The sequence below is a fragment of the Prevotella sp. SGI.167 genome, assembly GCF_050313615.1.
Taxonomy (GTDB): domain Bacteria; phylum Bacteroidota; class Bacteroidia; order Bacteroidales; family Bacteroidaceae; genus Prevotella.
Genome location: NZ_JBNPLT010000014.1, coordinates 1 through 57,671 on the forward strand (window position 1 = coordinate 1; position 57,671 = coordinate 57,671).

At 40.7% G+C, this 57,671-nt stretch carries 56 protein-coding genes (1 of these 56 running past the window's edge); 12 read left to right on the forward strand and 44 right to left on the reverse strand.

Annotated elements, in window-relative coordinates; all coding sequences use genetic code 11:
• Positions 1-126 precede the first annotated feature (126 nt).
• Positions 127-3,360 (forward strand): S41 family peptidase, encoded by a 3,234-nt coding sequence (locus tag ACQRBJ_RS08680; RefSeq protein ID WP_445303360.1) that lies wholly within the window; start codon positions 127-129, stop codon positions 3,358-3,360.
• A 163-nt stretch (positions 3,361-3,523) separates the two neighbouring features.
• Here the strand turns inward: ACQRBJ_RS08680 and ACQRBJ_RS08685 are convergent, their stop codons facing one another.
• Together ACQRBJ_RS08685 and fldA are read right to left on the reverse strand one after the other, a co-directional pair.
• Positions 3,524-3,877 (reverse strand): DUF2023 family protein, encoded by a 354-nt coding sequence (locus ACQRBJ_RS08685; RefSeq protein ID WP_089543800.1) that lies wholly within the window; start codon positions 3,875-3,877, stop codon positions 3,524-3,526.
• An 84-nt stretch (positions 3,878-3,961) separates the two neighbouring features.
• Positions 3,962-4,456, reverse strand: a complete 495-nt coding sequence (fldA, locus tag ACQRBJ_RS08690; RefSeq protein ID WP_006848399.1) for a flavodoxin FldA — start codon at positions 4,454-4,456, stop codon at positions 3,962-3,964.
• Positions 4,457-4,757: 301 nt separating this feature from the next.
• Here fldA and ACQRBJ_RS08695 point away from each other — a divergent pair, with 301 nt between their 5' ends.
• Positions 4,758-6,194, forward strand: a complete 1,437-nt coding sequence (locus ACQRBJ_RS08695; protein WP_445303361.1) for an AAA family ATPase — start codon at positions 4,758-4,760, stop codon at positions 6,192-6,194.
• 71 nt (positions 6,195-6,265) lie between these two features.
• Here the strand turns inward: ACQRBJ_RS08695 and ACQRBJ_RS08700 are convergent, their stop codons facing one another.
• Entirely contained in the window at positions 6,266-7,828 is a 1,563-nt protein-coding gene (locus ACQRBJ_RS08700) for an AAA family ATPase (protein ID WP_445303362.1), read from the reverse strand.
• A 330-nt stretch (positions 7,829-8,158) separates the two neighbouring features.
• On the opposite strand from ACQRBJ_RS08700, the gene ACQRBJ_RS08705 reads away from it, so the two are divergent.
• On the forward strand, positions 8,159-8,413 hold the full coding sequence (locus ACQRBJ_RS08705; protein WP_264951338.1) for a hypothetical protein: 255 nt from the start codon (positions 8,159-8,161) through the stop codon (positions 8,411-8,413).
• Positions 8,414-8,601: 188 nt separating this feature from the next.
• On the opposite strand, the gene ACQRBJ_RS08710 is transcribed toward ACQRBJ_RS08705, so the two are convergent.
• The 29 genes from ACQRBJ_RS08710 to ACQRBJ_RS08850 form a co-directional block, all read right to left on the reverse strand.
• Positions 8,602-8,943, reverse strand: coding sequence for an addiction module toxin RelE (locus ACQRBJ_RS08710; RefSeq protein WP_441934451.1), 342 nt, complete (start codon positions 8,941-8,943; stop codon positions 8,602-8,604).
• Positions 8,933-9,178: a hypothetical protein gene (locus ACQRBJ_RS08715; RefSeq protein WP_153127617.1), complete on the reverse strand. Its 246-nt coding sequence runs from the start codon at positions 9,176-9,178 to the stop codon at positions 8,933-8,935. The genes ACQRBJ_RS08710 and ACQRBJ_RS08715 overlap by 11 nt, the downstream gene beginning before the upstream one ends.
• 143 nt (positions 9,179-9,321) lie before the next feature.
• On the reverse strand, positions 9,322-9,921 hold the full coding sequence (locus ACQRBJ_RS08720) for an ADP-ribosylglycohydrolase family protein (protein WP_445303363.1): 600 nt from the start codon (positions 9,919-9,921) through the stop codon (positions 9,322-9,324).
• Between the two features lie 32 nt (positions 9,922-9,953).
• The gene (locus ACQRBJ_RS08725; protein WP_445303364.1) at positions 9,954-10,163 is read right to left on the reverse strand and encodes an ADP-ribosylglycohydrolase family protein; all 210 of its coding nucleotides are present in this window, start codon (positions 10,161-10,163) and stop codon (positions 9,954-9,956) included.
• Positions 10,164-10,294: 131 nt separating this feature from the next.
• Positions 10,295-10,843 (reverse strand): phosphatidylglycerophosphatase A family protein, encoded by a 549-nt coding sequence (locus ACQRBJ_RS08730; protein WP_445303365.1) that lies wholly within the window; start codon positions 10,841-10,843, stop codon positions 10,295-10,297.
• 1 nt (position 10,844) lies between these two features.
• Positions 10,845-11,009: a hypothetical protein gene (locus tag ACQRBJ_RS08735; RefSeq protein ID WP_006848407.1), complete on the reverse strand. Its 165-nt coding sequence runs from the start codon at positions 11,007-11,009 to the stop codon at positions 10,845-10,847.
• An 80-nt stretch (positions 11,010-11,089) separates the two neighbouring features.
• Complete coding sequence (locus ACQRBJ_RS08740; protein WP_445303366.1) at positions 11,090-13,924, reverse strand: calcium-translocating P-type ATPase, PMCA-type; 2,835 nt, start codon at positions 13,922-13,924, stop codon at positions 11,090-11,092.
• Positions 13,925-13,937: 13 nt separating this feature from the next.
• Positions 13,938-15,977, reverse strand: a complete 2,040-nt coding sequence (locus ACQRBJ_RS08745; RefSeq protein WP_445303367.1) for a tetratricopeptide repeat protein — start codon at positions 15,975-15,977, stop codon at positions 13,938-13,940.
• A 39-nt stretch (positions 15,978-16,016) separates the two neighbouring features.
• Entirely contained in the window at positions 16,017-16,634 is a 618-nt protein-coding gene (locus tag ACQRBJ_RS08750; RefSeq protein WP_445303368.1) for a hypothetical protein, read from the reverse strand.
• A gap of 37 nt (positions 16,635-16,671) precedes the next feature.
• Positions 16,672-17,106 carry a hypothetical protein gene (locus tag ACQRBJ_RS08755; RefSeq protein WP_445303369.1) on the reverse strand — a complete coding sequence of 145 codons (435 nt, stop codon included), beginning with the start codon at positions 17,104-17,106 and terminating at the stop codon, positions 16,672-16,674.
• Positions 17,107-17,124: 18 nt separating this feature from the next.
• Positions 17,125-17,682 carry a hypothetical protein gene (locus tag ACQRBJ_RS08760; RefSeq protein ID WP_445303370.1) on the reverse strand — a complete coding sequence of 186 codons (558 nt, stop codon included), beginning with the start codon at positions 17,680-17,682 and terminating at the stop codon, positions 17,125-17,127.
• A 17-nt stretch (positions 17,683-17,699) separates the two neighbouring features.
• Positions 17,700-18,677, reverse strand: a complete 978-nt coding sequence (locus ACQRBJ_RS08765) for a DUF4407 domain-containing protein (protein ID WP_445303371.1) — start codon at positions 18,675-18,677, stop codon at positions 17,700-17,702.
• Between the two features lie 28 nt (positions 18,678-18,705).
• Positions 18,706-19,338 (reverse strand): hypothetical protein, encoded by a 633-nt coding sequence (locus ACQRBJ_RS08770; protein ID WP_297136412.1) that lies wholly within the window; start codon positions 19,336-19,338, stop codon positions 18,706-18,708.
• Positions 19,339-19,482: 144 nt separating this feature from the next.
• A complete protein-coding gene (locus tag ACQRBJ_RS08775) occupies positions 19,483-20,514 on the reverse strand; it encodes a PrsW family glutamic-type intramembrane protease (protein ID WP_445303372.1) in 1,032 nt (343 codons plus the stop codon).
• 11 nt (positions 20,515-20,525) lie between these two features.
• On the reverse strand, positions 20,526-21,119 hold the full coding sequence (locus tag ACQRBJ_RS08780) for a hypothetical protein (protein WP_441202585.1): 594 nt from the start codon (positions 21,117-21,119) through the stop codon (positions 20,526-20,528).
• A 12-nt stretch (positions 21,120-21,131) separates the two neighbouring features.
• A complete protein-coding gene (locus ACQRBJ_RS08785) occupies positions 21,132-21,638 on the reverse strand; it encodes a DUF805 domain-containing protein (protein WP_441202586.1) in 507 nt (168 codons plus the stop codon).
• A gap of 4 nt (positions 21,639-21,642) precedes the next feature.
• On the reverse strand, positions 21,643-23,118 hold the full coding sequence (locus tag ACQRBJ_RS08790; protein WP_089543813.1) for a helix-hairpin-helix domain-containing protein: 1,476 nt from the start codon (positions 23,116-23,118) through the stop codon (positions 21,643-21,645).
• 11 nt (positions 23,119-23,129) lie between these two features.
• Positions 23,130-24,566 (reverse strand): PP2C family serine/threonine-protein phosphatase, encoded by a 1,437-nt coding sequence (locus ACQRBJ_RS08795; protein WP_445303373.1) that lies wholly within the window; start codon positions 24,564-24,566, stop codon positions 23,130-23,132.
• A 4-nt stretch (positions 24,567-24,570) separates the two neighbouring features.
• Positions 24,571-25,623, reverse strand: coding sequence for a TerY-C metal binding domain-containing protein (locus ACQRBJ_RS08800; RefSeq protein WP_445303374.1), 1,053 nt, complete (start codon positions 25,621-25,623; stop codon positions 24,571-24,573).
• A gap of 13 nt (positions 25,624-25,636) precedes the next feature.
• Positions 25,637-26,245 (reverse strand): hypothetical protein, encoded by a 609-nt coding sequence (locus ACQRBJ_RS08805; RefSeq protein ID WP_445303375.1) that lies wholly within the window; start codon positions 26,243-26,245, stop codon positions 25,637-25,639.
• Entirely contained in the window at positions 26,242-26,907 is a 666-nt protein-coding gene (locus ACQRBJ_RS08810) for an AIM24 family protein (RefSeq protein ID WP_445303376.1), read from the reverse strand. The genes ACQRBJ_RS08805 and ACQRBJ_RS08810 overlap by 4 nt, the downstream gene beginning before the upstream one ends.
• Before the next feature lie 6 nt (positions 26,908-26,913).
• Complete coding sequence (locus tag ACQRBJ_RS08815; protein WP_118191599.1) at positions 26,914-27,552, reverse strand: vWA domain-containing protein; 639 nt, start codon at positions 27,550-27,552, stop codon at positions 26,914-26,916.
• Between the two features lie 63 nt (positions 27,553-27,615).
• Positions 27,616-28,254 (reverse strand): vWA domain-containing protein, encoded by a 639-nt coding sequence (locus ACQRBJ_RS08820; RefSeq protein WP_445303377.1) that lies wholly within the window; start codon positions 28,252-28,254, stop codon positions 27,616-27,618.
• 5 nt (positions 28,255-28,259) lie between these two features.
• On the reverse strand, positions 28,260-28,817 hold the full coding sequence (locus ACQRBJ_RS08825; RefSeq protein ID WP_445303378.1) for an energy transducer TonB: 558 nt from the start codon (positions 28,815-28,817) through the stop codon (positions 28,260-28,262).
• Between the two features lie 7 nt (positions 28,818-28,824).
• Positions 28,825-29,490, reverse strand: a complete 666-nt coding sequence (locus ACQRBJ_RS08830) for a TerD family protein (RefSeq protein ID WP_089543856.1) — start codon at positions 29,488-29,490, stop codon at positions 28,825-28,827.
• A gap of 19 nt (positions 29,491-29,509) precedes the next feature.
• Positions 29,510-30,151: a stress protein gene (locus ACQRBJ_RS08835; protein ID WP_445303379.1), complete on the reverse strand. Its 642-nt coding sequence runs from the start codon at positions 30,149-30,151 to the stop codon at positions 29,510-29,512.
• A 2-nt stretch (positions 30,152-30,153) separates the two neighbouring features.
• Positions 30,154-30,795: a TerD family protein gene (locus ACQRBJ_RS08840; RefSeq protein WP_089543820.1), complete on the reverse strand. Its 642-nt coding sequence runs from the start codon at positions 30,793-30,795 to the stop codon at positions 30,154-30,156.
• 6 nt (positions 30,796-30,801) lie between these two features.
• Positions 30,802-31,374, reverse strand: a complete 573-nt coding sequence (locus ACQRBJ_RS08845; protein ID WP_089543821.1) for a TerD family protein — start codon at positions 31,372-31,374, stop codon at positions 30,802-30,804.
• Positions 31,375-31,506: 132 nt separating this feature from the next.
• Positions 31,507-32,997 (reverse strand): hypothetical protein, encoded by a 1,491-nt coding sequence (locus tag ACQRBJ_RS08850; protein ID WP_445303380.1) that lies wholly within the window; start codon positions 32,995-32,997, stop codon positions 31,507-31,509.
• 622 nt (positions 32,998-33,619) lie between these two features.
• On the opposite strand from ACQRBJ_RS08850, the gene ACQRBJ_RS08855 reads away from it, so the two are divergent.
• A complete protein-coding gene (locus ACQRBJ_RS08855; RefSeq protein ID WP_441934459.1) occupies positions 33,620-33,871 on the forward strand; it encodes a hypothetical protein in 252 nt (83 codons plus the stop codon).
• Between the two features lie 206 nt (positions 33,872-34,077).
• On the opposite strand, the gene ACQRBJ_RS08860 is transcribed toward ACQRBJ_RS08855, so the two are convergent.
• Both ACQRBJ_RS08860 and ACQRBJ_RS08865 read right to left on the reverse strand, forming a co-directional pair.
• Positions 34,078-34,725 carry a DUF4276 family protein gene (locus ACQRBJ_RS08860; RefSeq protein WP_445303381.1) on the reverse strand — a complete coding sequence of 216 codons (648 nt, stop codon included), beginning with the start codon at positions 34,723-34,725 and terminating at the stop codon, positions 34,078-34,080.
• The gene (locus tag ACQRBJ_RS08865) at positions 34,722-35,789 is read right to left on the reverse strand and encodes an AAA family ATPase (protein WP_445303382.1); all 1,068 of its coding nucleotides are present in this window, start codon (positions 35,787-35,789) and stop codon (positions 34,722-34,724) included. Before ACQRBJ_RS08865 ends, ACQRBJ_RS08860 begins: the two co-directional genes overlap by 4 nt.
• Positions 35,790-36,329: 540 nt before the next feature.
• On the opposite strand from ACQRBJ_RS08865, the gene ACQRBJ_RS08870 reads away from it, so the two are divergent.
• The gene (locus ACQRBJ_RS08870; protein WP_441935436.1) at positions 36,330-36,659 is read left to right on the forward strand and encodes a DUF6078 family protein; all 330 of its coding nucleotides are present in this window, start codon (positions 36,330-36,332) and stop codon (positions 36,657-36,659) included.
• A 314-nt stretch (positions 36,660-36,973) separates the two neighbouring features.
• On the forward strand, positions 36,974-37,162 hold the full coding sequence (locus tag ACQRBJ_RS08875; protein ID WP_441932857.1) for a DUF3874 domain-containing protein: 189 nt from the start codon (positions 36,974-36,976) through the stop codon (positions 37,160-37,162).
• 333 nt (positions 37,163-37,495) lie between these two features.
• Here the strand turns inward: ACQRBJ_RS08875 and nhaD are convergent, their stop codons facing one another.
• Positions 37,496-38,866 (reverse strand): sodium:proton antiporter NhaD, encoded by a 1,371-nt coding sequence (gene nhaD, locus ACQRBJ_RS08880; protein ID WP_295347651.1) that lies wholly within the window; start codon positions 38,864-38,866, stop codon positions 37,496-37,498.
• Positions 38,867-39,104: 238 nt separating this feature from the next.
• On the opposite strand from nhaD, the gene ACQRBJ_RS08885 reads away from it, so the two are divergent.
• The gene (locus ACQRBJ_RS08885) at positions 39,105-40,022 is read left to right on the forward strand and encodes a hypothetical protein (RefSeq protein ID WP_445303383.1); all 918 of its coding nucleotides are present in this window, start codon (positions 39,105-39,107) and stop codon (positions 40,020-40,022) included.
• 74 nt (positions 40,023-40,096) lie between these two features.
• Here ACQRBJ_RS08885 and ACQRBJ_RS08890 read toward each other — a convergent pair whose 3' ends face one another.
• From ACQRBJ_RS08890 to ACQRBJ_RS08900, 3 genes are all read right to left on the reverse strand, one after another.
• Positions 40,097-41,662, reverse strand: coding sequence for an AAA family ATPase (locus ACQRBJ_RS08890; RefSeq protein WP_445303384.1), 1,566 nt, complete (start codon positions 41,660-41,662; stop codon positions 40,097-40,099).
• A gap of 213 nt (positions 41,663-41,875) precedes the next feature.
• A complete protein-coding gene (locus ACQRBJ_RS08895) occupies positions 41,876-42,544 on the reverse strand; it encodes a hypothetical protein (RefSeq protein ID WP_445303385.1) in 669 nt (222 codons plus the stop codon).
• A 25-nt stretch (positions 42,545-42,569) separates the two neighbouring features.
• A complete protein-coding gene (locus ACQRBJ_RS08900) occupies positions 42,570-43,913 on the reverse strand; it encodes a PD-(D/E)XK nuclease family protein (protein WP_445303386.1) in 1,344 nt (447 codons plus the stop codon).
• Positions 43,914-44,190: 277 nt separating this feature from the next.
• Between ACQRBJ_RS08900 and ACQRBJ_RS08905 the strand changes: the two genes are divergently transcribed.
• A complete protein-coding gene (locus ACQRBJ_RS08905; protein ID WP_445303387.1) occupies positions 44,191-45,099 on the forward strand; it encodes a helix-turn-helix transcriptional regulator in 909 nt (302 codons plus the stop codon).
• Between the two features lie 121 nt (positions 45,100-45,220).
• Here ACQRBJ_RS08905 and ACQRBJ_RS08910 read toward each other — a convergent pair whose 3' ends face one another.
• Entirely contained in the window at positions 45,221-46,894 is a 1,674-nt protein-coding gene (locus ACQRBJ_RS08910) for an ATP-binding protein (RefSeq protein WP_445303388.1), read from the reverse strand.
• Between the two features lie 236 nt (positions 46,895-47,130).
• Here ACQRBJ_RS08910 and ACQRBJ_RS08915 point away from each other — a divergent pair, with 236 nt between their 5' ends.
• Positions 47,131-48,264, forward strand: a complete 1,134-nt coding sequence (locus ACQRBJ_RS08915; RefSeq protein ID WP_295347648.1) for an AAA family ATPase — start codon at positions 47,131-47,133, stop codon at positions 48,262-48,264.
• Between the two features lie 174 nt (positions 48,265-48,438).
• On the opposite strand, the gene ACQRBJ_RS08920 is transcribed toward ACQRBJ_RS08915, so the two are convergent.
• On the reverse strand, positions 48,439-48,597 hold the full coding sequence (locus ACQRBJ_RS08920; protein ID WP_349225796.1) for a hypothetical protein: 159 nt from the start codon (positions 48,595-48,597) through the stop codon (positions 48,439-48,441).
• A 90-nt stretch (positions 48,598-48,687) separates the two neighbouring features.
• Complete coding sequence (locus ACQRBJ_RS08925; RefSeq protein ID WP_445303422.1) at positions 48,688-49,014, reverse strand: helix-turn-helix domain-containing protein; 327 nt, start codon at positions 49,012-49,014, stop codon at positions 48,688-48,690.
• 170 nt (positions 49,015-49,184) lie between these two features.
• Between ACQRBJ_RS08925 and ACQRBJ_RS08930 the strand changes: the two genes are divergently transcribed.
• The 3 genes from ACQRBJ_RS08930 to ACQRBJ_RS08940 all read left to right on the forward strand — a co-directional run bounded on the left by ACQRBJ_RS08930 (position 49,185) and on the right by ACQRBJ_RS08940 (position 53,936).
• Positions 49,185-52,001 (forward strand): TonB-dependent receptor domain-containing protein, encoded by a 2,817-nt coding sequence (locus tag ACQRBJ_RS08930; RefSeq protein WP_445303389.1) that lies wholly within the window; start codon positions 49,185-49,187, stop codon positions 51,999-52,001.
• A 62-nt stretch (positions 52,002-52,063) separates the two neighbouring features.
• Entirely contained in the window at positions 52,064-53,593 is a 1,530-nt protein-coding gene (locus tag ACQRBJ_RS08935; RefSeq protein WP_445303390.1) for a hypothetical protein, read from the forward strand.
• A 115-nt stretch (positions 53,594-53,708) separates the two neighbouring features.
• Positions 53,709-53,936: a hypothetical protein gene (locus ACQRBJ_RS08940; protein ID WP_445303391.1), complete on the forward strand. Its 228-nt coding sequence runs from the start codon at positions 53,709-53,711 to the stop codon at positions 53,934-53,936.
• Between the two features lie 176 nt (positions 53,937-54,112).
• Here ACQRBJ_RS08940 and ACQRBJ_RS08945 read toward each other — a convergent pair whose 3' ends face one another.
• The 3 genes from ACQRBJ_RS08945 to ACQRBJ_RS08955 all read right to left on the reverse strand — a co-directional run.
• Positions 54,113-54,757, reverse strand: coding sequence for an NYN domain-containing protein (locus tag ACQRBJ_RS08945; protein WP_295299050.1), 645 nt, complete (start codon positions 54,755-54,757; stop codon positions 54,113-54,115).
• Positions 54,758-55,756: 999 nt separating this feature from the next.
• Positions 55,757-57,322, reverse strand: a complete 1,566-nt coding sequence (locus ACQRBJ_RS08950; RefSeq protein WP_445303392.1) for an ATP-binding protein — start codon at positions 57,320-57,322, stop codon at positions 55,757-55,759.
• Positions 57,323-57,646: 324 nt separating this feature from the next.
• A protein-coding gene (locus tag ACQRBJ_RS08955; protein WP_118117227.1) for a hypothetical protein crosses the window boundary here: on the reverse strand, positions 57,647-57,671 show its final stretch. 179 nt of this gene lie beyond the right edge of the window; only the last 25 of its 204 coding nucleotides appear in the window; its start codon lies off the right edge, out of view — the gene reads right to left on this strand; the stop codon is at positions 57,647-57,649.

A 57,671-nucleotide genomic window follows, 5' to 3' on the forward strand; every position in this document is an offset into this window, starting at 1 on the left:
TGATAGGCTCAGATTCCCATATCCTTATAAATAAGTAGTCTTTTCGTGGTTTTACGGAGTTTAGTTTGGTAGTTTCACATAAAAGCCGTAACTTTGCAACATAAATCAAACAGAAATTTTATAATAATGAAGAAACTGATTCTTAGTGCTGCTCTTCTGGCAGCATCTCTGGCATCCCAGGCCCAGCAGGGTCCGCTGTGGATGCGCTACCCTGCCATCTCACCTGATGGCTCTACCGTCGCTTTTGCCTATAAGGGCGATCTCTATTGCGTTCCTGCCAATGGTGGCGAGGCACGCCAGTTGACAACCAACGCAGCTTATGACTCTCAGCCTATCTGGAGCCCTGACGGCAAGAAGATTGCCTTCACTTCCAACCGCGAAGGCAGCCTGGATGTTTACGTCATCTCTACCAAGGGTGGTGCGCCAACCCGACTCACCACCAACAGCGGCAAGGAGACTCCTATCGCCTTCAAGGACAACGACCATGTACTCTTCTCTGCCAACATCATGCCTACAGCCCAGAGCAACCTCTTTGCATCTAACGAGTTTTCGCAGGTTTACGAGGTAAGCACAGAGGGCGGTCGTCCTAAGTTGTATTCCGTTCTTCCGATGGAGAACATCAGCATCAACAAGAACGGTCAGGTGCTCTATCACGACAAGAAGGGTTACGAGGATGCATGGCGCAAGCACCATACCTCTCCTATCACCCGAGATATCTGGATGCTCGACAATGGAAAATATCAGAAGCTTACTACCTTCAAGGGCGAGGACCGCAACCCGGTATGGGCTGCCGACAACCAGAGCTTCTACTATCTCAGCGAGCAGGACGGTTCCTTCAACATATACCGCCGCAACATCGCAAGCGGAAAGGATACACAGATTACGCAGCAGCAGAAGAATCCTATACGATTCCTCACCTCTTCCGATAATGGTTTGCTCTGCTATGGTTTCGATGGCGAAATCTATACCGTAAAGGAAGGTGGACAGCCGCAGAAGGTCAACATCTCCATCACAACAGATAACGATGAACCAAGCCTCATCCGCAAGGTTCAGTCCTGGGGTGCTACCGAGATTGCGCTTTCTCCAGATGCCAAGGAGGTGGCTTTCGTGATGCACGGCGATGTATATGTTACCTCTACAGAATACAAGACTACCAAGCGAATCACCGATACTCCTCAGCAGGAGCGCAACCTGAGCTTTGCTCCTGATGGCAGAAGTCTGGTCTATGCTTCTGAGCGCAATGGTGTATGGCAGATTTTCCAGGCTAAGATCAAGAACGAGAAAGAGAAGAACTTTACTTACTGCTCTGAGATAGAAGAGGAGCAGCTCACCAAGACCAATGTTACTTCTCAGTATCCTGCCTACAGTCCTGACGGCAAGGAGGTGGCTTTCTATGAGGATCGTGCTACCCTCCGCATCATCAACCTGAAGTCGAAGGAAGTGCGCACCGTGCTCGATGGCAAGTACAACTATTCTTACTCTGATGGCGACATCTGGTTTGAGTGGAGCCCAGACAGCAAGTGGCTCATGTGCAGCTACATCGGTAATGGCGGATGGAACAATACAGATATCGCCGTAGTAAAGGCTGACGGAAAGGAAGTTCACAATATTACCGACAGCGGATATAGCGACAGCAACGGTAAGTGGGTGCTCGACGGAAAGGCTATCCTCTTCGAGAGCGACCGTGCCGGTTATCGCAGTCACGGTTCATGGGGTGCTGAATACGACGCCTATCTCATGTTCCTCGACCTCGAAGCCTACGACCGCTTCCGCATGTCTAAGGAGGAACTCGAATTAGCCGAGGCCAACAAGGACGAGAAGGAGAAGAAGGCTGACGAGAAGGAGGAGAAGAAGAAGGAAAACAAGAAGAAGAAAGAGGAGAAGACCGGAAAGATTGAGGTGGATAAGGTGAAACCTCTCGAACTCGACTTCGAGAACTGCCGTGACCGTGTGGTACGTCTTACCGTCAACTCATCCAATATGGGTGATGCCATCATCGACAGCAAGGGAGAGAAGGTTTATTACCAGGCTGCCTTTGAAGGTGGCTACGACCTCTGGTGCCACGACTTGAAGGAAGGCAGCACTACCCTGATGATGAAGGGTATCGGTGGCGGTGGCTTCGTTGCCGACAAGGATATCAAGAACCTCTTCCTCTGCAATGGCAGCAGCATCAAGAAGATTGACCTGGGCAGCAAGGCTACTACCAACATCGACTTTGAGGCTCCATTCAACTACAAGCCTGCCGAGGAGCGCCAGTATCTCTTCGACCATGTATGGCGCCAGGTGGCTGACAAGTTCTACGATCCAAAGATGCAGGGTGTGGACTGGGAGTACTATCGCAAGGTATATGAGGAGTTCTTACCTTATATTAATAATAACTTCGACTTCGCTGAGATGTTGAGCGAGATGCTGGGTGAGCTGAATGCCAGCCATACCGGTTGCCGCTATTATGCCAGTGGCGCTTCTCTTTCTACCGCAGCTCTCGGTGCTTTCTTCGATCCTAACTACGAGGGTGACGGCTTGAAGATTCAGGAAATCATCAAGCGTGGTCCTTTCGCTGTGAAGAAGAACGAAGTTACTGCCGGCTGCATCATCGAGAAGATTGATGGCGAGGCTATCAAGGCGGGTAAGGATTACAACGCATTGCTCGATGGAAAGGCCGGCAAGAATGTACGTCTCACCATCAAGAACACCAAGGGCAAGACTTTCGACCTGACCATCAAGGCGATTTCGCAGGGTTATCAGCAGGAACTTCTCTACAAGCGCTGGGTGGATAGAAACCGTGCCATCGTGGATAGCGTTTCAAAGGGCAGAATCGCATACGTTCACGTCAAGGCGATGAACAGTGAGAGCTTCCGCACCGTATATAGCGAACTCTTAAGCGACAAGAACCGCAACAAGGATGCCGTAATCGTGGATGAGCGCCACAATGGTGGTGGCTGGTTGCACGACGACCTCTGCACTCTGCTCAGCGGAAAGCAGTATCAGGAATTTGTACCTCACGGCAAGGTTGTGGGCAAGGATCCATTCAACAAGTGGACCAAACCATCCTGCGTTCTGATCTGCGAGGACGACTACAGTAACGGTCATGGTTTCCCATGGGTATATAAGGAGTTGGGCATTGGTAAGCTGATTGGTACACCGGTAGCAGGTACAATGACCGCCGTATGGTGGGAGACCTTGATGGACCGCAGCCTGGTATTCGGTATTCCACAGGTAGGTTGCCGCGATATGCGTGGTACCTTCGGCGAGAACACCACCCTCTATCCAGACATCGAGGTATATAATTCTCCAGAGGATTACATCACCGGACATGATACTCAGCTCATCAGAGCCGTAGAGGAAATGATGAAGAAGTAAGAAAAAGGAATAATTCCGTCGAAATAGGTATTAAAAACAGGAATTATTCCGAGATTTCGATTGAATCAATCGATTGATTATATGAAAAGAGCGTGGTCGCCAATTGAGGCAATCACGCTCTTTCTTTATTAACATAATAATATTCCGAAGATAAAAGAAAAACTTAGCAAACTTTTTTCTTTCGCTCACAATAGCGTTCGCATTGGGCACAGATATCATATCCCAGCATGGCACCCAGGATGAAATCCTCCTCCGGTGTAAGCTGGCATAAGGGTTTGGTAACAATCATGCGGATAGCATCCAGGCATTCCTTCTTACCAAAGAAGAGATTCAGACGATCGTTGCCAACCGGCTGGATGATGTAATCAATGTTCTGACGCTCTAATCTTGTTATGGCAAAAGACTCATATTTCCTGTTGAAGGTGTAGAGCACCAGACGGCGCACGCCCTTCTTATATTCATATATATGATTCATCAGAACCTTCAAATCTACTGGTGTTGCGATTTCCTGCTGCATACTATCCGAATTAATCAAGTTTAAAATCAAGAATCAGAGAATTCCATCATTCTCTAATTCTTGAAAGATATATTTTAGAAAAAATTATAACGCTGGTTTGATAGCCTCGAGCCAGGCATCGATACGCTCCTCTGTCTTGTCATCCTCATTCACCTCATCAAGTGCGAGTCCCAGGAACTTGTCGCCATCAATCGCCTCACTGTCATCATAGGTGTATCCGTCAGTAGATACGCCAGGCAATACGGTAGCGCCAGCCTCAACGGCAGCATCATAGAGTTCCTTCATGCCGCCACAGAATGTATCAGGGTAAGACTCGCTGTCGCCACAACCAAACAGGGCCACGGTCTTGCCAGCCAAGCCGGCACTCTTCAATGTCTTCACGCCATCATACCAGTCATCCTGCATCTCACCGGCACCCCAGGTAGAAGTACCGAGAAGAAGATTCTCATGACTTGTGATAGTTGCATCATCGATGTTAGCTACATCTACAGCTTCCACGCCCAACTTAGAGGCGATGGTTTCGGCAATCGACTGGCATGAGCCAGTAGAAGAGCCATAAATTACGATTGTTGTTTTCATTTGTCCTTAATCTCTTTTAGTTACATTTATTTTCGGGTGCAAAGATACATCCTTTTTCCATCATTTGCAATACCTAAAAATGATGGTTTTGCAGAAATACCTAAATATGGGGATAGATAAAAAGTTTTAGGACGATTCATCCTAAAACTTTCTTAAATATAATAGTCTATATCTTGCCGATAAAGTATAAAAAAGCATAATTTCGGCAGAATATAATATACTATATCTTGCCGAAACCATTATTTTTTGTATTTTTGCACAAAATATCAAATACAAGAAAATAATAGGAAAGGAAGAAAATATGATTGTAGGAAGAAAAGAAGAAATAGCAGAACTTGATAAGCTGTACTATAGCGACCGCCCCGAATTCGTAGCAATATATGGACGTCGTCGTGTAGGAAAGACATTCCTTATCAAACAAGCACTGAAAGATCGTATCACCTTTCAGCATACAGGCGTGTCGCCTGTTGACCAAGATAACGACAGAAACAGACTGAAAACACAACTGGAAAGTTTCTATTATGCCCTTCTCAACCAAGGATTGGAAGGTTATAAGATGCCCAAGTCCTGGATGGAAGCGTTCTTCTTGCTCGAACAGTTGCTACAAGACCAAGACAATGGCGAACGACAAGTCATCTTTATCGACGAACTTCCGTGGATGGATACCCCTCGTTCCGGATTTCTTCCAGCCTTCGAGAACTTCTGGAATGGCTGGTGTTGTGGCAGGGACAATATCATGCTTGTGGTTTGCGGTAGTGCTACTTCCTGGATTCTCAGTAATCTATCAAGAAGCAAAGGAGGACTCTACGGACGCTTGACTGCAGAAATCAAGCTCTCACCCTTCACTCTGAAAGAATGCGAAGAGTATTTCGAGCATGCTAACATCCAAATGAGTCAATACGACATCCTGCAAAGCTATATGGTCTTTGGAGGAATACCTTATTATATGGGGTACTTCCAAAAAGGGTTAAGCTTCGAGCAAAATGTAGATAAGATTCTTTTTGGCAATAGACCTAGACTGAAAGATGAGTTTAACAGGCTTTTTGCTGCAATCTTCAACAATCCGGAAGATAGCAAAAAGGTAGTACGTTTATTGGCAACCCGCCATTCCGGTTTCACTCGTGAAGAAATCAGCCAAGCCACAGGTCTCCCTCTGGGAGGAGGTTTGTCTAACACCCTTGCAGCTTTGGCTGAAAGTGATTTCATCACAAGCTATTCGCCATACGGGATGCCCAAAAGTACAACATACTATAAACTGATAGACAACTTCTGTCTCTTTTGGCAGAAATACGTAGAACCCCATGGAAAGGAAACCGGTTTTGTAAGCGACAATATGACTTCTGATGTATTAAAAGCATGGCATGGAGTGGCCTTCGAAGAAGTTTGCTGGCAACATTTCCAGCAAATCAAGCAGGCTCTTGGAGTTGCTGGCGTAAAAACCTCGATCTCTGCATGGAACGTGAAAGGAACAGAGGAGAAAGAAGGCACCCAAATTGACCTGCTGATCATCAGAAACGACAATGTAGTAAACTTATGCGAGATGAAATTTGCCAGCGCTCCTTATACCATCAGCAAGGAAGAGGAACAGCGCTTGCGCCATCGCATAGAATCCCTAAAAGCAACGCTTTCTCCCAAGCAGTCCATTCATCTCACGATGATTACAACCTATGGGGTGGTGTATGGCAAGCATAGTGGAATAGTTCAAAAGGAAGTTAAAATGGAGGATTTGTTTAAATAAAACAAGCGTAGAATCCTGCTGGCAATGATGCCGGCAGGATTCTACGCGTTTTATCAACCTCAAGATGTCATTTATTTTATCACCCAATCCTCTATGCTTCGCTGGTCTTCCGAGAAGTAAACACCCACTTTCACTACCTTCCGTCCATCATCAGCAAAAGCCTTGGCATAGTCCTTATCGCTGATCTGCGCCATGGCGGTATCAGCAGACTTCTTATATTTCAACTCAAAGATAAAGATACTCTTATCCGTCTTGAGCACAAGGTCTATTCTTCCATCCGAAGTGGTATGCTCCACCTTCACATCTTCGCCAAGCATAGTGAAGATGGTGAACATCACGGCTTGATAGTGACGCGCATTATTGTTGATAATCGTATATGGGAACTTATCGTAGAATGCCTTTAAGTGGGGCATAAAGGCTCCCATATCGTCATTGATGAGCACATTCTTTTTATAAGCATATACGATTGCATCAAGTTCGCCTACCTCTGAAGGGGTATAATATTGGCAAAGACTTTCTGAAAAGCCTTGTCTAACTTCTTGATTAGGAAAACTGAGGTAATACATACCCAACAGCTTGTCATATCCTTTAATCGTAAGATAGCCACTTTGGAAAAGGACTGGCACAGGGTCAGTAATAGTCTCAGTAGGAACATCGAAGCGTTTTGCTCTAGCCCAGATATCATTTAAGTCCATCATATCCAAATTCTTCTGCTGCATCAATTCTATTAAGAACGTAGGCGTACCAGATGTAAACCAATAGCTATTAAACTCCTTATCGTCCAGAGCATTGATAATGCTGTAAGGATTGAAGATTTCCTCGCTATTGATACTGAAATGGTAGCCATCATAATGCTGCTTGAGTTGCTCTAAGGTCTCCTCATAAGTGAGTCCATTATGCTCAGCCATCTCCTCGATACCCTCACGGAAATACTGAGTCAATTCACTCTTGGTAATACCACAACAGCTACTGTATTCATCCTTCAACGTGAGAATCTTGAGATTATTCAACTCGCTAAAGATGCTGAGCTGACTAAACTTGGAGATGCCCGTGATGAATACAAAGCGAATGTTTCCCTCTTGCTGCTTCAATGGACTGAAGAAATCTCGCATGATGTTGCGGATGGTCTTCTGTAAGTCTTCGTCATTGACTGAATCATGCATTGGAGCATCATATTCGTCGATGAGAACTACAACTTGTTTACCTGTTTGAGCAGCTGCTGCAAGCAAGATGTTCTTAAGACGACCACCAAAAGACTTCTCATCTATTGGATTAACCTTTAAACCATATTTTTTCTCTTCTACTTCTAGTATTCCGTTTAGAATTGAATATGTATTCTCCAAACTATAATACTTACCACAGCTCAGATCCAGGTGGATGACAGGATATGCCGTCCACTCCTTCTCCATCTGTTCGATGGCAAGTCCCTTGAACAGTTCTTTCTTACCTTCAAAGTAGGCCTTGAGAGTAGATACAAACAAGGATTTTCCGAATCGACGTGGGCGACTCAGAAAATGAAACTTGGCATAATGAGCCAACTGATAGACGATAGCCGTCTTGTCAGCATAGAAGTAATTCCCCTTCACGATTTCGGAGAACGTTTGTATTCCCAAAGGATATCTCTTTGATGCCATAATCCTACCCTTAATAATCCAGGTACAAAGATACAGATAATATTTCAGAAAGCAAGCGTTTTTCTTATTATTAACAATAGTTACGAGCTATCTTACTAATAAAACAATGCTTATATTCCCCAACTTTTTGGGGAATATTTCCACATTCTTTCCCCATTTTCCACACCATCTATTTCTGGCATATTCAATATAAACACCTGATAATCAAGACATATTATTTTTACTCATCGATTTGGCACGCAGATTGCGACTATGAATAGCGGGTTCGACAACGAATCCACAAAGACAGTAAGTAACATTAAATAGTAACAATTTAAAAAAGATAAGATTATGAAGAAGTTTATGTTTGCAGCTATCGCAGCTATGGTAATGGTTTCAGTAAGCAATGTTTTTGCATCAAGCAGAATGGTAGGTAACGCAGAGGTAGCACCAGTTGATACCGTAGCCCCAGAAGCACCTTCAGATACATTGGCAACAGGTACTTCTATCCAGCCACAGGCTGGTGTTGAGGATTCTACAAAGCAGGAGAATGCTACTGAGGCTACAACAGAGAATGCTACAGAGCAGCAGACAACTGCCGAGTAAAAGATAAAGAACAGTTCATTTTGCAGCGTTATTCATATAATAGAATTTAGTTTTTTAAAGGTAATTAGATTTATTCAGGTTACAATAGATATTGCATAGATAGAAATTACAAGGTAGACTTTTAGGTTCGTTTTTTGAAAGTGAATCCTGCTGGCAGTGATGCCGGCAGGATTCTGTGTTATTATGCTCTAAAACAAACCATTCCGTTTCATTAAATTCAATAATTCTTTATCAGAGATAGATTCCATTTCTGATTTATCATAAATGGTCAATAGTTCTATAAAACCATCCTCTTCATTCATGATTGCCACAAAGGAAATAACTCTGGCACCACCACTTTTTCCTTTACCTTTAGAAGCAATACTCATTCTTATTTTTCTTAACCCTTTACCCAAATCTACCCCTTGAAGAGGATTAGATTGAAGAGAATGCAAAAAATCTTCGTAATCTTGCTTGATAGACTTATAGCGCTTACTTAATTTCTTCAATCTACGGGCAAACTCAGGTGCAACCTCTATCCTATAACTCATTAAGCAAATCCTCCGCAGGAATAAAATCCATTTTTCCTTCGCGATGAAGCTTCAATTCCGTAAAAGCCTGATTGATACTAGCAAGGGCTTCTTCCTTAGCCTTTGCATTCTCCACGTCTCTTTTAGCTTGCGCCAATTTTTTAAGATAACGTGCTGCTTTTTCCAAATAGCTCTCGTCATTAGAAAGTACGCCCAAGCTATTATAAATATCAGTATTCAATTGCATTACATTCATTATCGAATCCTTTCTTTTAGCTAGTAATTATGCAAACGAGCAATATGAAAGTCAGCTTTAAAATTGCCGAATGCAGTCTATTTGGTGCAAAGATAAACAAAAAGCATGAAACTCACAAGAGATTTCGTACTTTTTATATGTTTTTATCGATACATTGCGTAGAATTCCTGCACCTTGTTATGGAGCATAGAAGCATAGAGAAGACCATTCCTCCATTCTTCAGGAATTTGGTCTATTCCAAATTTAGCACCCAGGATAGCTCCTGCTACTGCTGCATTAGCCACATTGTCCTTCATAAGTCCTACCACCGAAGTTCTCATGACGGCTCCATTAGCTGCAGCTTTTTTCTTTCCCATCTTCCAGATAATCTCTGCAGCCTTCTGTGGATTCGAAGTATAGTCGCCAAGAGCCATTACATTATAGGTATGCCGGCCAATTCCCATGCCTCCGTTCATCATCCATTCCTTAAACCTTCTGGCAATATCAAGAATATCTACCTTTTGACAAGCCACAAAGGAATCTAAGATGCATAGCATCATGTCGGTATCATCTGTCCAGTCGCCTCTTTGCCAACGACGACGATGATCATCCTGCACGATTTGTGAATAGTCCTCAATCCCATTAGGATAGAAACGATCCACCTCTTGCTTGGACATAAACTCCGTGCTCAGTCCCAAGGCATCTCCTACAGCTTGTCCGAAGATGATACCGAGGAATCTTTCTTTTAAAGTTTCATTTTCCATATTTTTTTCTATTCATACAACCAATCGTAAATTCATCCATATCTGGCAATAGTACTGTACCGATTACACAGCTCCACTTTTTTAACGACAACAGCTATTCCTCCAGCCATACACGCCATCTTGTCAGCATCACCACCAAAAGAGATGGCATTACGGATAGCTGAAGTATAACTATCTGCTTCGATATATGAGATGATAGATTCAGGAACACTCGTCAGCCATTTTGCAACAGCCAAGGTCATAACCGTATCATCCGTAAAACGAGGCTCTTTGTATATATCGAAGTCCCCATGCTTCACTGGATGAAATTCATACGCAGCCCCCGAAGCAATCGCCAGCGATAGCTCTAATGAAACCAGTTGTTGGTACTTTTTTACAAGTTAAATGTCCCATGAATATTTTCTACTAGATGGAAATATCTGATTATAAATGTTACAATAAATGCATAGAAGCCAGCCAATGCATCGTCAAGCATACACCCCCATCCACCATGAATATTCCGGTCTATCCATCTGCAACCAAGCGGTTTAGTTATATCTATCACTCGAAACAACACAAAACCTATTGTTGCAAGGGATATTGAGACATAAGCTGGACCATCTACACAAACAGCTGCTAAAGCAGCAACCCACGTACCAAAGAACTCATCAATTACGACAGCCCTAGGGTCTTCCCCCCAATATTTCTCCATCACATTATCAGTCCAGACTCCAATCAACAAAGAACTAACAACCAATAAAATTGTAGCCACCATCAACCCTACCGGAGAAAGGACATAATAAAGACCTATCCAAATGAGCAAAGCCAAGAAAGCACCTGCTGTACCAGGTGCTTTAGGTACAAAACCTGTGCCTAATCCTGTGGAAATAATTACATGAAGCCAAGGAGCTTCACCTAACTGTTTATTATTGTTATTACTCATATTATTTTCCAAACAATGCCTTCAGAACTATCTTGCCAATTTTTCTTTCCAATCCTGCCTTTGAGGTTGGAATACCTGTCTCACGAGCAAACTTTTGTTTTGCTTGCGTGATACCTAAAGCCCGATTTAAGGAGAATGACACTCCTGGTATTTTAAACTTAGACATATCTTTATAAATTTTAGAAATTGATAAAAAAGAGTTGCGCCTTCTATCTTAAAGAATAACGCAACTCCTTCTATTTTATTTTAGATTTTCTTTAGCAAACTCCAGATTTCACGAATCCAAAGCACAAGTGAAGAACCAACGATGATGATTGCCCAATCCTCAAACTTCAAACCAGTAACATTGAAGAAGTCTTGCAGCATTGGTATTTCAACCATAAGTACTTGTCCTCCAAAGATAACAACTACTATGACAAGTAATCCCTGACAACCCTTAAAATGAAGTGCACTCTTACCAGTTTCAAATGCACGAGCATTGAAGAGATAGAAGAAATGCGTCATCACAAACGTCGTAAAGAGAAGCGTTAACTCGTATGTACTCAATCCATCTCGTTCACCTAACTGGAAATTCAAGAAGAGTTCTCTCATCGACGTATAGTCACCATGCTCAAAGATGTAGAGCATTGCCACAAGTAAGAAGAAAAAGAATAATCCGACCCCAATTATATCCTTACGCATGGTAGGAGTGAGAATAGAAGCCCTTCGGTCACGAGGCTTATCTTCCATCACCTTACGTGAAGGCGGCAATGAGGCGAGAGCAATTGCAGCAAAGGTATCCATTATAAGGTTTATCCACAACATCTGCGTTACTGTAAGCGGAGACTCCGTACCCATAAAGGCACCACAAAGAACCAACAAACAAGCCGTTACATTGACTGTAAGCTGGAAGAGCAGGAAGCGCTGGATATTCTTATAAAGAGAACGTCCCCACATAACAGCATTCGCAATAGTTGAAAAAGAATTGTCTTGTATTGTCATATCACTGGCCTCTTTTGCAACAGCAGTACCATCACCCATTGACAGACCGACATCAGCAGCATTAAGCGCTGGAGCATCGTTAGTACCATCACCCGTGGCAGCAACTACCATTCCTTTCTGCTTAAGCAACTTTACCAACCGTTCTTTATCGTTAGGGCGCGCACGAGAGAGGATCTTCACATCTTCTACGCGGTCAACTAATTGCTCATCAGACATAGCTGCGAATTCAACACCTGTAAGAATATTCTTCTCACCATCAGTATCATTCCAAAGACCAATCTGACGACCAATTTCCTTTGCTGTTCCAGAAGTATCGCCTGTAACAATCTTCACTTGAATACCAGCATCCAAACATTCCTTAATAGCAGCAGGAACTTCCTTACGTACAGGATCAGAAATTGCAAAAATACCAGCAAATGCAAGCCCTTCAACATTGAGTTTACCATCCTTAAATACTTCTTGATTTTCATCCAAAACTATGTACGCCAAACCAAGTGTACGCATAGCCTTATTCTGGTATTCCAAAAGTTGCTTGCTATATGTCTGGTTCTGTTCATCTGACACATTGGAAAGACCAAGAAGAATCTCAGGAGCACCTTTCACATAAGCGACCTTCTTATTCAGCTCAACAGACTTAGCAACAGTAACCATGTATTTATTTTCCGTAGAGAAAGGCAAGCGATCTATTACCTCTATTTTTTCGCGCAGAGCAATATAGTCAAAGCCCTTACTATTAAGCCATAAAAGTAACGCACACTCCGTAGGATTACCTACAGCCTTAATATTTTTAAGATCTGTAAAGTCCAAATTTGCCGTAGTGTTAATGGCTATCATTTCTGCCAAGAGATTATTAGAAATATCTTCCAAATGGGTATCGGCAACCAGCATTCTATTCTGCGTAAGTGTACCAGTTTTATCTGTACAAATCACAGACGTAGCACCCATCGTCTCACAAGAATGCATAGTACGAGGCAATGTATTCTCTTTCATCAACTTTTTCATAGAGAAAGCAAGACTCAATGTTACAGACATCGGTAAACCTTCTGGCACTGCAACAACAATAAGAGTCACAGCAATCATAATAGTATTCAATACATATGTCACAAAGTTTATCCATCCTTCACCAGTAGAGAAGTCTGCATTACCCATATAGAAAAATATACCAATACGACCAATAATTATTAATACAGCAAATACATAGCTTGTATATGTTATCAATTTTGCCAATTTGCCAAGTTCTTCACTCAATGGAGTTTTAACACCTTCTTTCACCTGGGCAGCCTCAAAGACTTTACCACTTTCCGTTGCATCTCCAACTTTAGTGACTTTAGCAACACAATATCCTTCGAGAATGATTGTACCCTTCATAATCTGATTAGAAGGATATGTGGCCTCCTTATCAAAACAAGCCTCATCTGTTGTCTTAGCACATTGCAATTCTCCTGTAAGAGAAGACTCATTCACATTGAGATTCAAACTTTGCAAAAGTTCACAATCTGCAGGAATTTCCTCACCTGTCTCCAACAAAACAATATCACCAACCACAATATCCTTGCGTGGCACCTGACATACATTATTGTTACGAATAACCTTAACCAGTGTATCATCATTAGCAACATTAAGGCTTTGAAATGTTTTCTCGTTTCTTTGCTCCAAAACAAAGGCTATACTTGTAGCTAATATCAATGCTACTATAATACCTATTGGTTCAAAAAAAGTTTTAAAGCCTGTACCTACCCAACAATACTCATAGATAGATATGCCCATAGAAAGGACAAATGCCATAATGAGGATTTTAAAGAGAGGGTCACCAAAGCCTCCAAAGAATCCCACAATAAGGATTAAAACCGTAGCAAGAGCTATAATAGCTGGCATACTCCAAATGATTGGTCCCATGCCACCAACCAAAATACCTGCAACAACAACGGAAAGCACCACTAAAGAAAACATGGATATGGATATCCAGTGTGTACATGCTTCTTTGAGTGTATCCCAAATCGTTTCTTTCTCTGGAGGTGTCAAAACATTGACGCCATACCTTTGTCGGCTTTCGAGCACTTCGGCATCGGTCAAGCCTGTGTAATGATGTTTTTGTTCCATAATATAATTGTATTTAATTGATTTTTTGCTTATGTGTAATACGCAACACTTTCTTCGTATTGTCTATTTCTATCTTTCCCAATTTACTCAGAACACTTTGTCCTAGAAGCAAAGGGGCTGCCTGATTGCGAACAACAGATGCCTTGATGTTATTCAGATGTAAAGAACCGAGTTTTACATCTTTCAAATTAATAATCGTACCTTCCGTTATGTTTCCATCAGCAGTCTGATAGTTCTGTTTCCCGATAATATCTGAAGAAGACAAGAAGTCATTCTTTGCCATAAATGTAGCCTCAACAGAAGAAACAGAAACATCAGCAGCACCAGTATCAAAGATGAAATGCAAAGGCAAACCATTGATAGCACACTTCACCTTGCAAACACCACCCTCTTTTGTAAATGGAATCTCTTCTACTTTCAATTCGTATGCAGAATCATCCCCATCTGCATCAGCGGCTATCTCCTGCAGATGCTTTTCTTCAAACTCTTTCAGTAAGGCCTTAAATTCTTCAGTATTGCGTATATTATTCAAATCACGGTCACGCTTGATGTGAGCAAAGCGTCTATAACCATCCTCCAAAGACAGGCGAAGATACGAAAGAGCTTTTTCTTTCTCTCCCATTACAGAGTAAAGACATGCAGCATCATAACAATTCCCCTTTTTATCTTTATCAAGTATTGTATTCAAAATCTCTATAGCCTTATCTTTCTGTCCCAAGTAATAATAAGCATAAAAAGAGCATTCAGCTTCTTCTGGTATAGAATCCAAACGAACAACTTGCTTGAAATCAGACTCAGCCTTAGCATTTTCACCTTTCAAACGATATAGAACACCCCTATTCAAATACGCATAAGCCACATTTGGCTGCAAGGTAATTGCCATAGTATAATCTTCCAAGGCCCCTTCTATGTCACCAGAATGATCCTTAAACCAACCTCTTTGATAATATCCAGCAGGTTCATCTGGGGTATTTGCTATATAATCGCTCATGGTCTTTATTGCTTCCTGAGTACGTCCTGCATTATCTAGAATATTTGCCTTTTCATACAAATAATTAGCTTTTACAGAATCTAAAGCTATCGCTTGATTACAATACTCTAACGCCTTATCATAATCACCCAAATCATCATAACAACTTGATATGCGGCTTGCCGTTATGATATTGGATTCTTTTTCCAACGACTCCTTATAGTACGCTATAGCCTTGTTATACTTAGCGGCCCTTTCATACACTATGCCCAAATCATAATCCCAACTTTGCTCATTTGGCTCTTTTATTTTTTGGACCTTTAATTTTGCTACTGTTTGTTCAAAGGCAGAATCTGCTAATTCCTGCAATTCATAAAAGGCCTTTCGATCTCTATCTATACCCAATGCACTTATCACATCATCAATCGCCTCGTTATATTTCTTCAAGCCGATATAACTTTCTGCACGGAAAGAATACGCAGAAGAGTAGTTTGGCTCCAATTTGACAACATAATCAAATTGCTTGATGGCATCCTCATATCGTTTCTGTGCATTTGCATTTCTACCTATGCCCATATATCCCATTACATCCCCTTCCTTCAAAGAAATCATTTTTAGATAATCTTTATCTGCCAAGTCATATTTTCCCTGCTCATAATACACTTGCGCCCTTTGATTATAAAAACGGTCATCATCAGGCACAATGTTTATCGCTTGGCTATAATCTTTTAAAGCTTGTATGGTATCTTTCAAGTTTAAATATACTTGAGCTCTAGTACCATAAGCAAAAGCCTTATACTCCTTATCCTTGGATGGAATTTTCTTCACTGCGACGTTGGCAGCCGTCAAAGCCCGTCCAAACTCTTCGTTATAATTTCTCACCAAAGCTATCCATGCAAAGGCGTACCCATTGTCAGGATGTTCATTGATTTCCTTGTTCAGGTAATCGAGAGCTTCCTCTGCATTATTGTTATTGATAGCCTCCACGCCCCGACTATAATTATAGCTATCAGGGCGTTTGATGTTATCAGCCAACATGACTGAAGAACACAAGACTAATATTGATAAAATAAATTGTCTCATAATATTTTATTTTATGAAATTACAAGCAAACTCTCAATGTCAAACTTTAGCATTTGCCTCTTCTAATCTCAATCTATCATACTCCTCTTTAAAGCTACGTTGAACATCAAAGAAACCAGTAAGCATTGCAGCCATATAGTTTTCTATCTGAGGAATTTGAGGAATAAGCAAGCATTGCCGTTTTGTATGAACAGCAAACTTTTGACCCTTCTCGTCTATAGAATACATCAATGTCAAGTTTTGTCTAACATTGATATTATTTATAGCTTTACGTACACGGCTCACATCATCGAGGTCATCCAAGTCAACAGTACCCCACCATGTATCCCAAATTGTTATCATGAGACCATTCTCCCAAGTATCTACACTAAAGTTTTCTCCTTGATATGTGAAATACATATTATACTCATTTTCCTCATCAAACTGAACATCACAGTTTAACTTACGCAAGACTTCGGCACAAAGGTCTCGTGTACTTAAATTTTGATTTTCTTCCATATTATTATTGTTTAAAGGTAAAACTTCTGCGTTCACTGACATAATCGGTGCATTAGCAATGCTGTCCATTTCTTTCTCTGCTCTATCTTTCTTATTTTTGTAATTTAAGAAATAACAGAACAGGACTATTGTAATGAGTATTGATAAAAATTCTATCATATTAAAATATTTTTATTCCGAAATAAAAGACTATATTTTATTTACCCACGGCATTACCTTGTCCCAAACTATTCATTCTTGTAGATTCCAAAAGAGGGAGGTTACTTTCTGTCGGAATATAAATGACTGTCTTGTCACTCAAATCAGACTGCTGACGAACCCAAAGATACTGAATATAGGTTGGGGTTATGCTTCCATTTTCTATTTTAATTGCTTCAGCCGCACCTTTAGCTCTTTCAATCTCTGCCTGAGCATTCAGTTTTTCTGCTTCAAGATTAGCACGAGCTTCTTCTATTTTAATCTTACGATTTTGCTCTGCCTTGGCAAACTCAGCCTTTCCTTCCATTTCTTGTGACCAAACATTATACCATGGACGGACAAAAGCCATTACTACAAAAAAAGCAACTATGCCACCAACGACTTTTACTACCAACTTGACAAGAGATGGAGTTATATTGTAATTTGTACCCATTTTGTTTCTATTTTTTTATCAGAAAACTTCATTTTCACAACTCTGCATCGTACTAAAGTTACCATTCTGTTGAGGTATCAACTCATAGTTAAGCCCTTGATAATCCAAAGTAACTTGCGAATCCTTAGAGAAAGACTCATTAGCTACAAAACCACCAGTATTTCCTCCTGCCATTTTTTTATTTGGATTCCAACCTCTTCCTCCATAAAAGAACACCTGATAAGTCCCATTAGGAATAGAAAACTCATAAGAATCTCCGGCTAAGATATAAGCATTTCGAACAATATTCCCATTATGCTTAATGATTACGACCACGTCACATTCAGAATTTACAGAAGTAGAAACGGTTATTGTAGAGGAACTACCATACAAACTTGCATTATCATAAGGTACAGCACCCGTTTGCAAATGATTATCGATGTAAGGATTATCCTCAACTGTAGATGTTACTGTAGATGAAGACCTATAAGCATCTTCATAATTACGGTTATTGGGATTTGGTTTTGTCACATTGCCACAAGAGCTAAACAAAGTAGAAACCAATATCAAACCCAAAGTCATTTTTCTTAAATACATATTTCTATTTTTACTTATTAAACATTTATTTTAGTCTGCACTCTGTTGAAAGCCATATTAAATTGAGCCATTCTAACTTTCTCTGCCCCTACGATGGCCATTTCATAGTCACATTCTTTATCTCCCATTTTGCTTGCTACGACAAAGAGTTCCAAGCTCATTAGCAATACAAAGAACACTGCATAAAATGCACCTGCAACTTTTCGGGCTGTTATGATAGAGACCATCGCTTCCAATTCCTCCAAGAATCCCACATTAGCCTGACATTCCTTTCGAGTATATTCTTCCATAGTCAACTTTTTCTGTGTCAATTCTCTTTCTTGCAAATCCAATTGCTTGACTTTTTCATTGTTAGCCATAACAATAGCTCGTTTTGGATTGGCAACCTGATTGGTTGTCACAGAAGGATTATTCACCGTTTTAATTTTTCCATTCACGACCAGCTTTTCTTGGCTATTCGTCACCGACTTCTGAAGAATCCAAGGATGAGCATTTATATCCGCCTGCATTTCTGTATTCAACTTATCCAAAGAGTCTTTCTCTGTATGGATGGCATTTAACTTGCTTTCGATAATTACAACTCTCTTTTGAGTAAGGTCAGCCGTCTGTTGCTCTATGGTATCTGCCATTTGCTTGTCTATGTCTTTTCCAAACATAGTCTGGTCAAAAATCGTAGAACCGACTACAGCCATGACGATAGCTATCACAAATCTGAAAGTAGCTAACATCTTTGTTGGATGTATTGCCAATAATATCTGTCGTTCTATCATTACAATGATTGTCACAAAGACCAAAGACACCAATGCACAGCCCCAAATGGGAAGACCGATATATCTTTGAGCGAAACAGAAACCAATGATGCTCCACACTATCATCAAAATAAGTAACGCAGAAGTATATTTACTCAGCTGACTTTTACTTGCCTCGGAACACTGTCCCAAAACATTTGCATTCCAACCTGTCAGTTTACAACCAAACTTAATCCACCAACTCATAAGGCATTCATTTTAATAGTTCGACATTTTAAGAAGCAATGGCTTGATTTGCTACGCCAACATTACAGTTTGGCATCTGAGGCATTTTTGCCTTGGCATTAGAGCCACTCATTGCTATAGTTGCAATACCTCTCAAGAAGCCACAATCATACGACTGCAATGGAATAGATGCTTCATTGGCATTGTTTCTGAAATCAGCCTCCAACTTTCTCAACTCTTCTTTGTGAGCATTTATCAACGACATTGTCTTCTCGATTTCAGCAACGGTGGTCAACAAACCTGCAGCATTACAGGTATCGATACGAACCTGTAGGTCTTGCTTCATCACATCATAGTTGAGATTGATTTCTCTAAACACCATGAGTATCTTATTACGAATAAGGCTCATATTCAAGTCACGAAAAGCTAAGTCGCTTTTTACCATTGCATCAGCAAAGCCCTTATCCTCAAAGTTTTTATGAAGATAACCATAGATAACATCTATTGGCCAGCCTGTAGCATAAGAAACCATCAAAGGCTTGTTTCCTGCCGAAGTCTCTTCCTTGACAGGTGTAACACTTGCAACTTCTTCCTTTGCATCTGAAGGCTCTACCACTGGAAGTGATACGGTAGCTGCGCTCTCGTTGTCACTTTTCTTGTTAAAGATATTAAAGATACCCATAATCTTGATTTTTTAATTGTTATTATTTTTATTTTCTGGTGCAAAGGTATTGCTTTTCTTTCAACAAGACCGAGAATCCCTAACGTTACACCCACTATACACTCTAAGATACTTACATTTGCTTGCAAGGTTATAAAACATCAATCATTGTCTCAATCTCGACTGATAATCAACGCTTTGTTTGAGATATACCATCAAAAGCATTAACCCCAAGAATACCATGACAAGAGAAACTACCCTATAATTAGCCAAGGAATCATACAATCCATGCACTATAGCAGGAATACTGATTGCAAGAACATATAAGCCTCGCCTATACTTTGGATAGAGATGAGCAAACGACAAGAAATAACCTGCAATACCGCACCAACAAGCATGAAGGAACGGCAAACTTGTCAATCTTGCAATGTTCAGGAAGAACGAAACATCATACGTCTGCTCAGCATTTACCGTAATCTGATATTGAACTCCTTCAAAAACCCCAAAAGAGATTCCTGCCATCAAGCCATAAAACACCATCGTTTGAGGTATTAACGGTTCCTTTGCTTTTCTTAATATAATAAGGAGCGGTATCATCTTTCCTAATTCTTCCGTAAGTCCCACCCCGAAGACATAACCAAGTATGTTTAAAGGGAAAGCCACATCTGTAAAAGCATAGAAAGGATTGACTTTAGGTAAACCTAACAAATCCCATGCAACAAACACACAAAGTTGAGTCAAAAAGAATACATTCAAAGTTGTCTTCAACTTTACTTGGTTCGTTTTAAAACAAGCATAAAAAAATAATCCCCAAATAACTGAAAAGTACAAAGACACTTCATAGAAAATAAAGAATCCTCCTAATGGTATATTCATAATTACCATTGGCAATAATCCAACTAAAGCCAATATCAGAAACCTTTGATCTGAAAGAAAATGCTTAGAAAACAATTTTGCTTTAGGAAATATCAACTCGGAGCCTATTACAGACAACTGTGCTAATACATTTCTTTCGTTTTGGACATGACTCTTCAAGTTAGCTCGTTTCAAATAAAAGCCAACTGTCCGTTCAAGGCTATCACTATCAGCAATAGCCTTGTCCTGCTTTAGCACCTGTCCATTATTAACATACGAGAGCAAAGTTTGCTCATCGTATGGTCCAAAGCGTTGATTATTTCGGATTATATATATGTTCATCTTGTTATTCATTAATCAGCTAATTCTCTTTTTAAGAGATTCCACCCAGCTTCAGAATAAAACTTTTTATCTAACTTGCACATTTTTCTCTCATTATAGACAAAAGTAATAAAAGCATCGTCTATTTCTCCTTTTGCATCTGGCGTTATTACCACGCTGCTTTTATCTACATTTATACGTCTATAAAATCCAAGCAACGAAAATCTTGAGATAAAATAGCTATCATTATTTTTCATAAAACATTTGAGCCTAAATATTTTTAAAAGCTTCGGAAATAGTACAAATAGAAAAAAGACTATACCCACCATTATAAAATATACTATGTCATCATCCACATTGTTTGACTCGCAAAAATAGCCTAAAAAACTATTCATTATAATAAAAGACAATAATGACAATGATATACTATATTGTGGTATTATAATCCATTCAAATTCCGGATAACTTTTCCTTGCCTGTACCTTTATTAAATAAGGCAGAACCTTTTTACTTGAAGAATAAAAAGCTCCAGATAACAGAATAGAGCATCCGAAATAGCCCCATCCAACAGGTGTCAAATGGGACATATGAACTATGAATTGTACTAAACCTTTGCCTCTTGACATTACACTCAAAAATTAATTTTCTGAAAAAACATTTCTTCCTTTTGGGTCAAAGCCATAATCATTCTCACATTCGTCACCATCCCCAAACAACATCCATAAGCCATAAAATGGAATCAACTGATACCATCCTGAATTTCCTCTGTCATGACATCGTTTTGCTCCTTGCGCCCACATAAACCAATATAATGGTATTATAAGAATCAAGCTCAATAATGTTGCAGATTCTTCACCCATTAATTCTGATATAAATACTATAAATAAACTATAAATGTAAACCAACACAACAGACAATCCATACTCCAATCTTCTTATTCGTCCATGAAAAGAAAAAGGATGGGAAAACATTTTTTGTTTTATATGTGGTTTATAAAAAGCCATTACATAATCTATTTCGTCTTCAGAAAGACCACGTTGAGCCAAATCTATCTTTAATTCTTCACCAGTATAATTGATTTGATTATTTACATAATCTATATACTGATTTAAATTTTTCTCATTTTTATTCAATTCTATAGCCATAATTTTAATTATTTACAAGTTGAACAACTATTAATCTACCTCCTTGACTTTTATCAAGCAAAATCTGCCTACCATCTGTCAAAGGCACATATTCTCCGATACCTATAGGCTTTTTATCCGTCGCATCATACATATCTGGCAAACGGCGATTGATGAGAATCCATTGATTATTAAAGAAATGGAAATCACCTACAGGTTTTTTATCCTCATCTGTCGTTTTCTCATTTGCAGAAACAAGACGATTAGAATGCCACTTATACAAAGTCTGCTTATCATACACCATCAATCTGTAATTCTCAGACATATACTTTCCGTGAGAAGGAGCATAATAGAAATTGAGAATAGGCAATTGCCCTTTATATTCTGTTCCACAGAAAGGACATCTTGGCTTGGTAGTATTGTCAAAGACATACCAATGCGCCTCACATTTCGGATTTTGACAAGGTTGAACCAGATCACAAGTTTTAACCAAAGCATCTTCCCATTCGGCAGCACTTGGACGAGCAGAAGGATTATGAAGTCCATCTATAAAAGCTCTATCAAATAACTTTTTCAAATACGGACCACAAATTGTATATGGTAGTTTTGTAGGGTCACCTTGTGGCAACTGACTCTTATCTAGATCTTGAGGTTTTACACGATTTGTCTTATCTGTCGGATGCTCTATAAATAAAGCCTTTTCTCCCATCGACAACTCTTCATCTTTTGCAGGATCTATATCCCATACTTTGCCACCTCGCAGAGGATGACGATTTAGCAAGTACATATATATGAGCACAGCTAAAGCATGACGGTCTGTTGCGATACTCGGAAGTTTTTTATTAGGATCGCCAATCTTCAAGCCTTTGGTTTCCATAACCTCAGGTGCTATAAAATCAGGTGTACCTAAAACTCCTGCATCATATTTTCCAGGAACAACCAATTCGTCTGCATCAATAATACAAGAATTACCAGAAATAGGATCTACAAGCACATTTTTATACGATAAATCAGAATGAGCAAGACCGGCAGCATGCAACCTTCTGACAGCACGAGCTAGTTTTAAACACATGTGTAAATCAGAAAGCCAAGTACCCTTTTGGTCTGCTGGGACAAAACGATTTCTCAATTTTGCAGATGCAAACCATTTACCTTCTTTTTCCTTACCATCAAAGGGCCCACCTTTAAAGAAATACTTACTTGGATAAAAGGGTAAGACCACACCGATCTTTCCATTCCATTCAACAAGTCGATCTGGCATAATTAAATAGTCTTTCCAATATTTACCCTCTACAGTCTCAAATATTCGTTTATGGTAAGGGCCTACAATATTTTCCAAACGATTTTTATCACTTGGTGAAAGAGTCTTTCGATAAAAAGCGACAACGTATGTCTTGTCTATTGAAAAATAAACATCCTTGACACCACCTTGAGCTTTGATTTCATCATAAAACTCAACGGTTGTGCCATCAGATGCCTTTAATATTACTTTGTTTGCCATAATATACTTTTCTAATACAATATTGCAATCGTTCTATCATCATGGTTACCTGGTGACCAGAAGTCTAGCCAGTTAAGAAGTTGTTCTTTGGCTGCTTCATTATCATCAGACAAATCCACCCCTTTTTCCTTTAAATCATTCCAAAGTGCATCCCATTTATCAGGATTATTCAAGTTTGCGTCTGTTTCAAACTTTGGGTCACTCACACCATCAGTCATTAAGAACAAAGCGGTAAAATCTGGGACTATATAAAAGCGAAGACGCTGGTATAAAGCTGTCGCATCCTTGAATATTTCTGGCATTGTCAAGAATCGAGTCTGACCCGCAAACTCTCCCTCATCAGGTACACCTAGTAATTTTACGGTATGCATCTCTTTGTCATAGAGACATATTGCACCATCGCCAACCCAAAAAGATGCAACAAACCAACCATAACTAAACTTCTTGCAAATCGTCAACAATAAAGTCGTAGCATAAATCTTTGTTGGTTGATTATGTGCAGCAGCCTCAGCATAAATTGCTTTTTGAGCACGAAAGGCAGCCGCACCAACAATCTTGTAGATATAATCCCCAACCATTTTACGAGCCTCACTTTCGCTGTCTTCCTTAAACTGGTCATATGTATCTATCTCTTCTTCAAATTTCTTACTATCCAACAATTGCTCCTTGCAATAATCGACTGCCGTTTCACAAGCTATTCTACTACCTTCACGAGAGAAGGTAGCAGAACCAGCTCCATCAGCAACAGCCATAATATACCATCCATTTTCAAGATGAGCCATTTTGAAATGGTCATCACGAGGTTTTGCTTCTTGGGCATGCGAACGGCCACGCTTACTGGCAGCTACAATATCCTTTTGAGGAGCACTGTTATCCAGAGCCTCAACCTTCACATATTCACATTGTACATCTTCATTCTGATACTGTGGTTCAGGCATATTCTCCCAATCCACAGGTAAATCTTTCCACAATTTTCGTGGGTCTTGATTGATAACAAAAGGTATCTTACGCTCCAAGACAGGTCTATCTTCTGGCAAAAATATACCTTTATATTTATAGCATAGCGTCAGTTCAAATGTTGATTCTGCCGTTGTTGTACCACCATTACGCAATGGCTCCAAAGTTGGCAAACCACTAATTGTAAAACTATGTCCATCCTCTGCCACAGTTATTGTCAAGCCATGCATTTCTTCTGATATGCCGCTTACTTCAACAAGCACCATATTTTCATCAGGAACGTTCACTGTCTGTGAATATTCCTTTCCTTCTTTAGCATTCGGTATCGAAAATGCTAAAGACTTTACTTTATTTTCTGCAACTAAAATATTGTCCATCAGATGTTCTTTATATTGATTCCACAATTTGTCTGAAAGGAACTTCAAGAAGTCTTCCACCTTCTCGTCGTTTTTCCCTTGACAAACTATATCTATTATCTTTTCTACATTCATAGCTTTATCCTCTTCCTCTTGTTATATCAGCTCCACCTGCAGCAATCTCACCCAAAGAGCCTTCCATACCACACCAAGGGCAAGCTGTCGTATTTCCGTCTGAACACATAATATTACCACATTCACAGACCACTACACCTAATTGTGCGCCACAACAAGGACAGGTTGGTACACCACGCAAAGCAGTAGTATTGATATTCTGGTTAGAATTTCCATCAGACAAGCTATTATATGTTTCTTCATCTATAGGATAAGCACCAACCAACTTAAACTCATTCTTCAATAAGCCAAGGTTTCCGTAATCCATGTCCTTGTACTCTGCCATTCGTTTTGCATATTTTACGAGATAAGTTTTCTTGGTATTGGAGCATTTGCCTACCAACACTACAAAATTCTCATCTATGATACAAGGCTTAGAAGTATCTACCTTTTCAAGATTTATACCAGATGTAGGTGCCAACTTTACTTCATCATCACCCATATCCGTCACAGAAACGCTTGTTGCCTTGATGGAAGCTGTAACCCATTTGAAGAATGACTTGAACGAAATTTCATCAGTATTATTCAAACGAAGTACATTATCTGATATTTGTCCCAGCAACTGCGTATTCGCATTATCACCGATAGATATTGCTACAATATTAGCTGAATGACGATACTTCTGATTCCAACGAGTAAAAGCAGGAGTTGGATCATCTGTAGGAGTTCCATCTGTAAAGAGGAAAATGATAGGTTTCCAATCACCTTTTTTCTCCAAGGTTGTCTTCACTAACGACTTGTCCATATCATCCATCAAAAAGTTAAGAGCAGCACCTAAAGACGTACCTCCACCAATAGGAAACGTTGGAGGATAGAATTTATACAATTCCGTCAAAGGCGTTACACTTTTTGCTTTACCAGCAAAAGCTATCACTGATATATATGCTGTTTCAAGAGCATACGGATCGGTACGCAATTCTTGAACTATCATTCTCATACCATCCTGCACTTGCTGGATTGGCTCTCCTACCATTGACTCTGATACGTCAACGAGGAAATATATAGGTAATCTTCTCATTGTTTTATCGTTATTAAATTGTTAATTCTATAATTCTTGGTGGATTTTCCAATACTTTTCTTTTGAGAGTATTGTCCATATCAAACATATTTTTCACTATTTCAACACTATCAAAACTATCCCAAGGATAAATATTTTTTGTTAATTTTTCATATGCTACCTTTTTAGCAAAATTACCATGTAAAACTAATATTTTTTTATATGCGATTTGACTTTTTCCAATTAAACTATTAAAACAAAAGACATCAGAAGGGGTTCCCTTTGTGATTATTAGTAATATATCACCATGATAACCATTTACCACATACTCTATTGCTTTACCTAAGCACTTTGGTCCATGTCCACGAAACTCAAAAAAAGGAGGCTGTATCATCCCCATTGTCAAATCAATTCCTCTTGGTTTTTCTTTTCTAATATATGCCAATTCATGGTGAGATATAACCTCATTAAGATTTGAATTATATAGAATCATGTGAATCCAATCTTTGCATACCCATAGAGATTTTTGCATTAAATTATGATATGCAAATATTATGTCACACACCATTTGATGAGCCCTACATAAAGGTTCACCATCCATTGACCCAGAACTATCTATTAATATTGTTATACCCTTGTTCATTTTGTAGAATGAATTAATATTGGAAGAGGGCTCAGATAAACCTTACCTGGTCCCGTAACTTTCATCAAACTCAATCCTTCTCCTCTCAATACATTACCAACAGACCAACCTGCCTGAATCTGTGAAGGAGAGAAACCTTTGAAAGCTACGATATGATTTTCATCAATTTCTATCGTTTCACCATTGCCCAGAATCTTTTCTATTGGGGAACCAAGGGAATCAAGAAAAACAGTAGCATTACCATCTATCTTTTGGAAAAGCCCTACTCCACCCACTAATCCTTGAAGGCTTATATTAAGGTTCAAGTTTATCTTATTCGTGGATGCAACATAATGTCCACGACGACAGATTAAGTTTTCTCCTTGCAATCTAATAGGAACGAGAGCACAACAACTACCAGAAAGTACCATTTTTCTCTCCGTATTTGTATGATTATAGAAACGGATTATCAAAATAGATTCACCTGACAACGCAGATTTCAAGACACCTCCCAAGAGGCTACCTAATCCACCATTGCTAGAGCCACTTCCATTAAACTCCACATCACGTTGCAAAGCCTCATCAACATAGACAATACTTCCACGCTCTGCATAAAACGATTCTCCTGGTGACAATGTCACTTCAAGAGTCTTATACTCATATCCTACTATCTTGCAATTCATATCACTTTACACCACTAAGTTTACTTCTGTTGGAGGTGCAGGCAGTTCTACCTGGTCTGTAACTCCCATCGTCTTACCACCTCCTATGATATTGATTGATACCCATTGGAAGAACTTCTTGAATGTATTACTATCCATTGTGTCAAGTGTAAAGACATTGTTAGTAAGCTTCTTCAAAGGTTCTGTTTTTGCCTTAGGTCCTGCAGCACAAGCCACAATATTTGTGAACTGATGTGCTTTGACCTTTGGTATCACATTATCGTATGCCAACAAATCCGAAGGTTTTCCATCTGTCAAGATAAACAATAATGGCATCCAATCGCCTTTTTGCTCTTTAGATCCCATATTCACCTCTGCATCATATCGTTGACACAACAATTCCAAAGCAGCTCCCATGTGAGTCGGTCCAGCTTCAGGACAAGCAATCTCTGGCAACTGAAGGTTTTCCAATTCAGTCAAAGGAAGAATTTGCTTGACATCCTTATCGTATGTTATAATACTGATACAAGCCGTTTCCAAAGCGTATGGATCCAATCGCAAAGATGCTATCATATCCGACAGTCCCACCTTCACAGACTCTATAGGTTCACCTTTCATGGAACCAGAAGTATCTATCAATATATAAACAGGTAATCTTCTACTCATAATTTGTTTAAAGATTAAATTATAGATGATGCTCTTACTAAAGAGCACCATCCTTAATAAAATTTATACTACGATATTAACCTCTGGTGGTGGAGGTGGCAACTCACTCATTGTTGTAGCTTCGCAAGCAGTATCCTCAACAGATTTACTACTTGTACTGATTGAAGCTGAGACCCATTTGAAGAAAGCCTTGATAGTCGCACTATCGGCAGTATCTAGCTGAACCACATTTTCTGTGATTTGCTTCAACGTATTGGTATTAGCACCTTGACCAGCAGCACAAGCTACAACCATACCACACTTACGCTTCTTGAATTCCTCAAGTCCCTTTGTAATAGAGTCGGTCGGTTCACCATCTGTCATAATGAAAACCAATGGTCGCCAATCTCCCTTTACCTCAGCTGTGGTCTTTGTAATCTCACTATCTATCTTCTGCGATAGTAGTTCCAACGCACCACCTAAGGCAGTACAACCGCCAGCATCAATGCCCGGCTGTTGGAATGCAGCCAATTCTGTTAATGGCGACACCTGCTGAGCAGTTGTATTAAAAGTGATAATACTGATGTACGCAGTCTCTAGCGCATAAGGATCACTTCTCAATGTGGAGATAAGCGTTTGAACGCCATTCTTCACTGCCTCAATGGGTTCACCATACATAGAACCCGATGTGTCAAGGAGTAGATATACTGGTAATCTTCTCATGTCATTTATAATTTAAATACTATAGGAATACTATATTTTACTCTTGCAGTTTTCCCTTCAGTCGTTAAAGCTGGTATCCATTTAGGCATACTCTTTACAACTCTTACTGCCTCTTCATCCAATAGAGGTGACACAGGAGTTTCTACTTGAATATTCTTCAATGTCCCGTCTGGTTCAACAGTAAATAAAACTATTACCCTGCCCTCTATTTTTTCTTTTATCGCATCAAACGGATAAATTACATTACTCTGAAGATAAGAAATTAGACCTTCAGTACCACCTGGAAATTCTGGCCATTTTGCCAATTTTACAAGTTTTTTGGATGGAACTCTCTTGGAGGTTGATCCCTTAGATTCTCCTACAATAACGTACTCTTTTCCATCTTTAATTATAACACCAACTTCATTTGAACTATTTTGGTTACGCTTTAGATGCGTCTTAACCTTTTGAGATGTTACTTTTGATTGATTTATATCTGAAGTTAATGCAATACAAGAAAGAGACGCATTAGGGAAGAGACTGTATGCGATGATAGCCAACAGTACTTTCTTTTTTACATCCATAGTCCTCTTATTTTGAATAATCTCTTGCCACACGAACAATGGTTTGTCCGATAGTTCTATCTTCAAACGCATCACCGATTGCTGCAAATTTCCATTCACCATTGCGTCGGTACAACTTACCCATTACAAGGGCACGCTTACCTACACATTCTGTCTTAGTCGCTACATTATATTGAGCAAACACTTGCTTAGGTGGTCTTTCAGGTGTACCCTCAAACATACGAATTGAAGCATATGGGATTCCTGAGAAATCACCACTATATTCATTGTTATTATATATGTTCAAAAAGAACACGATAGAATTCACGTTATAGCTGACACGATTCAAATCAACAGTAATAATTTCATTATCAAGACCATCATCTCCATTTTGATCACCTGTTAGGTCATCCCCTGTATGATGAAGAGCACGATCATTTGAATCCAACTTGCCTTGAGGTAGTTTGCCATTGAATTGATATAAAGGAGACCAAATATGGTCAACCACATTACCATTAGCATCAAACATCATACAACTAAGATCCAAATCAACATCTACAACAGATGTTGACAAACCAAAGAAAGTTTTCTTAATGATAGCTCCCCAGTTACAACCAACACAAAAGTTGGTCAATTTCGCACCAGTCTCTTTTTCAAGATTAATGCGTTGTCCTTTTTCAAGTTTTATTGCCATAATTCTCAAGTTTAAATAATTAATCTTTACTGCCAGGACTATAATTGAATCCCCATCCATATTGTTTGTCACAATCACGATGTCCATCATGAAATGTTACCAGTTTCTTCACGGTAATAGAATTATCACCAGCAAAATCTAGCTGGGCTATTGCACAGAACTTTTTGTCACTGTACTGTTGCCCCATTTTCACGATGACATCTTGATTGCCTGGAACTTTGACTTTTACAACAGCATTCGTTTCCGACCATTTAGCTACACCTTCATAAATAAAGGTATAAACTATAATACGCTTAATTTCATTGATACCTACAGGATTCACAAGAATGATTTCTCCAGAAGAAGCACCACCTCCACGGTCATCGCCTTGATGCCATATATAAGGAACCATATCATAGCAGCCTTGTCGAGTCACATGATGACGGTCGCCTCCTCTACCATGAGAGAATTGCAAACCATCTATCAGCATCTTCTTACCATTACGCAACTCATAATAACAGCCTAAATCCAGATCAATGGCATTGCCAAAGAGATTATTGAAAAATCCCCCTTTACTCCAGTCAAGATTGATAACTATCTCATCTGCAAAAGGCTTGCCCGCTGTAGGCTTTTCCAAATTAATGCGATGAGTATCACCGCTCTTTTCTAGAATGATTGCCATAATTACATAAATTTAGAAGCATACTTTCTGCAAATAGGTTCTAGTCCATCTTTATGAGCCTCACCTACTGCCTGGAATTTCCATTCAGAACCACGACGATATAAACGACCAAATTCAACACCTTTATCGGTAGAGAAGTCTTCATCCAAATCATAACGGCAAATAACCTCTCCATTTATTGCATTTTTTATCTGAATATATGCATCACGGACCTGACCAAAATTATACTTCATTCGTGGAGCATTCACAGGGTCATTTGCATCTGATGGACTCCAATAGATACTTGCTGTAAAAAGGATTTCTTGCACCTTAGCCGAAGTTTTTGTCAAATCCACTTCTATTTCCTCATTTCCCTCACCAGTATCATCGTCATCATCACCTAAATCGTCAACGGAGCCAAGGACACTTTTATCCACAGAACACGGACGTACTTCCCCATTTACTTCTATAGTATTTGGTGAACCATAGAATACGAAATCATATTCATTTTCTATCTGCCCATTGCTACCCAACAGGAAAGTAGATGCATCCAAATCATATGCAGGGTCTGCATTTGGATTCACCTTCCATCCCATCTCTACCTTCAAACGAGTCAAACCAGATTCGATTTCAACTCGTTGACCTTTAATCAAATTAATAGCCATAAGCGATTATGCAAATTGTTTAGCATATTTGTTTACGAGAGCCTGCAGACCACCTTTATTACCATTACCAATAGCCTCAAACTTCCATTCTCCATTATGACGATACAGACGACCAAACTCTACAGCTGTCTCTATAGAAAAGTCCTCATCCAAATCATAACGAGCTATCTCTGTATTTGTCTTTGCATCATAGATACGAATATAAGAATTTCGTACTTGACCAAAATTCTGGCGACGTTCATCAGCTTTATAAATAGTTGCAGTAAAGATTATCTCTTTAATGTTTTGACTAACCTTTGTCAAGTCAACATTCAGGGTTTCATCATCACCACCATCACTATTTCCACCAGTCAGATCATCGCCTGTAGATTCCACAGAGCCATCTGGAGCTTTCTGATTTCCATAGAATACAAAGAATTCCTGTTGTGGAATCTGACCATTCTCACCCAACATGAATGCAGAAGCATCCAAGTCGAAATCATAACCAGAACCCTCATTTGGATCCCAACCGAGTCCTACACCTACTAATGACAGCCCCTTATCCATACTAATGCGCTGTCCTTTTTCAAGATTGATCATATTCTCAAATATTTAAATTGTTATTATTATCTGTTTGATGGTGCAAAGCTAATCATTTTTCTCCACACCTTATTATATATGCAAACGTTGCAAGTCAACAAGAGTAAAATGTCTAACAAATAGGTTGCAACCTTACAAGGCTGAAATTTTCTGCCATTCGTCAGAATCTAATAAAGGTTTTATTCCCTCATCTATACCATCCTGATAAGTCATCAAATCTGCCGAGATTCTGACTCCATAGTTACCATACATATTACGCTGTATTATATAGTCTTCTGCATGGAACAAAACATCATTCAATTTCAATATCTGTTTTTTCAATAATGCAATCATTGGCGCACGAGTTGCATAATCCAAGATATTAGGAGCTTTATCAGCCTCACCGCCAAACTTCTTATAGATGATTTGATATTTCTTCATAATAGCAGCCATTCTTTTTTGATATCTTTCAAGTTGTTTGGCAGTTACAGGCTTATTAAAGTTGATACCTCCACTCATAGACTCCAACAAAAACAAAGCATATAATGCCTTTTCCCTTCTGTGGATTTTCTCCAACTTGACATCTGCCTCAGGAAAATAAATTTGCTCTTTTAAAGTATCAATGACAACAGAACTCTTCACACCCTTACGAAGCATTAGAATATCAAAGATCTGCTTATAAAAGCCACGGAAAATAAAACGGCCAGTTTCTTCTTGCAAATAATTCAGTCTTAAATTATGATAGTTCTCAGCCAACAAATCCAATATCTTACGAATTGTACCAAGAGCATCATCCTCTATTTCTACAAGCAAGAAATTCGACACCATTCTATCATTAACAAAAGATTCCCCAATCTTTATCATGAAAGAAGGATTTACTAGTCCAAACTCTTTCACATTCAATTTCGCAGCCAATAGGTCTTTACAAAAACGTTCTGTTGACAAGCTACGCAACTGCTTAATAATAACTTGCAGTCGTTCATAGCTTACCTTAGGATATAAGAAATCAGCAATCTGATACAAATCCGTTTCAGAAATACTTTGATAATGTTCCGCTATTTTTGGCAAATAGACAAAATCAAAACCCGCTAATCGTATCTCCGAACAGATCTCCCGGTAACTATTTTGGATTTGCTCATTGATTTTCTTATCAAATTCACTTTCAACATAGAGAATTTGAGTATCTTCAAATTTTATTTCAGATGTATCAATGGAAAGTACAGTTACCGAACTTCCCATATTGATAGTCATACAACAACGTAAAGCTAGAATCAGCAAAGCCTCTTCCCTTGCACAATAATTGTCAGACATTGCCGTTTGATTGAAATCACCAATCAAATCATGCTTAAGACTATCATCAGCCAAAAGAAGTTCGTTCAAAGCCGCCGCAAAAGTATAGGAGGCAGCAGCCACTTCATCTTCCTTCTTGATTCCATATTTCTCACGCAAAGAATCAAGAAAGATAATCTCTCTTGCATCAATGATACCATCAGCCTCTATCAAATCAGAAACTATTCTCATTATACTTGCACGTTCAGACTGCCTCATGCCTTTCCTATTTAATGACAGAGGCTCCCAACCTGCCAAATTATTATTAAGGTATATATACAAAGAAGCGCGGAGCCAGTCTGCTGCTCGTTCCACGCTATTAAGGCCTTCGCATTGCCCTGTCTGTCGAAACGAACAACGCTGGAAGCCCCACGCCGATGTAAGTATATAGTACCACCTATCAACTCATTGCTAAGTGCTATGAGCCAATAAGGGCTGTATATATGATACACCCCAAGGGGCGTCCCCGTTGCTTTGTTCTTGACAGACATTTGGAAGTTGCGAAGTTCTAATAGCGTCAAAACCAAAGCGTACAGTTACGCCTTTATGTATATATGTCCATCCCACCTTCGCCCAGTTGGAGCTTCCAGTAAGGATATGACTCCGCAAAAGTAACAATTATTATCGAATCTACAAAATTTTTAGCAATAAAGTTTCGAAAAAAGTTGTGTGAGGGGACACAATTGGGAAGAAGAAGAAGTCTTACTTGGCTAGCAACTTTAGATTTTGGGGAATGTTTCCACATACTTTCCTCATTTTCCACACCATCTACTTTTGGCACACAAAGCATAAACATCTGATAGTCAACTCATGTCATTTTTCATCTTCTTTTTGGCACGCTGATTGTGACTATGAATAGTGGGTTCGATAATGAATCCACAAAAAAGGAAATAAGTAAGTAACATTAATATAGTAACAATTAAAAAAAGATAAGATTATGAAGAAGTTTATGTTTGCAGCTATCGCAGCTATGGTAATGGTTTCAGTAAGCAACGTTTTTGCATCAAGCAGAATGGTAGGTAACGCAGAGGTAGCACCAGTTGATACCGTGGCTCCGGATGCTCCTTCAGATACAACAGAAGTTGGCACTCCTATCCAGCCACAGGCTACCACTGAGGATTCAACACAGCAGGAGACAACGCAGCTGCAGGAGGCTACAGAGACTGAGCAGCAGACAAATGCAGAGTAAAAGATAAAGAACAGTTCATTTTGCAGCGTTATTCATATAGTAGATTTAGTTTTTAAAGGTAATTAGACTTATTCAGGTTTCATGAGAAGTTGCATAGTTAGAAAATACAAGGTCGAACTTTAGGTTCAGTTTATGAAAAGTGAATCCTGCCGGCATCACAGCCAGCAGGATTCTTGCTTAATAGCCCCAGTAAAACTCGTCAAGTATCACTTCATCAATCGCTCTACCCATTCATTGAACAAAGGGCATTCCTCCCGAATCTTCTCTAAGCCAATGTCCATAGCAACACAAATGCCAACAACTACCTTATTATAATCAGGAATAGCAGCAATCAATCGTTTGGACGGAGCTGTCTCAGGACTATTGTTGATAAGCTCTGGTGATTGGAAAGCCTCTGCCGTGGCCTGCAACTCTGCATAATCAAACTCACTCTCCTCAAAACTGTTCAAGAATGCACTCACATCACTAAACAGCAATCCCTCAAACTCATGAAGTTGTATGTATGGAATGAAGCGGAAGCGATATTGCTCAGGAATATCATTCGCCATTCTATCTATCAAGAAATGAATACGCTCCGTCTTATCCACTATTTCCTTAGATTCTTCCCATCCAGGAAACCCGAACTGGTCTTTGATGCCATAGTAATCCACTAACATACTGACATAGACATCGCCTTCTTGGAGATGATTCAAGATTTGCTTTTTGATGGTAGCCCAAGGCACTATACCACCATGCGAGTGCTTGATGACAGGAGCTTCCACATAAATATCATGCTTAGCAAACTCCACTCCAAGCACTTCTGTACAAAACTCTTGTTCCGTAGGACCTTCACACACTATGATTAGTCGTTTCATCGTGGCTGACCTCCTTTCATAATATTTTGTTTCCACAAATCACCAAGTGTATAATCCTCAAGCCAATGTGCCAACTCTTCGCTATTCAGCCGATTGATAGTTGTACCATCTTCGTTCTGATTAACAGTCAAGACATCCTCTGGCTCAAAGTTACTGATTAGTTCAGCACTCTGAGTTGCAACGATAACTTGCGTGCCCTTTTGTGCCGCCATCTTAATCAAACCCGAAAGTTTTTCGATAGCCACAGGATGCAAACCAAGCTCTGGCTCATCAATGATGATAACTCGTGGTAACCATGGCTGCATAAAGAGCACGGTCAAGGCAATAAAGCGAATGGTTCCATCCGACAAGTCGGTCGGTCCGTAAATCATAGAGCTATACTTATCCTGCCATTGCAAGCGCACCATATCGGCTTCGGTTGGTTGGAAATAGAAGTCCGAGAAATAGGGAGCCACACTCTGAATGACACGGATAATGCGACGATAAGCCATCGGCTTCTCTCGCTGAATACGATAGAGGATAGCCGCCAGATTTTCACCATGTTCATACATACGATAAGCATCGTTCACGATATGGCTATCAGCCGTAAATGGAGAACGGCGACCTGTATCGTGGAAGTGAAACTTGCGGATTTGGGAGATATAATTAGATAAATCTTCCTCTTTATGGTCTTTTAAACTCGACTCGCTTTGATACTCCGTTATAACATTTTTCCTCACTAAATCTAAAGGACAAACATCATCATAACAACCAACAACTTCTCTTTCTACGATGAGTTTACCATCAGATTCCAATAACACCAAGTCATATTCACTCTTAGCTATTAGCAAGTTTACAGCTATACGATCGGTAACTTTTCTGCCTTGATAGAGTAATTTATCTACTCCACCAACTTGAGCGACATACGCCCCTAATCTCTTCTCATAGATGTTTCCTAACATTTCGAAAAGAGATAAGAAGTTACTCTTACCAGCTCCATTGGCACCAATCAAGAGATTGATAGGATGCAGTTGAACTGATAACTTTTTAAAAGACTTATATCCAAATATTCTTATCGAATCCATATTGTAGTTTCATTCAAATATAAAAGCAAAGATACACTTTTTAAGTGTATCTACCAAATAATTTATTCAAAACTTTTGTTTTACTCGCAAAATTAAGCTATATTTTCTATTATAAATTAAAAAAGTAACTACTCTGTCATCTTCATGATACCGTAGCCCTAGATGCACCTTCAGATACAGTAAAAGATAAGATATCATTTATCCTATCACCCAATCCTCTATGCTGAGCTGACTAAACTTGGATCAGTAAGGATTCGCTACGCGCATACGTATGAATATTTTTCTCGAAAAAAGTATCAAAGTCTCATTATTTATATAAAACCTAATGTTATATATCTAACATTCAGATGGTTTTTACAGAATGAGACTTCTCTAAAAATGAAGAGAGAAGTATCATAAATTAGCGAGAAGTATCATGATTTCTTGCTTGCATCGAAAAAAATGCTTTATGAAGTGATAATAATAGCATTTGCAAGGCAATAAACAGGATGCTTTTTCGTTTAGTAAAACAGAATGTTTTATTCTTAATGCTTAAGAAACATGGATGAAAAGGAATTACTGAAAAAGGCTTTCGAATACGGAAACGTTCCTAGCCTCATCACCTATTGTTTCACCGAACCATGTCCGATGAAAGACAAATGTATTCACTATCTATCCGGTCTCTACAAAAACGAGAAGACTGATAGAGGGGATGCCATTTTCCCAAATGCCCTGAAAAACAGAGAATGCAAGTACTTCGCTCCGCTGCGTGTCGTGAAAATGGCATGGGGATTCGACAAACTCTTTGCCGAAATGAAAGTGAAAGACGCTCCTGCACTGCGCGCCGAAATGAGAGACTACCTCGGCAGCAAAGGACAATACTACCGTTAGAAACTGGGACAACTGAAACTCCTGCCGGAACAACAGGCATATATCAAACAACTTTTCGCCAGATACGGATATAAAGATGTTGAATTCGAGCACTTCTCTGATGAGATTGACTTCACTAAAATCTAACCTTTCTAGAAGTGTCTAGTATTTCAGTTCTATAAAATGGAGAGTGTCTACTTTTACAGTTTATAAAGTATGTCAATACAAACTAGGAATAAGGTAAAAAACTGACAAGTAGGACTAGGAATAATGAACATAAGGAGGTCTGTCACAGCCCGTTAAGCGGTCTATATTTAGTTGACTACATAGACTACATAGAGAAAGAGGGTGAATATCTGACTGCTGCCGAGATTTTCAACTATCTGAAAAAGCAGATAGGTTCATCGCTCAAGGTAAACAGCCTGATGGGATTCGGCAGAAAACTGGCGAATATGAGTGAGTTAAAACATAAGAGATTTGCAGATGGTATGAAGTATCTTGTAAAGAAAAAAGTGAAACAATGAGACTTCTATGAGACTTTAATGAGACTTCCCGGCACCAAAACCGAGAAGTCTCATTCTTTTTATCTTATTATCTATCAAGTCTTTAAGCCGGTATTTTCAATAGAAAATGAGACTTTGAGACTTTTTCTCGATTTTTTTTCACGTAAAAGAGAAAGCCTACCTTATAAGCAAGTTCAGAAGTTAAAGGAGTTAAAGAAGTTATCACTCCCTACGGTCGTTCGGGAAGTTAAGAGACAATAGTCTTCTAGCGTAAAACTTAGAACATTTGTCCCTCTAACTTCTCCCTAACTTCCTAACTTCCCTTAACTTCCCCATATACGAAAGTTCTGTCCTTTAGATAGCATAAAGGAAGGTGCGGATGAACCAGTAGCAAACGATACCTGCGATGTAACCTACGAAAGCAATCCAGGAGATGTGCTTCATATACCAGCCGAAGGTAATCTTCTCCAAGCCCATTACTACCACACCAGCGGCACTACCGATAATCAGCATTGAACCTCCTACACCGGCACAGTAGGCCAGCAACTGCCAGAAGACACCATCCACAGCCATATCACCAGCGGCTGCCACAGGATACATTCCCATACATCCGGCTACCAGAGGCACATTGTCAACAATACTTGAAAGCACACCGATGATACCAGTTACGAGGTAATGGTTGCCATCGAATACGACGTTCAAGCCCTGACCCAAAGCAGTCAACACGCCAATCTCAGCCAGGCAGGATACTGCCATCAGGATACCGAGGAAGAAGAGGATGGTACTCATATCAACACGAGAAAGCAACTTGGTTACTCGCTTCTGAGTACCCTCAGCATCAGCTCCACGATGCAAACCGCGATAGAAAACTTCGGTAGCTGTCCAGAGAACGCCCAATACCAGGAGGATTCCTACGAATGGAGGCAAGTGGGTGATACTCTTGAAGATAGGAACGAAGATCAAACCGCCTACTCCCAACCAGAACACAGCCTTGCGCTGACCTTCGGTGAAATCGCTGACCGATGCATTCTGCTGGTCAGAAACCTTAGGCATCACGAGTTCGCCCTTCAACATGGTTTGAAGGATGAGGGCAGGAATCACCATGGAAACCACAGACGGGATGAAGATTTCGGCGATAACGCCGGCTGCAGTAATCAATCCCTTGTTCCAGAGCATGATGGTGGTAACGTCGCCGATTGGTGAGAAGGCACCACCCGAATTGGCTGCGATGATGACTAGGGATGCATAAACCATGCGGTCCTTGTGGTCGGTGACGAGCTTTCGGAGAATCATGATCATCACAATACTGGTGGTCAGATTGTCGAGGATAGCCGAGAGGATGAAGGTAAGGACAGCGATACGCCAGAGGAGCGCATGCTTCGACTTAGTCTTCATCACCTTGCGAACCCAGTTGAATCCGCCGTTCTGGTCAACTATTTCCACGATGGTCATTGCACCCATCAGGAAGAAGAGTGTTGTGGCGGTATCGCCCAGATGTTCCTGGATGATTCCGGTCACTTTCTCCACCATTCCAGCAGCGCCGCCTGTATAATCAGGGTGCATCAACTGGAGATACTGCATTGGATCCACCATGTAGAGGGTCCAACAACCTACCAACATCAACAGGGCAATTGCTGCCTTGTTTACCTTAGTCAAGCTTTCGGTGGCTATGAGTGCATAGCCGAGCACGAAAACGACAATAATAGAAATTGTAAGTGTAGTCATTACTTTTTATTTATTATTAGATATTCTTTCCTTTATGTATGATTTGGTACCCACAATTGCCAAACGGTTGCAAAGATACAAAAAGAAAAGCAATAACCACACGATTCCTTATTATAATTGTATGAAATCGCTTACTTACTTACAGTTTTAACCTAATAATAACTGATTTTCTTTGCGCATCTAACTGATTATTCTTACTTTTGCACATCATTAAGTAGTTTTTTAAAGCATCATCAATATGAAACATCATCATTATTTGAAATATCTGTTTGTGCTTCTCCTCTTCCTTCCTACCAGTCTCATGGCGCAGAACAAGGAAGAGAAGATTCCTGGACATATCACAAAAATACAGAAACTGGAGGATGTGAACGTAACAGGGAATCGTCCTCACTTCATCAGACTCAAGGGATATTATCGCAGTTACCAGACCAACGACTCTGTGATGAAATACTTCAACGACGGCATCGTGGAGTATTACATCAACCTGAAGAATGGAAAGACGGATCTCAATGCCTATTCCAAAAGAAATCTTCACAACAGCCGACTCGTTTCCGAAGACAAAAAGCGAGCATTCATGGTCAGCGACAAAGGAACCTTCCGACCTTGGCCGGAAGAGAAGACACTTATTGAGCAATATCGAAAGAAATATCAGTTGAAAGATTCACTGGGCTCTCAACTCGTCCTGCTCAATCAGCAGACAATAGGCAGTATTCAAACGGACAGCAGCCGGAATATCTGTCAGATAGAAATCAACCAGCTTCCTACCTACAAGAATCTGACGCACCAGCTTTTCGGTTATACCCAGACAGATATCTACGACCATGTGGTGGAAACCTATCAGATAAGTCCTGAAGATTACTATTCCTTCAAGGACCTGCTCTTCCAAAAATCTGACAACAGCTATCTTTTCTCTCACAAGAAAGACAAGCAGCAGCAACTTATCCATGTGATTACCGAGCTATATATCACGGAAAAGGAGTATGTAGAAAAGAAGCAATCCATCAAACCGGATTCTTCTACTCCCAAAGAATCAGCTGCCGCCATTACCGATTTCTGCATCAGAAACAAGATACCTTCCTTGCCTGAAGCAACAGAGCAGGAGATGCAGCAGCTGACTCCCTATAATCCTGCAAACATGAAAGAAATAAAGGAGTAAGGAAACTATACAAAAAAATCCGAAACAGATAGCTGATAACGCTTCTGTTTCGGATTATCTTTTCGTAATATTTCTTATTCTTCCCTGATTATCCAATCACCAATCGTACGCTGACTACTATCGAAATTTACACCTATTTTAAACAGGCGCTTACCATCTGCAGAATATGGAATCAGATATCCCTTTTCATCAATCTGTCTGATAGCTTCTTCAGCAGAACCATCATACTTCAGTTCAAAAACAAACACGGCATCAGACATATACACCACGGCATCAGCCCTGCCTATCGCACTGTTCTCCTCTACCCTCATGTAGGCACCCATCAGGTTGAAGATCAGATAGAACACCGTCTGGAAATCCCGTTCGTTCTTATTACTCAAGCGGTTGGAGATACTGGCAAGATAGGCCTTCAGGCGCACCATCGCTCCCTCAACATCAGCATCATAGAGCTTTTCCAGGAAATCACCTACCAGACTATTATTATCCAAAGATATTGGTGAAAGATAGTTGGGCGCAAGACTCTTGAGCATCCCCGTCTTAACCTCCTTGTTAGGATATTCCAGCGTATAACGATGCAATATCGGATTATACTTCTTGATGGTGAGGTAACCGCTCTGATAGAGCAGCGGAAGTGCAGAGGTCACCAGTTCGGGCGAAACATCAAAGTCATCTATATCACATGACTTTTTCTCTATATCCATCACGCTGACATGGTACTTCTGCAACGTTTTGATAAGATAAGTTGGCGTTCCAGAACCAAACCAGTAAGGGGCAATTTTTTGGGCGTTCAAGGCCTTTACCAAACTGAACGGATTAAAGACATCCTCTGATTTCTCACTGAAATGATAGCCGTCATAGTATCTTGTCAACTCAGCCAGACATTCCTCGTACGTCATGCCAAGAGCTTCACCAAGAGCCTCTATATCCGGTTTCATCTGCGTACAAAGTTCAGCCTTACTGATACCACAGATAGCCGAATACTGGTCGAACATGCTGATATTATCGAGGTTGTTGAGTTCGCTGAAGATACTGAGCTGAGAGAACTTAGTAATACCCGTAATGAAGGTAAACTCCAGATATGGGTCGAGCTTTTTCAGAGGACTGTAGAAGTTCTGCATAATGAGACGCAACTGCTTGAGTACATCCCTCTCATGCACAACATCCAGCAATGGGGCATCATATTCATCAATAATGACAACCACCTTTTCGCCCGTCTGTTCGTAAGCTCGCTTTACGATTCCATCCAATCGGTCGTTTGGATACAATTCATCATCATCCCTGCCATAGAGCTTCTCGTATGGTTTCAGCTGCAAGTCGAGATAATGCTTCAAGCCTTCCTCATCAAAATGCTTGGCACCGCTCAGGTCGAAGTGGAGCACAGGATGCTTCACCCAATCTTTCTCGTAATCAGCAATGGCCAATCCCTCGAAAAGTTCCTTTCTTCCCGCAAAATAAGCCTGGAGGGTAGAGGCAAAGAGCGACTTACCGAATCGTCTTGGACGACTCAGAAAGACATACGACATCTGCTTTTCCCTGAAATCCACGATATATTTGGTCTTATCTATATAGAGATAGCCATTCTCGCGGATTTTTTCAAATGTCTGAATTCCTACAGGATATTTATTTACTATTTTTGCCATATTCCTACATGCTTTACGTTTTGCGCTGCTAAGTTACGAAGAAAATCTGAATTAGCCAAGCTTATTCTAAAAATTATCAGGAAAAGAAGCCCAAAAACGAAGTTAGCTTCATCAGACATCGAAAGTAGTTTCGGTGTCTGATGAAACTACTTTCGATGCTTGATGAAGCTAATATACTTACGGAGGGAATTCTTCCTTCATCAACGTTTCCTTTTATTGCTCTGAAGATATAGAAGCAAACAAAGTTACTTTTTGCGAAGTTGCTACTCTGTATGTCCAGTAGAGGCTGCTCTCTTCGGGGAAAGCATCCATGTATTCATTGAGAGAAGCCAAATGCTTGGATAGAGTCTTCTCATCATACTTACCTACTGTAAACGACAGAAGATATTTGCCATTGTCTTTTAGATTGACTGGCTTTAGATGGCTGATAGCCTCAGCTATGTCGTCTTGATATTCATACGAATAGACAGATACCACATTCTTTCCTCTGATGATATCAGAGAAACTTCTGAAATCAAAGCCTACCATACCATGAATCTCCACATTCTCCTTATACATCTGCAAGAAGTGCTTCAACTCCATGTATGGATTACAGCCTGGATTTTGCTGAAAAGACAAGATAGAGTCGATATCAGATTCATCCTTGATGCTTAGTTCCGGAGTCATTTTTACGACTACATTCTTTCTGGCACGTTCGTGGTTCTCCAATACCTGATGAACATGTTCTGCTCCTTCGGCAGTAGATACCACTACCATATTGATAAGTGTGCAAGAACGGTTCTCGATGGAATATATTCCATCTGAGCGAAGCTGATTGATAGCTTGCTGACTAACATCGTCAGCAGCTATCAGCAGCAATGAATCAAATGCGATTTCTTTCATAAGATTGATGCTTGGTTGTTATAAACTACAGCTTGTCTATGATACCATTATTTTTCAGAATTTCAAAACGGGTTCTCATAAAATCAAGCATCTTGCCATTGCGCATATCAGCCAAAGTCTGAAGGTCATCCCAATCATACCAGTTCTTCTTCCATTCTCTATTCTCGTCAGTTAAATACGAAAATCCCCAAGGGAAATCTTTCCATTGACCTTCTGAAAGTTGAGATGGTTCTTTCTCTTGTGAAAACTTAGGATACTCGTCATCTGGATTACCTGATTCTATCTTAAATTTATGTTTCAGCTCTTCCAGATTAGAATAGTCCCCATTAATAATAGACAATCCATATAACATTCCACCTTTCTTTGAATTTGGTCGTGAGAAATTTCCAACCACAAATCCTACTTGTGATTGATGTCTCTTCTTACCTACGAAAATCATCCAACCATAATCACTATTCCATGTAGCGATATTACCATCATATTGTTCACGAAGCTCAAGACCGTATTCCCCTGCCAATTTTTCAAGCTGATTGCAGAAGTCTCTTCTGATTTTCTCTTTTATTTTTTGTCCATCACGTAAGATACCAAGTGTTACATCTACATTTTCTTCAGAAAGTAACAAATTCAATAATTCTTTTTGATAATTTTCTTCCATAATATGTCTTGTATCTTTTATAAAAGTTATGTATTGCTTAATCACTTCATGAATGCGAGGGCATCCTTTTGATATATCCAAGCACTTCTCAAGCCAAGATAAGATATTTGGCTTATTATCATACTTGTCATAACTCAGCGGATAACAGGTTATTTTATTGGGACCCGTAGAATACTCAGAAGCATCTTGACCAGACGGAGTGAGATATATCAAGATAAAATTATCCTTATATTCTTTTTTTCCGAAATTATGATATCGCTCAAGTTGTCTTGGTTGTTCGTGAGCAGGATTGCCATATCTATCAAACTTGTTTTCAATGATGATAGCATGCCCTTTCTCATCATATAGAAAAATGTCAATCTCTCCACCTGTAGATTCTCCATCTTTCTCTGATATTTTTACTTCACCAATGTATTTGTCTTTATATTCAACATGACTTGAATTGACATCATATTGAAAATCAGGCTTCAATTTTTTCACAACCTTATCCAGGAAAGCCTCCAAGAAGCCTTTCCCTACTCCATGATTGGCATCCTTATCAAGCAGCATACGAAGAAAAGGAGTATGCAGATGTTCCTCAGGGCGTGTAAAATGCAAATTTTCAAAAACATTGAAATATTCGCCTTTTGCCTCACGCTCTTTCATCTCAGCCTTACTTTTCTGTAAGATAGGCTGAGCCTTTTGCAGCAATTGCTGTATAGCCTTTAAATCCATATTACTAAAATTTTAATTTCATTCTTTTCCTTATACTTATTCCACATTCTTATAATGTCTATATCAGAAAACGGAAAAGTCGGGAAGATATTATATAAAATTCATTTTTTTATTTTCAGTGCAAAAGTACAGAAGACATGGGTAAATTAGCTGCACAGGTTCATTTTATTTTCATAAAACGATGAAATAATTGAAATCTGCATGAAATAAATCTATCTTGTGCAACATATTTTCCTACTTTTCCGTTATCTTTGTACCCAAATAAAAGAAACAGAATATGGCTATCAATCAATTGAACAAATATGTCTGGCTCGTGGAAACCATCCATCGAGCCAGAAAAAGGGGCGGCATCACACTAAGAGAAATCCAAAGCAGATGGAAGGATTCTGATCTCAGCGAAGGAACGGAACTCTCTCGCCGTACCTTCATCAACAACCTCCATTCCATCGAGGAACTGTTTGAAATCAGCATCTGCTGTGGCAGCGGATACCGCTATTACATTGAGTATGGTGACTGCTTCGAGGAAGGAAGTGCCAGAAGCTGGATGCTCAATGCCTTCTCCCTCAATGCCATGGTTGGCAACAGTCACAAGCTCAAGAATCGTGTACTCCTGGAAGATATGCCTTCTGGCAGAAACTATCTGGAAGACATCATCAAGGCAATGCGTGACAACCGCGTCATCTCCATATTCTACTATAGCTTCAATACAGAGGAGTATCATGCATTTGATATTCATCCTTATTTCGTAAAGGCTTTCAAGAAGCGTTGGTATGTGGTGGCTTACAGTCCTGGCACAGATGACATCAGATGCTATGCGCTCGACCGTATGGAGAATGTCACCATCTCTGAAGAAACATTCAAATTGCCTGAGGATCTGGATCCTGCTGAATATTTCAAGGATTGCTTCGGCATCATCAACAACGAGGATTCTGAGGTGCAAAAGGTGGTACTCAAGGTGGATGCATTCCAAAGTAACTATATCCGCAACCTTCCTCTCCATACCTCACAAAAGGAAACGGAGCGCACAGATGAATATTCTATCTTTGAATACCATCTGAAGCCTGAATTCGATTTTGAACAGGAGATATTCTCCAACATGGATACCATGGAAGTATTGGAACCTCAATGGCTAAGGGAGGATATTGCCGAAAAATTGAGAAATCTCACCAAGAAATACCAAATTTAATCAATTAAGGAATAACAGATTTAATCTATCAAGAAATATCAGATACAATCATCTGAAACTAGGAGAAAAAGGCGGCAAATACATTTTTCGTATTTACCGCCTTTTCTTTATGGGTGATGCATCAGAACCCAACCTTTCTCTTGGGGGGTCTTCCTTCCAGCCTTTCACTATCGCAATACCCGACAAGAGATTTGAGCATATCCGCCGGTTTGCCATGCAAAATGGATTGGATGGTATAATGGCGGGCAATGTTCTCAATCTCTCCACCACTGAAATCATATCTGGCGGCAAGGAAAGAAGCATCAGCATCATTCAAAGATGGTATCATCGTTTGCCAAATCTGTAAACGACCATGCAAATCAGGCTTTTCGAACTTCACTTTATAAAGGAAACGACGCTCGAAGGCCTTGTCCATATTCTCGGCAAGATTGGTTGTGGCAATAAGAATGCCATCAAGCTGCTCTATCTCCTGAAGAATGATGTTCTGGATATTGTTCTCCAGTTTATCCACAGCCTTCTCTGCACCCACCATACGCTTGCCGATGATGGCATCAGCCTCATTGAAGAGCAGAATAGGAGTCTTTGCCGATTGTTTCACCATCTTTCTGTAATCATCAAAGATACCCTTGATGTTCTTTTCGCTCTCCCCTACCCACATACTCTTGATATCCGAGATGTTAACCTGGATAAGGTCACGACTCGTTTTCCTGGCTATCTGAAGAACCGTCTCCGTCTTTCCGGTACCTGGTGCACCATAGAATAGGCAGGCAAAGCCACTTCTGAAATTAGTTTCCTTCAAGCGGTCTCGGATACCCTGGAAATTCTTTTCATCCATAAGAGCTGCAAGTTCTTCTACCAGTTTACGTTCCTTGTCGTTGTAAAACAGCTGTTTAGGCTTGATACTCTCAAAGGATAATATGCCACCTTTAGGACGGGAGCCTCGCATAGCAGAAAAGTTCATCTCCGAAAAGAGCAGCTTCTTCGCACTGTCTGTAATCTTAAAGGATTCCCTGTCGGCAAAGCCGTCATCGTTGGTATATTCTATGAACTTTTTCTGCAAGAAACGATGATTGCCTTGGTTAAGGTCTCGCTTAGCCCATCGCCAGACCGACTCACCTTCCTCATAGATGAAATCCAAGTCATGGCAACGGATGTCATCATCGCCATCAATAACAAAGAGTGTACACAGCAAGATGAAAAGCGGAAAGTCTTTATCCTCCACATTTATATCATACAATGCCATTGCCTTGACAAAAGCCAGGTTGCTATTCTTGACAACCAGCGCTCTGAGTTTCTTTCTCAAAACCTGCTTGTTCAGTTTTTCGCAGCGGCATTTCGAGAAAAGTTCATCAAACTTATCAAACAGTTCTCTGGCTGTGAATTCATCCACATCCGAAGGAATATATCGTCGATTATGCTGGAATGCCTCCATCACCTCCATCGGGATGCTATAGCTGAGTCCTTCTATCCGATTCTGACAAACATATTCCTTATCGATAAGTTCCTGAGTTTCGTTGGAATATCTGAGCAATGTCAGGATTCTACAATCCAGGAATTCCGTCAAATCAGAAAACCGGATATGGGTATCATAACACCGGTCGGCAAAGAGGGCCATAATAACACTTGCTCGCTTGGAGATACACAGTTTATCAGAAACAAAAACAAGATACGGATCTGCTTTCTGATAAAACTCTTCTCCGAGAGAAGACCCTTTTGCCTTTTCTACGATTATTTCGAAGGCCTGGAGCAAGTCTATCGGCTCCACATCTGTTTTATCTGATATTTGCTTAACCATCATCATACAACATTAATACATTCTTTTTTGGATGCAAAATTAAGTTGTACCTATGAAAGTTGGTTTCACAGATTGAGAAATTTTTCTTCTGCGTAGTATTTTTGATGGATAAGCACTGTCAAAATGCAAGTTTTAAAAATTATTAGGAAAAAAAGTGGCGATAGTTACATAAAAAAGTCGTATCTTTGCATTACATAAAACATGTAACACAAAACATGGAATAGATATAAAACATTATGGAACAGCTGAATAATCCATTTGTTATCTACGGATATAAGGGAGCAGAATACTTCTGCGACCGCAAGAAAGAGACGGAAGTCATCATGAAGGCTTTGCAGAATGAGCGCAACATCGTCCTCATCTCTCCTCGACGCATCGGAAAGACGGGACTCATACACCATGTCTTTGAGAACATCAGCAAGCAGGAGCCTGAGACGCATTGTTTCTATCTCGACATCAATGCCACAAGAAATCTGAGCCAATTCATCCAATTATTGGCAAAGACGGTTATCGGGAAGGTTGATACTTTCTCGCAAACTGCCATGCGCAAGATTACCACTTTCTTTGCCGGCTACAAGCCTACGATGTCGTTTGATGAAATGACGGGAATCCCTACGTTCTCGATTACGGTTTCGCCAAGCCAGCACGAAGATTCCCTTACACATATCTTCGAGTATCTGAAACAATCGGAGAAACGAATCTATATTGCCATCGATGAGTTCCAGCAGATAGCCGAATATCCCGAAGATGGCACAGAGGCCCTGCTACGCTCCTACATCCAGTTTTTGCCGAATGTATATTTCATCTTTGCAGGCAGCAAGCAGCACATGATGACCGATATGTTCCTGTCGGCAAAGCGACCATTCTATCAGAGTTCGCAAATTCTCAATCTTCCCCTCATCAACCAGGATGAGTATCATCGTTTTGCCAACAGATGGATGGGAACCCGGAATCTGACCATGGATCATGATACCTTTGCCTATCTATATAATAAGGTGGATGGTCAAACCTGGTATATTCAGGATATTCTGAACCGACTCTATCAGAACGGAAAGGAAATTACGACAGCGGAAATTGATGATGTAACCCTGGAATTAGTGAACGAGCAGGAAGTGGCATTCGTGAATTACTACGATTCCCTTACAGACAATCAGGCTGCCCTTCTATCTGCCATTGCCCAGGATAAGGCTGTCACCTCCATTCTTTCACAGGATTTCATCAGCCGCCACAACTTGCCTGCTGCCAGCAGCGTGAGTCTTGCTCTCAAGACGCTGATCAATAGAGAATTCATCTACAAGTACAATGGCAGCTATATCATCTACGACCGCTTCTTCGGGATGTGGTTGAGGAAGAACTGCGTTGGAAATTAATCATTGCAAAAAAAATCCGAAACAGATAGCTGCCATTACTTCTGTTTCGGATTATCTTTTCGTATTCTTTTTCTTTCTTTTCCTTTCTTATTCTTCCTTAAAACATCGCCCAAGCATATACTAAACTTTATCAGGAATCTCTTCCCCCATCAACGCCAAATGATATGAAATCGCTTACTTACGGATTTCTTCCAAAACCCGTTCTATTTTGCGTATCCAGTGCTCATCGATTTCCACTTTTTCGGCATAAGACTTGAAGTTCATCACCACGTCTTCCACTTCTTCTATGATATTAGAAGCATTTCTGATATCCTGTTTTTGTGCAAAAAGCATCAAATCCTGCTTCGTTATATTCTTTCGCTTGCCAAGAACCGTAAGTTCATGGTTACGATAGAAATGTGAATCAGGATTACCTGCACAACATTATCTTTCATGTCTTACCCTTTCCTTCTTTTCATTCATTTTCTTCACTTGGCTAGGCAGAATTGGCAGCGGCGGCAAGAGTTTTTCAGCTTCCTGCAGGAATCCAATGCTCCTCAACAGAGAAAGAATAGTGCCAAAGCCTATGTTCTTAGCTTCGCCTTTTTCAAACTGGCTAATGGTGAAAATGCTCACACCAGCCTTTACAGCCACCTCTTTCTGAGTGAGATTGCTGAACAGACGATATTGCTTGAATCGTCCTCCTAATTCTGATATAATCTCAGAATTAGACTTTGCCTCTATACCATATTCCGTAATTATGCTGCAAATATAGTAATTTCTATATTTATCTCAAAACATCAGGTTAAATGTTTAAACTTTTTTAGTTGTTGCAACCGTAACACCATTGTCGCAGCTTCGTCAATGCCTTTCAACCTCATCGCAATCGCTATGTAATAATACCGCCGTACCTTTGCAACCGTAATCAAACGATATAGGTTATGAATGCTAAAAGGGGAATTATTGTATTAGGATTGCTCTCAGCGGCTAGCATGCCAACGTGGGCGCAACAGATTAAGGGTGTGGTTATCGACCAGAAATCGAAAGAGACACTCATCGGTGCAGTCGTCACTGTGGATGGAACCAACGTGAAGGCTATCACCAACATCGACGGCAACTTCCAGATCGATGGATTGAATAAAGACAAGAAATATACACTATATATTAATTATATAGGATATAAGACTCAAAAAATTGACGGGGTTCAGGCGAAGGACGCAGACCAGGTAATCGCGCTGCAACCTGATGAACAGCAGCTGAAAGAGGTGACCGTTACCGCAGTGGAAAGGCGTAATACGGATGCGGCAATGATACAGGTGGCCAAAAACAGTCCCGTCATCGTGAGCAATGTTTCGGCACAGGAAATATCCAGAACTCAAGATACGAATGCGGGTGAGGTGATACGCCGAGTGCCAGGCGTGAGCCTCATCGACGATAAATTCGTGATGGTTCGTGGCTTGTCGCAGCGTTATAACAATGTATGGGTGAACGGAGGAGCAGTGCCTAGCTCTGAGGCTGATTCCAGGGCATTCTCCTTCGATATCATCCCAAGTTCGCAGATTGACAACCTTACCATCGTGAAGTCGCCAACGGCTGAATATCCCGCAGATTACTCAGGCGGTTTCATCATCGTCAACACCAAGGAGATTCCGGCAGAAAACAGTTTCAACATCGCCGTAGGCGGAAACTGGAATACATCTTCTGCCTTCAAAGACTTTTCTTACTCAAAAGGTTCCGGAACCGATTTCCTAGGGTTCGACAATGGACTGAGAAACCTGAATGGGGGCATCCATGCTGACTTGAATCCACAGCTCGATGCCAACGGAAAACCGGTGGGCGATTATGCTACTTCGCTCCTGGGCAACGGATTCAACAATGATTGGCTCATCAAGAACAAGAAGCCTTTGGGCGACTTGAAACTGGCAGCTAGCCTGAACCAGCGCTGGATGCTGGGCGGAAGAACACTCGGCATGCTCGCCGCCCTGAACTATACCAACGAATACCGCACCTACGAGAACATGGAGAACAACCTCTATGGCATCTATGATGCGGCTAACGACAAGCCGAACTATCTTCGTCACTCTGTTGACGACCAGTATAATAATAATGTGAGACTCGGAGCGATGCTCAACTTCACCTTCCTTTCCAAGGACGGCAATCACAAGTATCAGCTCAAGAACATCTTCAACCAGTTGGCTACCAGCCGATATACCTGGCGTGATGGCGTGAGCGCCCAGTCGAACCTGGAGCGAAGCGCAGAGTATTACTACCGCAGTCGAACTACATATAACGGTCAGCTTACCGGCAAGCACACCTTCACTAGCGATGCCCTTGACTGGAGCATCGGGTATGCGTATGCCAACCGTCATTTGCCTGACCGTCGTAGATACCTCATCGACGATGCTCTTGAATCGGGCGTTTATGCCCTGAGTACCGGCAACGACATATCCCGCGAGTGGACTCAACTCGACGAACACATTCTCTCTCTTGGGGTAAATGACAAGCACCACTTCAAGTTTGGCAACTTTGAGCCAAACTTACAGGTGGGTGCCTATGGGGAGTATCGCAGCCGAGAATACCAGACCCGCAACTTCATCTACAACTGGAATGTTTCAGCTAACAACATGCCATCCGACTTCCGCCACAGCGACATCCCAACCCTGCTCTCCAGCGAGGCAAACATGGGTTACGACAAGCTGTATCTTCTGGAGGAAAAGCAGATGCGCAATAACTACCGCGGACACAACACCTTAGGCGCCGGATACCTGGCGATGTCTCTCCCCTTTGGCAAACTCGGCATCCACGCCGGTGTCCGCTTCGAGCATAATGATATGGAACTCATCTCCAATTCCCGTGACTACGAGAAGAGTGAATCGAGCCGTCATTACAAGACCGATGATGTTTTTTCATCTCTCAATACAACATATAAGATCAGCGACCAGCACCAGGTGCGACTGTCGTATGGCCGCAGTATTAACCGCCCAGAATTCCGTGAAGTATCGTCGTCGGTGTATTACGACTTCGACCTTGCCAGCAATGTCCAGGGAAACACTGAGTTGAAGAACTGTTATGTCGATAACCTCGACCTGCGATATGAGTGGTATCCATCCCGTGGAGAGCTCATTTCTCTGGCAGTCTTCTACAAGCACTTCGATTCTCCTATCGAGTGGACCTATACGGTGGCTGGTGGCACTGACTTGATTTACTCTTACAAGAATGCAAAGAGTGCCAACAACTATGGTGTGGAGCTGGATATCAGAAAGAATCTCGGATTCATAGGATTGAAGGATTTCAGCTGGTCGTTTAACGGTGCCTTGATTAAGAGCAAGGTGCAGTTTGAGAAGGGTTCGAAAGAGGAAGACAGACCGATGCAGGGTCAGTCGCCATACCTTATCAACACCGGCATCTTCTATAAGAATGAGCCATTAAAGATGGATATCGCCCTGCTCTACAACCGCATAGGCAAGCGAATCATCGGTGTGGGCAGAAGCGAGGGGAGCACAGGCGATGACTCCAATTCCCGAGTGCCTCACAGCTACGAGATGCCCCGCAACACCATCGATTTCTCGCTGACTAAGAAATTCGGCGAGCATCTGGAACTGAAGCTCAACGTAAGAGATCTTCTTGCTGAAAAGATATATTACAAGCAGTTTGCTGATGTAACGTATAGCGACGGAAGCAAGAAGGAAGTAGAAGAAATAGCAAGATGCTACAAGCCGGGTAGAAACATCGGTTTGCAGGCAATCTATAAATTTTAGAGACTATCCGTAGAATTTCAAGAAAGATAATAATAGATGTTTGTTTAATAAAACAGGAAACAATGATGAACAAGATGTATTTTTTAGGATGCATGGGCATCCTCGCAGCATCTGCCATGTTGAGCAGCTGCAGCAGTGACAATGACGATCCAACTCCTTCTCCAAATCCTGGATCAGAAGTAGTTTACAAGTGGACAACCAATGGCGGCTTGAAGGCTTGCGACCACATCCTCTTCGGAACAGATGACAAGGAAAACGCCAACGGAACACAGATTGGCAACGGCGACCAGGAATTCGTCTTCACAGGCAAGCAGACTTTGAAGAAAGGCACTTATCTCCTCAAGGGATGGGTATATATTGCAGATGGTGCTGAGCTTACCATCGAACCGGGAACGATCATCAAGGGCGACAAGCAGACCAAGGCGGCACTCATCGCAGAGCGTGGCGGCAAGCTCATCGCCAAGGGTACAGCCACAGAGCCTATCGTCTTTACATCTGAAGAGGTTGCCGGCAGCAGAAAGCCTGGCGACTGGGGTGGCATCATTCTCTGCGGCAAGGCTAAGAACAACCAGACAGAACAGCAGATAGAGGGTGGTCCTCGTACCAAGCATGGTGGTGCAGATGATGCTGACAACTCAGGAGCCTTGAGTTATGTACGCATCGAGTTTGCCGGTTATCCATTCCAGAAGGATAAGGAGATTAATGGTTTGACTCTCGGTTCCGTAGGTTCAGGCACAGAGATTGACCACGTTCAGGTATCTTATTCCAATGATGATTCCTTCGAGTGGTTTGGCGGTACAGTAAACTGCAAGTATCTCGTAGCCTACAAGGGCTGGGATGATGATTTCGATACAGATAACGGTTTCTCAGGAAAGGTGCAGTATGGTCTTTCTCTGCGCGACAGCAAGATAGCCGACACCTCTCAGAGCAACGGTTTCGAGAGCGACAACTGCGCCGATGGTGCTACCGTGGATCCTCGTACCAAGGCAACCTTCTCTAACATCACCTTTGTAGGTCCTAAGGTATTGGATGATAAGTTCCAGAACACCACAGATTATATCAATGCCGGTGCCTACAATCCGAACAATGGTTCAGCCCTTGGCAAGTTCCAGTCAGCCATGCAGATTCGCCGTTCTTCTAACCTCAACTGCATCAACTCTGTAGCCTTAGGCTGGCCTATCGGTTTGATTGTTGATGGTGAGAAGGGTGAAACCGTAAAGGATGCCAAGGATGGCAAGTTCAAGCTTCAGAATGTATATTTCGCTGGTATGGATGCCGTTGGCACTGATGCCAACAAGCAGTATGAGGATTACCTCTACGATGCTGCCCAGAAGAAGGACATCGACAAGAATCAGAAGTCATACAGCAACACCTTCTTCTTTGCAGAGCAGAGCAACAAGTATTTTGATTCATGGACCTCATTGGTTGGTGCAGATGGCTATACTCCTATCGCAGGAAGCCCATTGCTCGGTGCCGCAAGTTTCGCCGGCTGGACAGGTTTCGACACCGTAACCTACATCGGAGCCTTCGATGGCAGCACCAACTGGATGAGCGGTTGGACCAACTTTGATCCTCAGAATGCAAAGTACTAGAAAAGATTAGTACCGGAAAAGAATTAGAATAGCTAATTTCTATTTTGACTATAAGGGTTTCTTTTATTGGGGCATGGCGCAGTGATTTGCGCCATGCTTTTTTTGTTGTTAGATTATGGAGGAAAATGAGGTTATTGCATTTTTTGCAACAACCACAAAACGCAACTGGTGCATATTTTGCAACAGTTTAAAAGCTGAGAATCCGCTCTCGCTGACGAAGATCAACTTACACCAGCGCTTTACTGCTGTTCCATTCTTCTTTTTGCCAGTCAATACCCATACGCTGTGTTTCACGGCGCATGGGCATCAACATGTCACCGGATGGCATTACGCCGATTCTTGATTGACTTGAAATAACCATGGCTCAATCTGGCATTAAACTCTTGCAAGAGCATCGCACTGCAACTGCTCTCTCCCGGTGGCAAATAATGAATTTAGGAGCGACGTATCCCTATGGATTTCGTTGCTGCCTATACTCTAGTATGCTGCCTATCGGCGCGCCTGAGGGGCGTAATATCTTTATAAACTCTGAAAGCCTTTCCATTTTTCAGGAATGTGCAAGTCAAAATTTGCTTTTTCAAGATGTACAACATCCGGCAACAAACATTGCTTGAAGCGTGTCTCATACTGCTTCATGTGAAGAGGTTTACCTGCTCCCATTGCAGCCAAGTTGCTTGAATATTGATGTGGTGGAAAATAGATGAAGACTTTGTGCTTCGCTTCTGTCGCTAATTCGATTGCAGGTATCATATCACTGTCAGCAGATACGACAATCTGCAAATCACAATTATCTTGGTAGGCATCGGCGACTATTTGCGTTGCAATTCTCACATCAGTTTCTTTCTCCTCATGGGTATGAATAACATTGCCACATCTGAAACACGTGATTTCCTTCTTCAAGTATTTGCCCAAAATCAATTTGAACTTAGGATTTTCCTTGTTGGCTTGAAAGAAAGCATTCTGTCTTAAACTTTGTTCCAAGTCATCGGGCTTGGCAGAGAAATATTTGACCGCAACCAGTTCTTGGTTCGGACGCATAAATGACTCAAACAACTTTACGATGTCAAGCCAATAATATTTCTTCCATTTCGCATTATGTTTCAAGCCAAAATAGAAATTGAATCCATCTATGTAAACAATTACACGCTGCATCTGTTGTTCCATACGTTAACATATAAAAAATAAGCCACCCCTAAAAGGAGTGGCGAGCCTTAGTTTTTTCCACCTAAGGGTGATATTATGGTGCAAAGATATGCTTTTATTTTCATATCTCCAAATATTTGGCTGACTTTTTTCGAAAAATGCGATATTTTCTACACATATTATGATTTTGGCACAGCATCATCGCCTAAATCTACTCCAATTCATGATGTCCAAGAATACACCCCATAGCTGCTTCAGAGAATAATGCCAGGAAAGGTGTCTCTACCCTTGTATCGTAAAACACGATGTATGGTAGTGACTGGCAAAATGAAGGATTGAACTACCACCTTATCTATCAGCAAGGGCAGCTAAAAACTTAAAAACAGAACAAAAACAAAAATAAAAAGTTTGGTATCTTAAAATATTAGTCGTAAATTTGCAGAAAAGAACATTTAAACTTTCAAAATATGGTAATACCAGTAGACGAAGAATCCCATCAGAATTGTGGGAAGCTATGTTGATTTGGGCAAAGAAAGAGAACAAACTTTCTTTAATCGAAAGGAGACAGATTTCAAATTATATTAAAAAGTTCGAGAACAATAGACTATTCAAAACTATAAAGACGACAGAAAAGGCAATTGCTTTGAAGAAAAAAGCAGAATTACTAGGATTTTCTATTTGAAGATTCTGACAGTTACTTTTTTATCATAGGCTTTATAGGATATTTATTTCCGCACATCAGCTGAAACACGCATGCATAACAGCTGGGCGACATGTGCACAACAGTTGATGTGCAACCGCACAACAGCTGATGTGCGGTCTTAGGAGCTATATCTTCTAAAAACAGATTGTAACTCTTCTGACAACTTCAATTAGCTTTTTTGAAGACTACACTAAGATGTTTCGAACTGTGCACTTTGTTAATCAATGAAAGCAAAACTATCTATATTGACATTGATTATATTCAGTAACAAGACTATAGTTAGCTAGCCTCTTTGTACAAGAGGCTAGCTAACTTTATCATTCCTCTTCAATCATCCAATCCTCAATATTGCCCTGGGCAGAATCAAAGTTGATACCTACTTTTACTATAGGTTTGCCACAAAGCGCAAAGCGCTGGGCATAGTTCTTGAGGTTGATTTGCTGCAAAGCCGTCTGGGCATCCCTGTTCAGCTTCAGCTCTATGATATAGAGACGGATGTCGGTCAACAGCACAATATCTACCCTCCCATTAGGAGTGTGCACTTCTACATCTACCACATAGCCAGTCAAAAGCGAGAAGATGATAAACAGCATCTGCTGGTAATGACCTTCATGGTTGGTGACATTGCAATATGGCACAGTTCCCAGAAAGGTCTGGAGCAGCTGTAATGCTCCGTCCATATCATCCTGACGGATAAGCACAGACATCTGAGCGATGGTGACATCTCCATTCTGGGCAAACATTCCTTCCAGATAGTTAGGAAGAAGACTCTCGAACAATCCTACTTTGATTTCCTTGTTCGGCAAATCAAGAGTATAGAGCTTGCTGGTCTTGTCATAATCTTTGATGGTAAGATAGCCACTTTGGTATAGCAAAGGGGTTATGGCCGTCATGTTCTCTGTCGGGGCATCAAAGGCTGATGATTTGGCATACATCTTTCCAAGAGTTGCCGGCAAGACATGAAACTTCCGCATCATGTTAATCAGGTAGGTTGGAGTGCCGGAAGCGAACCAGTATGAACCGAAATCCTGATTGGCAAAGCAGTTGAGCAGACTGAACGGATTGAATATATCTGACGATTGGGCAGAGAAATGATAACCATCATAGTTCATTTTCAGTTCTTCGATGGCAGTTTCTCTTGTGGAGCCTAGCGATTTTGCCAATTCATCAATGTCGTCCGACATCTGGGTGAGCAGCTCCTCCTTGGTGATTCCACATATTCCCGAATATTCCCTGTTCATCGAAATATTGGTGATATTATTCAGTTCGCTGAAGATGCTGACTTGCGAAAACCTGGTGATACCGGTGAGGAAGACAAAGCGGAGATATGGGTCGCAATCCTTCAATGGACTATAGAAATTATGCATGATATTGCGAAGATTCTTGAGATTGTCATCCTCGTGTGCTACATCAAGAAGAGGAGCATCGTATTCATCGATGAGCACGACCACCTTCTTTCCCGTCCGTCTGTACACATTCATAATCAGGTTTGTCAATCTCACATTCGGATCAACAGCATCATTTTCTATACCAAACTTCTTTTCATTCAAGCCGATGATATAGAGCAGGTATCTTTCCAGTTGCTCCTTCTCCATGTGTTTGCCCATAGCCATACTGAAATGGAGCACAGGATATTCTGTCCAATCCTGCTCCAGCTTTTCAATGGCAAGTCCCTTAAAGAGTTCTTTCTTTCCTTCGAAATAACTCTGTAAAGTAGATACAAGCAAAGACTTTCCGAAACGGCGGGGGCGTCCCAGAAATATATAGTTGCTGTCAGAATGTGTCATGCGGTAAACATATTCTGTCTTGTCGATATAGAGCCGGTCTTCCTTGCGAATCTTATCGAAGGTTTGTATTCCTATAGGATATCTTTTTCTTGCCATAATTCTACGCTTGATGATATTACAACAGCTTATCTTGCATAAAGCCACTGCAAAGATACGAAGTTTTTTTGGAAACTCTATTAAAAAAGAAGAAATATTGGGTTATCATTTTCAATAATAACTCTCGGGAAGATATTTATCTCATTTTTTCCAAAACAAAAAAGAACTTGAAGAAGATATTTCATATTTTGACTATAAGGTTTTCTTTTATTGGGACATGGCGCAGTGATTTGCGCCATGCTTTTTTGTTGGGTTATGGAAGAGAATGCGGTATACCCCATTCAATAGGGTTCAACATACCTAAAATGTACAAACGGCAGTCTGCTAACAAAGTTCCTCTGTCAAATAA

Bases quoted from the DNA above. Each gene is read 5' to 3' on its own strand.
- ACQRBJ_RS08680 (WP_445303360.1), top strand. From the start codon at position 127: ATGAAGAAACTGATTCTTAGTGCTGCTCTTCTGGCAGCATCTCTGGCA.
- ACQRBJ_RS08685 (WP_089543800.1), bottom strand. From the start codon at position 3,877: ATGCAGCAGGAAATCGCAACACCAGTAGATTTGAAGGTTCTGATGAAT.
- fldA (WP_006848399.1), bottom strand. From the start codon at position 4,456: ATGAAAACAACAATCGTAATTTATGGCTCTTCTACTGGCTCATGCCAG.
- ACQRBJ_RS08695 (WP_445303361.1), top strand. From the start codon at position 4,758: ATGATTGTAGGAAGAAAAGAAGAAATAGCAGAACTTGATAAGCTGTAC.
- ACQRBJ_RS08700 (WP_445303362.1), bottom strand. From the start codon at position 7,828: ATGGCATCAAAGAGATATCCTTTGGGAATACAAACGTTCTCCGAAATC.
- ACQRBJ_RS08705 (WP_264951338.1), top strand. From the start codon at position 8,159: ATGAAGAAGTTTATGTTTGCAGCTATCGCAGCTATGGTAATGGTTTCA.
- ACQRBJ_RS08710 (WP_441934451.1), bottom strand. From the start codon at position 8,943: ATGAGTTATAGGATAGAGGTTGCACCTGAGTTTGCCCGTAGATTGAAG.
- ACQRBJ_RS08715 (WP_153127617.1), bottom strand. From the start codon at position 9,178: ATGAATGTAATGCAATTGAATACTGATATTTATAATAGCTTGGGCGTA.
- ACQRBJ_RS08720 (WP_445303363.1), bottom strand. From the start codon at position 9,921: ATGGAAAATGAAACTTTAAAAGAAAGATTCCTCGGTATCATCTTCGGA.
- ACQRBJ_RS08725 (WP_445303364.1), bottom strand. From the start codon at position 10,163: ATGACCTTGGCTGTTGCAAAATGGCTGACGAGTGTTCCTGAATCTATC.
- ACQRBJ_RS08730 (WP_445303365.1), bottom strand. From the start codon at position 10,843: ATGAGTAATAACAATAATAAACAGTTAGGTGAAGCTCCTTGGCTTCAT.
- ACQRBJ_RS08735 (WP_006848407.1), bottom strand. From the start codon at position 11,009: ATGTCTAAGTTTAAAATACCAGGAGTGTCATTCTCCTTAAATCGGGCT.
- ACQRBJ_RS08740 (WP_445303366.1), bottom strand. From the start codon at position 13,924: ATGGAACAAAAACATCATTACACAGGCTTGACCGATGCCGAAGTGCTC.
- ACQRBJ_RS08745 (WP_445303367.1), bottom strand. From the start codon at position 15,977: ATGAGACAATTTATTTTATCAATATTAGTCTTGTGTTCTTCAGTCATG.
- ACQRBJ_RS08750 (WP_445303368.1), bottom strand. From the start codon at position 16,634: ATGATAGAATTTTTATCAATACTCATTACAATAGTCCTGTTCTGTTAT.
- ACQRBJ_RS08755 (WP_445303369.1), bottom strand. From the start codon at position 17,106: ATGGGTACAAATTACAATATAACTCCATCTCTTGTCAAGTTGGTAGTA.
- ACQRBJ_RS08760 (WP_445303370.1), bottom strand. From the start codon at position 17,682: ATGTATTTAAGAAAAATGACTTTGGGTTTGATATTGGTTTCTACTTTG.
- ACQRBJ_RS08765 (WP_445303371.1), bottom strand. From the start codon at position 18,677: ATGAGTTGGTGGATTAAGTTTGGTTGTAAACTGACAGGTTGGAATGCA.
- ACQRBJ_RS08770 (WP_297136412.1), bottom strand. From the start codon at position 19,338: ATGGGTATCTTTAATATCTTTAACAAGAAAAGTGACAACGAGAGCGCA.
- ACQRBJ_RS08775 (WP_445303372.1), bottom strand. From the start codon at position 20,514: ATGAACATATATATAATCCGAAATAATCAACGCTTTGGACCATACGAT.
- ACQRBJ_RS08780 (WP_441202585.1), bottom strand. From the start codon at position 21,119: ATGTCAAGAGGCAAAGGTTTAGTACAATTCATAGTTCATATGTCCCAT.
- ACQRBJ_RS08785 (WP_441202586.1), bottom strand. From the start codon at position 21,638: ATGGCTATAGAATTGAATAAAAATGAGAAAAATTTAAATCAGTATATA.
- ACQRBJ_RS08790 (WP_089543813.1), bottom strand. From the start codon at position 23,118: ATGGCAAACAAAGTAATATTAAAGGCATCTGATGGCACAACCGTTGAG.
- ACQRBJ_RS08795 (WP_445303373.1), bottom strand. From the start codon at position 24,566: ATGAATGTAGAAAAGATAATAGATATAGTTTGTCAAGGGAAAAACGAC.
- ACQRBJ_RS08800 (WP_445303374.1), bottom strand. From the start codon at position 25,623: ATGAGAAGATTACCTATATATTTCCTCGTTGACGTATCAGAGTCAATG.
- ACQRBJ_RS08805 (WP_445303375.1), bottom strand. From the start codon at position 26,245: ATGAACAAGGGTATAACAATATTAATAGATAGTTCTGGGTCAATGGAT.
- ACQRBJ_RS08810 (WP_445303376.1), bottom strand. From the start codon at position 26,907: ATGAATTGCAAGATAGTAGGATATGAGTATAAGACTCTTGAAGTGACA.
- ACQRBJ_RS08815 (WP_118191599.1), bottom strand. From the start codon at position 27,552: ATGAGTAGAAGATTACCTGTTTATATATTGATAGATACTTCTGGTTCC.
- ACQRBJ_RS08820 (WP_445303377.1), bottom strand. From the start codon at position 28,254: ATGAGAAGATTACCAGTATATCTACTCCTTGACACATCGGGTTCTATG.
- ACQRBJ_RS08825 (WP_445303378.1), bottom strand. From the start codon at position 28,817: ATGGATGTAAAAAAGAAAGTACTGTTGGCTATCATCGCATACAGTCTC.
- ACQRBJ_RS08830 (WP_089543856.1), bottom strand. From the start codon at position 29,490: ATGGCAATAAAACTTGAAAAAGGACAACGCATTAATCTTGAAAAAGAG.
- ACQRBJ_RS08835 (WP_445303379.1), bottom strand. From the start codon at position 30,151: ATGGCAATCATTCTAGAAAAGAGCGGTGATACTCATCGCATTAATTTG.
- ACQRBJ_RS08840 (WP_089543820.1), bottom strand. From the start codon at position 30,795: ATGGCTATTAATTTGATTAAAGGTCAACGAGTTGAAATCGAATCTGGT.
- ACQRBJ_RS08845 (WP_089543821.1), bottom strand. From the start codon at position 31,374: ATGATCAATCTTGAAAAAGGACAGCGCATTAGTATGGATAAGGGGCTG.
- ACQRBJ_RS08855 (WP_441934459.1), top strand. From the start codon at position 33,620: ATGAAGAAGTTTATGTTTGCAGCTATCGCAGCTATGGTAATGGTTTCA.
- ACQRBJ_RS08860 (WP_445303381.1), bottom strand. From the start codon at position 34,725: ATGAAACGACTAATCATAGTGTGTGAAGGTCCTACGGAACAAGAGTTT.
- ACQRBJ_RS08865 (WP_445303382.1), bottom strand. From the start codon at position 35,789: ATGGATTCGATAAGAATATTTGGATATAAGTCTTTTAAAAAGTTATCA.
- ACQRBJ_RS08870 (WP_441935436.1), top strand. From the start codon at position 36,330: ATGGATGAAAAGGAATTACTGAAAAAGGCTTTCGAATACGGAAACGTT.
- nhaD (WP_295347651.1), bottom strand. From the start codon at position 38,866: ATGACTACACTTACAATTTCTATTATTGTCGTTTTCGTGCTCGGCTAT.
- ACQRBJ_RS08885 (WP_445303383.1), top strand. From the start codon at position 39,105: ATGAAACATCATCATTATTTGAAATATCTGTTTGTGCTTCTCCTCTTC.
- ACQRBJ_RS08890 (WP_445303384.1), bottom strand. From the start codon at position 41,662: ATGGCAAAAATAGTAAATAAATATCCTGTAGGAATTCAGACATTTGAA.
- ACQRBJ_RS08895 (WP_445303385.1), bottom strand. From the start codon at position 42,544: ATGAAAGAAATCGCATTTGATTCATTGCTGCTGATAGCTGCTGACGAT.
- ACQRBJ_RS08900 (WP_445303386.1), bottom strand. From the start codon at position 43,913: ATGGATTTAAAGGCTATACAGCAATTGCTGCAAAAGGCTCAGCCTATC.
- ACQRBJ_RS08905 (WP_445303387.1), top strand. From the start codon at position 44,191: ATGGCTATCAATCAATTGAACAAATATGTCTGGCTCGTGGAAACCATC.
- ACQRBJ_RS08910 (WP_445303388.1), bottom strand. From the start codon at position 46,894: ATGGTTAAGCAAATATCAGATAAAACAGATGTGGAGCCGATAGACTTG.
- ACQRBJ_RS08915 (WP_295347648.1), top strand. From the start codon at position 47,131: ATGGAACAGCTGAATAATCCATTTGTTATCTACGGATATAAGGGAGCA.
- ACQRBJ_RS08920 (WP_349225796.1), bottom strand. From the start codon at position 48,597: ATGCTTTTTGCACAAAAACAGGATATCAGAAATGCTTCTAATATCATA.
- ACQRBJ_RS08930 (WP_445303389.1), top strand. From the start codon at position 49,185: ATGAATGCTAAAAGGGGAATTATTGTATTAGGATTGCTCTCAGCGGCT.
- ACQRBJ_RS08935 (WP_445303390.1), top strand. From the start codon at position 52,064: ATGATGAACAAGATGTATTTTTTAGGATGCATGGGCATCCTCGCAGCA.
- ACQRBJ_RS08940 (WP_445303391.1), top strand. From the start codon at position 53,709: ATGGAGGAAAATGAGGTTATTGCATTTTTTGCAACAACCACAAAACGC.
- ACQRBJ_RS08945 (WP_295299050.1), bottom strand. From the start codon at position 54,757: ATGGAACAACAGATGCAGCGTGTAATTGTTTACATAGATGGATTCAAT.
- ACQRBJ_RS08950 (WP_445303392.1), bottom strand. From the start codon at position 57,322: ATGGCAAGAAAAAGATATCCTATAGGAATACAAACCTTCGATAAGATT.